Here is a 57,671-nt window from a genome sequence, read left to right as displayed (position 1 = left end):
TCCCCCAGCCTCCGGCCGGGGGGACCCCCAGAGCACGCATCTGACGCCGCCAGGGCCCGCCCTTCGGGCGGACGCCGGGAAGGTGACGACAGGGCCTAGGGCCTGTCGTTTGGATCACGCCGCAGACGCGGGGTCTGGCACGCACATCTGCCGCGTTGTCGTCGGTCGCCGAAGCTCCGCTTCGACTCCCTCCTCCGCCTTGCAGCTGCACGCACCAGACCCCGCTCACCGGCGCTGATCAGGCACCGCCCCTTCCCTGCGACGTGATCCAAACGACAGGCCCTAGCTCAGCCCGCCGCGTCCTCCTCCTCGGTGACCGCTCGTGGCCCGGCCGCCCCGGCGCGGCCCCGCACGCCCGTGGCCGCGCGCAGGTCCGCGTTCAGGGCCGACAGGTCCGCGTTCAGCGTGGCCATCAGCTCTTCCATCTGCTGGAGCAGCCCCTTCGGCCGGGTCGGCTCGCCGTCCTGCTGCGGCGCGGTCTCTTCGGACATGACGGCCTCCTCGGCCCCTGGCCCCGAGGGGCCCACACGGTGACGCCCCGGGCGTATCCCCGACCGGTGCGGGTGCCGGGCGTTCCGGCTCCGTGCGGGCAACGATCTTCATCGGGTGTCGGTCACTGGGGCGGGCATATCAATCGACCGGAGCATGCAGGATGGATGTATGGATCTTCGCATCTTCACCGAGCCCCAGCAGGGCGCCACCTACGACACCCTCCTCACCGTCGCCAAGGCCACCGAGGACCTCGGGTTCGACGCCTTCTTCCGTTCGGATCATTACCTCAAGATGGGCTCCGTGGACGGGCTGCCCGGCCCCACCGACGCCTGGATCACCCTCGCCGGTCTCGCCAGGGAGACCAGGCGGATCCGGCTCGGCACCCTCATGACCGCCGCGACCTTCCGCCTCCCCGGTGTCCTCGCCATCCAGGTCGCGCAGGTCGACCAGATGTCCGGCGGCCGGGTCGAACTGGGCCTCGGCGCCGGCTGGTTCGAGGAGGAGCACAAGGCGTACGGGATCCCCTTCCCCAAGGAGAGGTTCGCCCGCCTCGAGGAGCAGCTGGAGATCGTCACCGGCCTGTGGGCCACCGAGCCCGGCGGGACCTACGACTTCCACGGCACCTACTACGACCTCACCGACTCGCCGGCGCTCCCCAAGCCCGCCCAGTCCAGGATCCCCGTCCTCATCGGCGGCCACGGCGCGCGTCGCACGCCACGGCTCGCGGCCAGGTACGCCGACGAGTTCAACATGCCGTTCGCCTCGCCCGAGGACAGCGCGGCTCAGTTCGGCCGGGTCCGCGCCGCCGCCGAGGAGGCGGGCCGCAATCCGGACGACCTCGTCTGCTCCAACGTCCTCGTCGTGTGTGTCGGCAAGGACGACCACGAGCTCGCCCGCCGCGCCGCCGCCATCGGCCGCGAGGTGGACGAGCTCAAGGCCAACGGTCTTGCGGGCTCCCCGGCCGAGGTCGTCGACAAGATCGGCCGCTACCAGGAGGTCGGCTCCCGCCGGATGTATCTTCAGCTGCTCGACCTGAGCGACCTCGACCACCTGGAACTGATCTCCTCCCAGGTCCAGTCCCAGCTGTCGTAGTCACACGGCGGACCGCTCCGCGGCCGGCGGCGCCCGCTCAGCCGCCGGCCGCGGAACCCGGTGCCGCCTCGCTGCCGCGCGCCCCCGGTTCGCCCCCGCCCGCCCGCGGCAGCGTCAGCACCGCCGCGAACGCGCACACCGCCACCGCCGCGAAGAAGTAGAAGCCCCACGGGTGACCGATGCCCGAGGAGACCAGCGCCCCGGTGATCGACGGGCCGACGATCGACCCGAGCCGGCCGATGCCGGACGCCGAGCCGAGTGCCGTGCCGCGGACCGCGGCCGGGTAGAAGGCCGTCACGTAGGCGTAGACGAGCACCTGCGCCGAGAAGACGAACACGCCGGTGAGGAAGATCACGACGTTGAGCAGCAGGTCGCTGTCCATCTTGATGCTCAGGCACGCCAGCATGACCACCGAGACGGCGAACCAGCCCATCGTGGTGCCCCTGATCCCCCGCCGGTCGGCGACGAACCCGCCGAGGACGAGACCGGCGACACCGCCGACGTTGAGCACCAGGAGCTGGGTGACGGCCGTCGGCACCGGATAGCCGGCGTCGTTCATCAGCTTCGGCAGCCAGGTGTTGAGGCCGTACACCAGCAGCAGGCCCATGAAGGAGGCCACCCAGATGCCGATGCCGGCCCGTAGGTACGCCGGCTTGAGCAGCTCGGTGAACGGCACCCGCTCGGCGTCGTTCTCCTTGGCGCGCACGAACGCCTCCGACTCGGGCAGCCGGTACCACTGGACGGCGGCGACGAACAGGCCGACGACGCCCAGGAGGTAGAACAGGATCTCCCAGTCGTCGGTGACCTGGAGCGCCAGCAGCGAGGTGATGACGGCACCGGTGTGGTAGCCGGTCATCGTCAGGGTGCTGGCCCGCGCCCGGCGGCTGGCCGGCATGTGCTCGGCCATCATCGTGAGCGACACCGGCATGCAGGCGCCGAGGCCGAGACCGGCGATCAGGCGCAGCGCCGCGAACATCGCGACGGAGTTCGCCAGCGGCACCACGAGGGTGAACACCGAGAACAGCACCACCGAGCCGATGAGCAGCTTGCGCCGGCCGAACCGGTCGGCCATCGGGCCGACGCAGACCGCGCCGATGGCCACGCCGACGAGCGAGAGCGTCGCGATGGTGGTCGCGTCGCCCGCGGTCATGCCGAGGTGCTCGGTCTTGAGCAGGGTGGGGATGATGGCGCCGAGGACGACGAGGTCGTAGCCCTCCAGCAGGACGGTGATCCAGCACAGGAGCACGGTCCAGGTGTTGCGTCCGGGAGCGGTGCCGGCCTGGGCCGGTGTGCCGGACGAGGTGACGGAAGCCATGGTGGCATTCCCCCCAGGGGACGAGGCGGGCGGCGGGCTCAGAACGGGTAGTCGGCGATGTCCGGGCGGACCGTGACCCACTGGGTCTCGGTGAACGCCTCGATGTTGGCGGCGGCGCCCCCGAACCGGGATCCGGTGCCGGACGCCTTGACGCCGCCGAAGGGGGCGCCCGGTTCGTCGTCCACGGTCTGCTGGTTGATGTGCACCTTGCCGGAGTCGATCCGGTCGGCGAGCTTCATCGCCGTACCGACGTCACCGAGGATGCCGACGGACAGCCCGTACTCGCTGTCGTTCACGATCCGCGCCGCCTCCTCCAGCGTGGAGAAGCCGAGGACGGGGGCGACGGGGCCGAAGATCTCCTCGCGCCAGGCCGGCATGTCGGGGGTCAGGCCGGTCAGGACGGTGGCCCGGTAGCAGGCGCCGTCGATCTCACCGCCCGCGGCGACCTTCGCGCCCGCCGCGACGCTGTCCGTGACGATGCCGTGCACCCGCTCCAGCTGGCGCCGGTCGATGATCGGGCCGAGCGCCACGTCCTCGCGGGCCGGGTCGCCGACGGGCAGCGCCTCGGCCTTCGCGGCGAGCGCCGCCGTGTACTCCTCGAGCAGCGACTCGTGCACGAGGTGCCGGCCGGTCGTCATACAGATCTGGCCCTGGTGCAGATACGAGCCGAACGCGCCCGCCGAGGCCGCCTTCCGCACGTCCGCGCCCGGCAGCACCACCAGCGCGTTGTTGCCGCCCAGTTCGAGATGGGCGCGCTTGAGCAGCCGGCCCGCCCGCTCGCCGATGGCCCGTCCCACGGGGGTCGAGCCGGTGAAGGACACCACCCGCACCTCGGGTGCCTCGACCACCGCCTCGCCCACCGCGCCGTCGCCCGGCAGCAGATGCAGGACCCCGGCGGGCAGTCCCGCCTCCTCGAAGACGCGGGCGATGACGACACCGCCGCTGACCGCCGTGCGCGGATCCGGCTTGAGCAGTACGGCGTTGCCCAGCGCGAGCGCCGGGGCGACCGAGCGCAGGCCCAGGACGAGAGGGAAGTTGAACGGCGCGATCACGCTGACCACTCCGGCCGGGCGGCGGCGGGCCAGAGACCAGCGGGCCTCCTCGGAGGTGAGCACCTCGCCCTGCGGGTGGGTCGGCAGGCCCGCGCACTCGAAGCACTCGCCGATCGCGAGCCCCACCTCGAAGCCGGCCTTGGAGCGCACCGAGCCGGCCTCCCGCACCAGCCAGTCCTCGATCTCGGCGGCGTGCTCGGTGAGGAGTTCGCCCGCGCGGCGCAGTACGGCGGCCCGCTGCCGCGGCGGGGTCACGGCCCAGGCGCGCTGCGCCTCGGCGGCCCGTGCGGCGGCGCGGCTCACGTCCTCGGCGCCGGCCAGACCCACCGTGCCCAGGCGGTCACCGGTCGCGGGTTCGACGACGGGCTGCCCGGTGGGGGAGTCCTGCCAGCCGTCGCTGAAGAACTTCCCGCCCCAGACGTCGCTGTCCAGGAATGTCATTGAGGTTCCCTCTCTGTGATGGGGTCTCGCGGCTCGTGCGGAGGGTGGTCAGGAGGGCGTGGTGAGCGCCGTGTCCACCTGGAGGAGACGGGGATGGTCCGGCGTCTCGGCGAACGCGGCGCGCAACTCCTCGGCGTCGCCGACGTGCCGGGCCCGGACGCCGTAGCCCTCCGCGATCCGGGTGAAGTCCATGCCGGGGATGTCCAGGCCAGGTGCGTCCGGCACGCCGAGCAGGCCGCCGAACCAGCGCAGCGCCCCGTAGGTGCCGTTGCGCAGCAGCACGACGGTCAGCGGCACCCGGTGCTGGGCGGCCGTCCACAGGGCGGTGATGCCGTAGTTGGCCGAACCGTCGCCGATCACGCCGACGACGGGCCGGTCGGGCTGCGCCATCGCCACGCCGACCGCGCCGGGCAGCCCGAAGCCGAGTCCGCCCGCGGCGGGGAAGTAGTAGGAGCCGGGCCGGCGCAGATCCATCTGGCGCCACCAGGCGGCGTTGGTCGAGGTCGACTCGACGACGTACGCGGTGTCGCCGGGCAGCTCGTCGCGCAGCGCGGCGAACACCTGCTCGGGGTGCAGTGCCCGTCCCTCGGCGGTGTGCGGCTCGGGGGCCGGCGCATACGGGCCGGCCGGTGCGCCGGGTCCGCCGAGCGACGTCAGCAGCAGGTCGATCACCGCCCCTGGGTCGGCGACCAGCGCCTCGCCCATGGGCGCCCGTGCCGCGGCCGAGGCGTCCTCGGTGACCTGGACGAGCCGCGTGCCCTCGGGCAGATACCGGCCGGGGAGGTACTCGTGGTACCGGAACACGGGGGCGCCGAGCACCAGCACCAGGTCGTGGCCCTCGAAGGCCCGGGAGACCGGCGCGATCCCGGCGGGCAGCACCCCGCGGAACAGCGGGTGCCGGTTGGGGAAGGGCAGCCGGAACTGCGACGGGGCCGCCCACACCGGGCAGCCCAGGCGCTCCGCCAGCCGCACCGCGTCGTCGAACAGGCCGGCCGCGTCGATGTCGCCGCCCAGGACGAGCGCGGGCCGCCGGGCCGCCGCCACCTGTTCGGCGAGTCGGCGGCCCTGCCCGGCGTCGGGCACGGACGCGCGCCGTACGTCCCGGTCGAGTACGGCCAGGCTGTTGTCGTCGGCCTCGGCGGCCCAGTCGTCGTACGGGACGGACAGATACGTCGGCCGCCGCTGCAGACGCGCCTCGAAGACGGCCTGGGCGAGGGCACGCGGCACGTCTCCGGCGCACGCCGGCTCCGCCGCCCAGCCCACCAGCGGCTTCATCAGCGCCGCAGCGTCCACGTTGGCCAGGTTCGCCTCCGGGCCGATCGCGGACCGCACCTGCTGACCGGCCACCACCACCAGCGGAGTGCGGGAGGCCACCGCGTTCGTCAGCGCCCCCATCGCGTTGCCGGAGCCCGAGGCGGCGTGCAGGTTGACCAGCACCGGGCGGCCGGTCGCCTGGGCGAACCCGTCGGCCATGCCGACGACCGCGCCCTCGTGCAGACCGAGGACATAACGGAAGCTGTCGGGCAGTTCGGCGAGGAACGGCAGCTCGTTGGAGCCGGGGTTGCCGAAGACGGTGGTGAGGCCCTGACGCTCCAGGAACTCGTGGGAGACGCGACGCACGGAGGGCAAGGACGTTCCTTTCGACGTGATGCGCGACACGCTAAGGAACCCTGCGACATGGGCACCAATAGATGTTTCGGTGCCCCGATATAGAGTCCGTCGATATGGGCACCTTCGACCTCAACCTGGCCCGCGTCTTCGTCCTGCTGTACGAGACGGGGAGCGTCACGGCCACCGCCGAGACGCTCCACGTCACCCAGCCGACCGTCAGCTACAGCCTGGCCAAGCTCCGCCGGCACTTCGACGACGAGCTGTTCCGCCGCAACGGGCGCGGTCTGACCCCGACGGCCGGTGCCCGGCGGCTGTACGAGCCGCTGCAGCGCGCCCTGGCGGACATCGACGTGACGGTCCGGCAGGCCGACGTCTTCGACCCCGAGACCATGTCGGGCCGCTTCACCATCGCCCTGTCCGACCTCGGCGAGGCGACGCTGCTGCCGAGGCTGCTCGCCGCGGCCCGCGACCGGGCACCCGGGGTGTCCTTCACCGTCCGGCCGTTCGACGTCGAGGACGCCGAGAGCCAGCTGCGCCGGGGTGACCTCGACGCGTTCGTGGCCACCCCGGTGATCACCTCGCACCGCACCGTGCGCATCCCGCTCTTCCAGGAGCGCTACGTCCTCATGATCGCCGCCGACCATCCGCGCATCCGGGGCGACGCGGTCACGCTGTGCGACCTGGCCGCCGAGCACCACGCGACCGTCTTCGGACCGAGCGGGCACGTCACGCCGCGGGCCGTGCTGGCCGCGCACGGGCTGCTCGAGCGGGTCGCCGTGGACGCCACCCGCTTCTCGATGCTGCCCTATCTGCTGGAGCAGACCGACCTGATCGCGATCGTCCCCGAGTACGTCGGGGAGGTGTTCACCGCCTCCCACCGGGTGCGCCTGGTGCGGCTGCCGTTCGAGACCGACCCGATCGAGGTCGCCCTGTACGCCCGCCACGAGTCCTCGCGCAGCCCGGCCCAGCGGTGGCTCGTGCGGTTCATGACCGAGGTGCTGGGCGAGCTGGTGAGCCCGGCCCAGCTGCCGTCGTCGGCGGCGCACTGACACGGCGCCGTCCCGGTTCCTCGAAGCCGCCGGAAAAATCCCGGAGATACCCGCCCACCGTGCCTGTACGGTGACCAGGCGCGCCGGATACCCGCGTGTACCCGCAGTTCAGAAGGTGTTTCGAGGTGTAACCACCGTGTTCCTGACCATCAGTACCACCGGCGTCCCCGAACGCCCCGCGACCGACCTCGGCTTCCTGCTGCACAAGCATCCCGGGAAAGCGCAGGCGTTCTCGACCTCCTACGGCACGGCGCAGGTCTTCTACCCCGAGGCCGGCGCCGAACGCTGCACGGTGGCGCTGCTGCTGGAGGTGGACGCGGTGGCACTGGTCCGGCGCGGCAAGGGCAAGGGCCGCGGCGGCGCGCCCGACGCCGCGCTCGCGCAGTACGTCAACGACCGCCCGTACGCGGCCTCCTCCCTCCTCGCCGTCGCGCTGAGCAACGTCTTCTCCAGCGCCATGCGCGGTGTGTGCGCCGCCCGACCGGAGCTGCCCGCACAGCCGCGTCCGCTGCGCGTCGAGGTGCCCGCGCTGCCCGCCCGAGGCGGCCCCGACCTCGTACGCAAGCTCTTCGAACCGCTCGGCTGGACGGTCGACGCCCAGCCGGTCGCGCTGGACAGCGACTTCCCCGAGTGGGGCGACTCCCGCTACGTGCGGCTCGCCCTCGAAGCCGGCACCCTCACCCTCGCCGAGGCCCTGCGCCACCTCTACGTGCTGCTCCCGGTCCTCGACGACACCAAGCACTACTGGGTCTCGGCCGACGAGGTGGACAAGCTGCTGCGGGCCGGTGAGGGCTGGCTCCCCGCGCACCCGGAGCAGAAGCTGATCACCAGCCGGTATCTCTCCCGCCGCTGGTCCCTGACCCGCGCGGCGATGGAGCGGCTGGAGCTGGTCCGGCTGGCCGAGGCGGACGACAGCGAGGTCGACGAGATCGACAACGCCGTCGAGGCGGAGAGCGAGACCGAGGAGAAGCCGGCCCCGCTCGCCGTGCAGCGGCGGGACGCCGTCGTGGCCGCCCTGCGCGCCGCCGGTGCCGCCCGGGTGCTCGATCTCGGCTGCGGACAGGGGCAGTTGGTGCAGGAGCTGCTGCGTGACCCGGCGTTCACCGAGATCGTGGGCGTCGATGTGTCGATGCGCGCGCTCACCATCGCCTCCCGGCGGCTCAAGCTGGACCGCATGGGGGAGCGGCAGGCGTCCCGCGTCACACTGTTCCAGGGCTCCCTCGCGTACACCGACCGCCGGCTCAAGGGCTACGACGCGGCCGTGCTCAGCGAGGTGATCGAGCACCTCGACCTGCCGCGGCTGCCCGCCCTGGAGTACGCCGTGTTCGGCGCCGCCCGCCCCCGCACGGTCCTCGTGACCACCCCGAACGTCGAGTACAACGTGCGCTGGGAGAGCCTGCCGGCCGGCCACGTCCGGCACGGCGACCACCGCTTCGAGTGGACCCGCGCCGAGTTCCGCGCCTGGGCCGAGGCGGTGGCCGAACGGCACGGCTACCGCGTGGAGTTCGCCCCCGTCGGGCCGGACGACCCCGAGGTCGGACCGCCCACCCAGATGGCCGTGTTCACGATCGAGACCGCGAAGGAGGCGAAGGCCGCATGACCGAGACGACCGCGGGGCGGGTCCTGCCCGTCACCGACCTCTCCCTCGTGGTGCTCGTCGGCGCCTCCGGCTCCGGCAAGTCCACCTTCGCCCGACGCCACTTCAAGCCCACCGAGGTCATATCCTCCGACTTCTGCCGAGGCCTGGTCTCCGACGACGAGAACGACCAGAGCGCCACCCGGGACGCCTTCGACGTCCTGCACTACATCGCCGGCAAGCGCCTCGCCGCCGGGCGCCGCACGGTCGTCGACGCCACCAGCGTCCAGTCCGACGCCCGGCGTCAGCTGATCGACCTGGCCCGGCAGCACGACGTACTGCCCATAGCCATCGTGCTCGACGTCCCCGAGGAGGTGTGCGCCGAGCGCAACGCCGCCCGCACCGACCGCGCCGACATGCCCCGCCGGGTCATCCAGCGCCACACCCGCGAACTGCGCCGCTCGCTGCGGCACCTGGAGCGCGAGGGCTTCCGCAAGGTGCACGTGCTGCGCGGCGTCGAGGAGATCGAGCACGCCACGATCGTCACCGAGAAGCGGTTCAACGACCTCACCCACCTCACCGGCCCGTTCGACATCATCGGCGACATCCACGGCTGCTCCGCCGAACTGGAGTCACTGCTCGGCAAGCTGGGCTACGTCGACGGGGTGCACCCCGAGGGCCGCACGGCCGTGTTCGTCGGCGACCTCGTCGACCGCGGCCCGGACAGCCCCGGTGTGCTGCGCCGCGTGATGGCCATGGTCAAGTCGGGCAACGCCCTGTGCGTGCCCGGCAACCACGAGAACAAGTTCGGCCGCTACCTCAAGGGCCGCAAGGTCCAGCACACCCACGGACTCGCCGAGACCGTCGCGCAGATGGAGGGCGAGAGCGAGGAGTTCCGCGCCGAGGTACGGGAGTTCATCGACGGCCTGGTCAGCCACTACGTCCTCGACGGCGGGCGGCTGGTGGTGTGCCACGCCGGTCTGCCGGAGAAGTACCACGGCCGCACCTCCGGCCGGGTGCGCAGCCACGCCCTGTACGGCGACACCACCGGCGAGACCGACGAGTTCGGGCTGCCCGTGCGCTACCCGTGGGCCGAGGACTACCGCGGCCGGGCGGCCGTCGTCTACGGCCACACCCCGGTCCCGGAGGCGACCTGGCTGAACAACACCATCTGCCTGGACACCGGCGCCGTTTTCGGCGGCAAGCTGACCGCGCTGCGCTGGCCGGAGCGGGAGATCGTCGACGTACCGGCCGAGCGGGTCTGGTACGAACCGGTGAAGCCGCTGCGCACCGAGGCCCCCGGCGGGCACGAGGGACGCCCGCTGGACCTCGCCGACGTGCACGGCCGCCGGGTCGTGGAGACCCGCCACCAGGGGCGGATCGCGGTCCGTGAGGAGAACGCCGCCGCCGCGCTGGAGGTGATGAGCCGCTTCGCCATCGACCCGCGCCTGCTGCCGTACCTCCCGCCGACCATGGCACCCACGGCCACCTCGCACCTCGACGGCTATCTGGAGCACCCCGTCGAGGCGTTCGCCCAGTACGCGGCGGACGGGGTGGCTCGGGTGGTGTGCGAGGAGAAGCACATGGGCTCGCGTGCGGTGGCCCTGGTCTGCCGGGACGCGGAAGCCGCCCGACGCCGCTTCGGGGTGGACGGCGCCACCGGTTCGCTCTACACCCGCACCGGCCGCCCGTTCTTCGACGACGACTCCGTCACGGAGGAGATCCTCGGCCGGCTGCGCACCGCGGTCGGCGAGGCCGGGCTGTGGGACGAACTCGCCACCGACTGGCTGCTGCTGGACGCCGAGTTGATGCCCTGGTCGCTGAAGGCGTCCGGGCTGCTGCGCTCGCAGTACGCCGCGGTAGGCGCCGCGTCCGGCGCTGCCTTCCCGCCCGCGCTGGCAGCCCTGGAGACGGCGGCGGCCCGGGGCGTGGACGTGACGGACCTGCTGGACCGGCAGCGGGAACGCGCCGACGCGGCGGCCGCGTTCACCGACGCCTACCGGCGCTACTGCTGGACCACCGACGGCCTGGACGGCGTACGGCTCGCCCCGTTCCAGATCCTCGCCGTCCAGGGCCGCAGCCTGGCCGCGCTGCCGCACGACGAGCAGCTCGCGCTGATCGACCGCCTGGTCGAGCACGACGGCACCGGACTGCTGCAGACCACCCGCCGCCTCTACGTCGACACCGCCGACCCGGAGTCGGTGCGGGCCGGTACCGACTGGTGGCTGGAGATGACCGGACGCGGCGGCGAGGGCATGGTCGTCAAGCCGGTCGGCGCGCTGGTCAGGGACGACAAGGGCCGGCTGGTGCAGCCCGGCATCAAGTGCCGCGGCCGCGAGTACCTGCGGATCATCTACGGGCCCGAGTACACCCGCCCGGAGAACCTGGCCCGGCTGCGCGGCCGGTTCCTGAACCACAAGCGGTCCCTCGCGATCCGCGAGTACGCGCTCGGTCTGGAGGCGCTGGACCGCCTCGCCGAGGGCGAACCGCTGTGGCGGGTGCACGAGGCGGTCTTCGGTGTCCTCGCACTGGAGTCCGAGCCGGTCGACCCGCGGTTGTAGGCCACGGACGCGCATGATTCCGGCCGAGTGCCCCTCCAGCGGGACGCTCGGCCGGACTTCATGCCTCCGGGCCTCACTCGTCCCTGGTTAACCGTCAGTTGCCGTGCTAACTTCGCAGGTCGGTCAGGCAGGCGAACCGACTCATGGGGGACAGTCGGTGGAGAACGGCGAGGGGTTCGGCGGACCCGAGGGCGGGGTGCCGCCCGGGCAAGGTCTGGAACTGCTGTTACGGGTCACCGCTGCCCTGTGCGAACTGGGCTGCATGGAGGACGCGCGGGGGCGCGTGCAGTTCGCCACGGTGCTCGGTGAACAGCTGGGCCGGACGATCGACGTGCGCGGTGTGCGGCTGCGTGAGGACGCCGTGGCCATGGCCCGCGCCGCGCTGAACGTGCCGGGCGGGGAACGCGTACTGGTGAGGGTGGTCGAGGTCTTCGAAGGGGCCGCGCCGGCCGACGAACTCGACCGGCTGCTCCCGGCCGCCGCCCCGCCGCCGTCCGCCCACACCCCGCCCGGTCCGCTCTCCCGCCACGACGCCGGCACCGCGCGTGGTCTGCTCGCCGACGCGAAGGGCGAGGTGTCCGCCGCCCGGCTGCGGGACCGGCTGGCCGACGAGCTCAACGGCCTCTATCTGCCCGCCGGGCTCTCCCCCGAGCAGTTGTTCGCCCACGTGCTGGAGTGGAACGCCCAGCCGGACGGGTTACCGCCGGGGGTGATCCTGGTCGACGTGGCGGCCTCCCTCGCCGCCACGCCCGGTCTGCGCAGCCCCCTGACCAAATGGGTCGACGGCTGGGCCCAGCGCGCCGGCCTGACCGCCGCGGTGGCCGAGCGCCGCACCGCCCGCCCCACGACGGACTTCGACCCGGACATCCCCTGCTGTCTGATCGTCGCCGTGGAACCCGCCCGCGACGGCACCGGCGACATCGTCGTACGGCCCTGGCTCAACACCGTCCCCGGCCACTGGGACCCCCAGCCCGGCGAACCGGCCACCACCACCCTGGACGGCCTCGGCGACGCCGTCGACCAGGCCCTGAGACAGGGCGCCCGCCTGTGGTCCGCCCCGCCCGAACCGGACCCGTCCGGCCGTGACCAGCCGACGTACGTGGAGTTCGTCCTGCCGTACGACCTGCTCAATCACGACGTCGCCGGTCTGACCTTCCGCGTCGGCCACGGCCGCCCGCTCCCGCTCGGCCTGCGCTACGGCGTGCATCTGCGCAGCCTCGAACGGATGCGCAGCGACGACGTGCTGGTGAGGCGGCAGTGGCAGGAACGCTGGCGCCGGCTGCGCCGGCACGGCGTGACCGTGCACGGCTGGACCGCCGCCGACGCCCAGCGGCTCGACGCCTGGCAGACCTCGCTCGCCGGGGAGAGCGGACACACCGCCGTGGTCCTGGACGCCCCCGCCGACACGCCCGCCCTCGAGGCGCTCAAGGCCGCCATCGCCGAGGGCATCGCGCTGGCCATATGGGACCGCCGCGGCGTGTTCGCCGAGGAGCGGCGCGAGGTCGTCACCGCGGTGTTCGCCTCCGTACCGTTCGCCACACAGATCCCGCTGGCCATCCACCGGCTGCGCAGGAAAGCCGTGGACCCCGAACGCAGTCCGGATCTGCTGGGGCGCCACATTGCCCTGTTCTGGGATGATCCGACGCGACTTGTTGACATCCACACCGACGACGGCGATCTCGCCAGCGAGGAGGCACCGGCATGACCGCGCAGGAGGAGCAGGCGTCCCCTTCCGGATCTCCGTCCGGCACGACCGCCCACCCGTCCGGCGCCCCTTCCCAGGACGGCTGGCGGGTCTTCCACGCCACCGGACAGGCGCCCCGCACCCCGCCGCGGCTGCCGCCGGCACCGCCCTGGCGCCGGTTCCGCGGCGAGCCGGTCCAGCCCGCGCCGCCGGACGACCCGGAAGCGGCGCTGCGCCGCCTCGGCCCCGACGAGGTCACCCCGCAGCTGGGCGCCGAGGAGATCGACGTCGTCAACGCCGCGCTGGTGCTGCGCAGGCCACTGCTGATCACCGGCCCGCCCGGCGTCGGCAAGTCCACCCTCGCCCATGTGATCGCCCGGGAACTCGGGCTCGGCCGGGTCCTGGAGTGGAACATCGTCAGCCGTACGTCGCTGAAGGACGGCCTGTACAACCACGACGCCATGGGGCGCGCCCAGGCCATCGCGGCCTGGCAGGCGGGACTGCGGGGGGCAGGCCCGGAGCAGCCCGAGGTGGCCGGCGTATTAAATGAACGTCAACTTCCGCCTCTCCTAGGGGATTTCATCACTCTCGGGCCCCTCGGCACCGCCCTCCTGCCCTACGATCGTCCCCGGGTGCTTCTTGTCGACGAGCTCGACAAGAGCGACATCGACCTGCCGAACGACCTGTTGCACGTCCTGGAGAACGGAAGCTATGACGTCCCGGAGCTGGTCCGCGACGCCGCCGACACCGCGAGCGTCCACACCAGCGACCCCGGCGTCCGGGCCGAGGTGCGCCAAGGGCGGGTCGAGTGCCGGGAGTTCCCGGTCGTGGTGATCACCAGCAACGGGGAACGGGAGTTCCCGGCCGCCTTCCGCCGGCGCTGCCTGCCGCTCGAACTGCGCACGCCCACCCGAGAACGCCTGCTCGCCATGGTGCAGCGGCACCTGGGGGAGCGGCCCGAGGGCACCGAGGACCTGGTGGACCTGTTCCTCCAGCGGGTCCACGCGGGCGGCACGCACTCCCTGGACCAGTTACTCAACGCTGTCCAGATCACTACCATGGGTGGTTTCCAGGTCGACGGCAACGGGCGTAAGCTCGTGGAAATGCTCCTCCGCGACCTCGCGAAGGGCCGCTGAATGAACAACGGCTTTCCCAGGGAGCGCGCATCCGGATCCGGCGGCGGACCCGAGTCGGGGTCGTCGCCTCCGTCGGCGTTCCCCGAATCCGTCGAGTACGCGAGCGAGTACCAAGGCCTCCTTGCTCCTGCCCTGGGCCATACCGCCCCGCAGGACGTCCCGCGCTGGCAGGAGGTCGCCGACGCGGTGTGGCTCGCCGCGTACTGGGACCGCCACGGAGGCCCCGCCGCGGGCGGACCCCGAGCCGGGCAGCAGCGCAACGGCGGCCCTGCGCACCCGCGCGGCGACGACCGGGGGAAAGCCGCTGCCGCCCTCCCCGAGGACCGGCCCGCGGACGCGGACCAGCCGTCGACGGGTGCGGATTCGGCCGACTTTCCCGGCCCGGCCGACCGCTCCCCGGCCGCCGCTCCGGACCCGGCCGACGGCACGGAACCCGTCCGGCCGCCGCACGACGGAAGCGGCGACGCCCGCCCGCGCCGGTCCGCGGCCGGCCTCCCCGGCATCACCGATGTCGCCGACATCATGGACGGCTCCCCGGGCCCCGCACCCCTGCCCGCGGACGGCGGGCTGTTACCCGACCCCGAGGGCACCGCCACCCTGCACCTCGCCCGGCCGCTGCTCGCCGACGACGCCAACCAGCCGCAGCACGGCCCCGGACGCCGCACCGCCCAGCTCGCCCGCGCCCTGCACCTGCTCCAGCGCCGCGTGTCCTCCCGCGACACGCTGGAACTCGACGAGGAGACCACCGCCGAGCAGGGCGTCGCCGACGGTCTGTGGATGCCGTTCCTGCGGCCCGCCCGCACCACCGCCTTCGACCTGGTGCTGCTCGCCGACGACGCGCCCACCATGCGGATCTGGGAGGAGACGGTCACCCGGCTCGCCGAGGCCGCCGAACACAGTGGCGCCTTCCGCAGCGTGCGCACCGTCCGGGTCGTCCTGCCGCGCACCGGCTTGCCCACCCTGCACTGGACCAGCGGCGGCGCCGTCGCCGACCCTGCCGAGCTGATCGACGGCCGCGGCGGACGCGTCTTCCTCGTCGTCACCGACGGTCTCGCCCACGGCTGGGCTGCCCCCGCCGCCGACACCCTCCTCGGCCGCCTCGCGCACTCCGGCCCCACCGCCCTCGTCCACCTGCTCCCGCCCCACCTGCGCCACCGCAGCTCCCTCTACCCCCACCCCGCGGTCCTGGAGGCCGGCGGCTTCGGTGCGCCCAACGACGCCCTCGGACACTGGGCACCGCCCGGCGGCCCCGACCCCATGCGCACCCTGCCCGAGACCGGCGACGACTCCCTGCCCGTCCCGGTGCTCTCCCTCAAGCCCGGCTCGATCGCCGCCTGGGCCGACCTCGTCATCGGCGAACGCGGAGTACGCCGCTCCCTGCCCGTCGTCCTCGCCGGCACCCTCACCAAGGGCGCCCCCGCACCCGGCCTGCGCGCCCCGCGCTTCCCGCGCGCCGCGGCCGCCGCCGTGCGCCGCTTCTTCACCCTCGCCACGCCCGCCGCCCGCCGGCTCGCGACCCAACTGGCCGCCATTCCCTTCGACTTCGACCTCGTGGAGCAGCTGCGGCGCAAGGTCATGCCCGAGACCGGCCCGGACCACCTCGCCGAGATCCTCATGGGCGGACTCATCGACTGGGACAGCGGCGGCGAGGGCCGGCCCGAGTTCGCCGACGGCGTCCGCGAGGCGCTGCTCGCCGCCACCACCCGCACCCAACTCGCCCGCACCGTCAGCCTGGTGGGCGAACTGCCGGCCGCCGGTGAGCGCGGTGTCGCGCTGCGCGCCGCCCTGCGCGACCCGGTCGGCACCACGCTGCCCGACCCCGCCGAGGCCGGCTGGCTGCGCAGCGAACTCGCCGTGATGCGCGCCCTGTCCGGGCCGTACTCCGAACGGGCGAACCGTATCCAGCCCGACCCGTCCAGGCACCTGCCCGACGGGGCCGAACGGGTGGACGACGGTTTGTCGGAGACGCCACACCTAGGGGTGAACCACCCGGACGGCGGCGACTCCCACGACGATCAAGCAGGCAGTCATCCAGCGTCCGACCTTCCCGACGCATCTGGAGATCCCTTGCCGAGCCCGGTGACCGAGACCCCATACGAAGCCCCGGAGGCTGAGCCGCTCATGCAGAGCACCACGACCGCAACGCCGGCCCTTCTGGTGAACGTTCCGCTGAGGAACACCTCGTTCGTCGGCCGCCAGGCGTTGCTGAGGGCCGTGGAGGAGCAGCTCGGCGCCCAGGACACCGCGGCCGTCCTGCCGCACGCCCTGCACGGCCTCGGCGGTGTCGGCAAGTCCCAGCTGGCGCTCGAGTACATCTACACCCACCAGCACGACTACCGGGTCATCTGCTGGATCCCCGCCGAGCGCGAGAGCCTCATCCTGGCCGCGCTGGCCCAGCTCGCCGCCCAGCTGGGTGTCGCGCCCACCGGGCAGGACAGCCTCGGCGCCCCGGCCGCCAACACCGCCGTGCCCGCCGTACTGGAGGCCCTGCGCACCGGAAACCCGTTCGACAACTGGCTGCTCGTCTTCGACAACGCCGAGGACGTCGAGGCGGTGCGCCAGTACTTCCCGACCAACGGGCCCGGAAAGGTCATCGTCACCTCCCGGAACCGGGCCTGGGAGCGGGTCGCCACGCCGCTGCCGGTGAACGTCTTCGACCGCGAGGAGTCCATCGAGCTGCTCCAGAAGCGCTCGCCCGACCTCTCCGACGAGGACGCCGACCGGCTCGCCGAAGCCCTCGGCGACCTGCCGCTCGCGGTGGAGCAGGCGGGCGCCTGGCGCGCGGTGACCGGCATGCTCGTGGACGAGTACCTGGACCTGCTCGCCCAGCGCAGCCCGGAGATCCTGGAACTCGACCCGGCCCCGGACTACCCGGTCTCCGTCGCCGCCGCCTGGGACATCTCCCTGGAGCGGATCCGGGAGAACAACCCCGGCGCCCGGCAGCTGCTCGACATCTGCGCCAGCATGGCCCCCGAGCCCATCCCGCGGTCCATGCTGCGCGGCAGCCGGGGCGTCAACATCACGCCCGAGGTCGACCCGCTGCTGCGCGAGTCGATCAAGCTGAACCGCGCGGTGCGCGACCTCAGCCAGTTCTCCCTAGTGAAGGTCGACCCCCGGTCCGACACCCTGCAGATGCACCGCCTGCTGCAGACGGTGCTCCTCGCCAAACTCGACCGCGAACAGCGCGAACGCATGCGCGACGCGGCCCACCAGCTGCTGTCGGCGGCCAAGCCCGGCCACTACGCCTCGTCGCTCGAATGGCGCTCCTACCAGACGCTGCTGCCGCACATCCTCGCCTCCCAGGCGGTGACCAGCACCGACACCTATGTGCGCGAGCTGGTCTACGACACGGCGCTGTTCCTGTACTACTGGGGCGACCACGAGGGCGCCGTCGACCTCGCCCGCCAGGCCTGGAACGCCTGGCTCGCCGCCTCCGGCGAGGAGGACATCCACGTCATCCGCATCGCCAAGAACCTGGCGTTCACCCTGCGCCAGATCGGCCAGATCGCCGAGGCGATCCCGCTGAGCGAGAAGGCCCTGGAGGTCTCCCGGCGGCTCGACGACGTCGGCCCCGAGGACCTCATCGACTCGCTGTGCGAGATGGCCGACGCCCGTCGCTACCAGGGCCGGTTCACCGAGGCGCGGGACCTGGGCAAGGAGGCCACCGACCTGGCCCGTTCCCTGCTCGGCCTGGACGACCCGATCACGCTGCGCGCCACCCACAGCTGGGCGGTCGACCTGCGGCTGTGCGGGCAGTTCGGCGAGGCGCTGGCGCTGGACCAGGAGAACGCCCGGATGCGCGAGCTGATGTTCGGCCCGGCGAGCTTCCTCACCCTCAACACCCTCAACGGCCTCGCCATCGACATGCGCGAGAGCGGCGACTACCCGGGCGCCCGCGACTTCCAGGAGGACGTCTACCGGCGGGCCCGCACCGCCATGGGCGAGGAGCATCCGCTCACCCTGCGTGTCGCCCGCAACCTCGCCGTCTGCCGGCGCCGCGACGGAGCGCTCGACGAGGCCGTGAAACTCTCCGAGGAGACGCTGCGGCGGTTCATGGCCCGCTACGGCCCCGTGCACGCCGACTCGCTGTCGACCGCGATCAACCTCTCCGTCGACCGCCGGCTCGCCGGTGATCTGGAGAAGTCCCGCGAACAGGGTGAGGAGACCGCCCGGCGCTACGCGTCGCTGCTCGGCGACGATCACGCGTACACGCTGATGACGAAGGCCAACCTGGCGGCCACGCTGCGCGCGCTCGGTGCCCTGGACCGGGCCCAGGAGCTCGAGGAGGAGGCGGCCGGACGGCTGACCGAGACCCTGGGCGCCGAGCACGTGACCACCCTGACCGTCGCCATCGGCCAGGCCAACACCGCTTACGCGCAGCTGGACTTCGACCGGGCCCACGCCATCGACTCGGCCAATCTGCCGCGGCTCACCGAGGTCGCCGGCGCGGAGCACCCGCTGACCCTCGCCTGCACGGCGAACCTCGCACTGGATCTGCGGGGGCTCGGCCGGGGCGCGGAGGCCGATGAGATGCAGCGCACGGCGGTGGACGGATTCACCCGCGTGGTGCGGAGCGACCACCCGTGGCTCATGGCGGCCCGTCAGCGCCGCCGTATCGAGTGCGACATGGCCCCGATGCCGCTGTAGGCGGACCACGGGCGAGGCCGGGGCGGCACCGCGTGCCACCCCGGCCTTCGTACTGGACCGGCCGTGCGTCAGCTTCTGTCGGTGGTGCGTCCGCTCATGCCGGCGGTCGCGTCAGCTCATGTCGGCCACGGGAGCCGCGCGGGTCCCGTCCTGGCCCGCCGGCCGCTTCGGCGCGGTGTCGGTGTCGGTGTCGGTCTCGTAGGGCGGGCGGGTGCGCCGCTCGCGTTCGGCCAGGTGGCGGGTCAGGCGCAGCAGCGGCTGGGTCAGCAGGGTGGTGGCCAGGGCCATGAACACCAGGACCGTGTACAGACCGGGGCTGAGCAGGCCCGCCTGCAGTCCGGCGTTGAGGGCGATCAGCTCGGTGAGGCCGCGGGCGCTCAGCAGGACGCCCACCGTGCGCGCGTCGTGCCGGTCCAGTCCGCCCAGCCGGGCCGCCGCCGTACCGCTGCCGATCTTCGTGACCACCGCCAGCACGGTCACCACCAGCAGGGTGATCCAGCCCGCCGCGTCCATGGTGTGCAGCGCGACGGACCGTCCGGAGACGACGAAGAAGAACGGCAGCAGCAGGGAACTGACCTCGTGCATCGGCCGCAGCAGATCCGGATCGAGCGTGCCGCCCGGCTCCCGCGGCGCCACCACGCCCGCCAGCAGCGCACCGAAGATCACGTGCAGGCCCAGGGAGTGGGTCACCCAGGCGGAGCCGAGGGCGAAGCCGATGAGCAGCGCCAGGCGCAGCGAGGGGTCCATCCGCGTGCGCCACAGCAGCCGGCGCAGCAGCGGCCGGGCCGCGACGAGCATCAGGGCGACGAAGCCGACGGCGAGCACCACACGCCAGGGCCAGGCGAGGGCATGGTCGTCGCCGTTGTCCATCATCGCGCCGGCCAGTACCGTCCAGCAGACCACGTCGAGCAGTCCCGCCGCCGAGACCGCGACCACGCCGGGCACCGTCGGGGCCAGACCGTTCTCCCGCACGATCGCCGTCAGCACCGGCACCGCCGTTATCGACAGGGCGATCCCGGCGAACACCAGCACGGCCGGTGAGGGGTCACGCGGCATGCCGAGGCCGCTCAGCTGCTCGCGGAACAGCAGCGCAGCGCCGCTGCCCGCCGCCATCGGCACCACGAAGGAGGCCAGCGCCACGGTCACCGTCGTACGCGCCCGGTCGCCGAGGAGCTTCAGATCCAGCTCGTAGCCCACCGCGAACAGGAAGACCACCAGGGCGAACTGCGCGAACCCGGTCAGTGCCGTGTCGATCGCGTCGGGGAACAGCCACGCGTACGCGCCGGGTGCCGCGCTGCCGAGGAGCGAGGGACCGAGCGCTATGCCCGCCGCCAGCTGGCCGACGATGTACGGCTGCCCCATCCGCCGGGCCGCCCAGCCTCCGGCGTGCGCGGCCACCAGGATCAGGGCCGAGGCACCCACGATGTGCGTGATCAGCGCGTCAGGGCTCATGTGTCCCCCTCTCGTCCGGCACGTCCGGTCCGGCGGTCGGTGGGCCGGCCGGCCCGGTCGGGTCATCGCACGTATGCGCGACCTCAACTGTCAAAGAATATCCGGGATTTGACGGCGCATCGGAAGTCGTACACCGACCGTCCCCGTGTCACCCGGGGCATGGGGCGGCGGTCGTCCACGCCAGGGGGAGCGATGTGCCGTGCGCGGGGCGGCGGCCCGCCTCCGGTCCGCCGGGGGCGCCCGGAGGGGCGAGGCCACGGGTCGCGGCGTGCGCCCCTGGTGCCTCGCGCGACGGCCGCGGCGCCCGTGCATGCGGTCGTGCGCCTCTCGCGCGCCCCCTCGGGTCGGCACCGCGCCCTCCGGCCCCTCGCCCGCGGCCCCGCCGGGGCGTCGCCCGCCCGATCCGGAGGGACTGTTTCCGGCCGTACGGGCACGCCTCGCGGCTCTCACTGAAGCGGGCCGTACTCTGCCGTACCCCGCGATCCGGCCGTCCTGCCCCGAGCCTCCCTGGAGACCACCGGCCGGCGGCCCGGTCTCCCCGCCGCGCACCGGGCCGCCGCCCGCCGGGAGTTCGGGCGCGCCCCGCGCATACCCGCTGATAGCACACCCCGCCGAACGCCGCCCCGGCTGCGCCGCGCCGATCCCCCGCGTCACCGCGAGCCCGCCCCGTCACACCGGCGCCCGCCCGGACGGCACCGGCGGGCTCACCGGTCCCGCCCGGCCCCGCTCCCCGCGTTCGCGACGGCGTACGCCGACGGGCCCGCCCCGGGGTCGCGAACCCGGGGGAGAGGATGAACTCGCCGCGCTGTCAAGGGAGTTCGGGGACCCGCACGGGCATGCGTACGATGGACGATGATCAGGTGGCGTGATCGTACGGTTTTCGATGCGGGAATCAATGGCCATGATGGATTAGGACACGGGGCATCGCGTGCCACCGTGCGAGAAGGGGGACGCACCTTGCATCAGCCGCCCGCTCAGCGCAACGCCGTTGCCGCCGCCCGAGAGCCCGGCCTCGCGGCGGGGGCTCCCGTCGTGGAGTCGGACCTGGCGGACCTCGCGGCACTGCCCCTGACCGCCGTGGACGGACTCGCTCCGCTCCGGCCCGGCACCCGCCTTCTCACCGAGGTCCTGCGCTCCCGCGGCAGCATCAGGGGCGGAGGCGAACCGGGCGGCGCCCGCGCCGAATAGGGCTCCTCACGCGCCCGCCGCACGGGGAGTGCCCCGCAGCGCTTCCGCATGCCCGCCCACCGACCGGAGGCCCCCGGTGACGACCGCCGAGCAGCGTCCCACCCCGTTCCGCATGCCCGAGCAGCTGTTCGCGGAGCTGGCCGCCGGCGGGGGCTCCGCCGACGCCGTCGCCTTTCTCGAACGGGCCGAACGGGCCCGCCGGTTGTTGCTGCTGCGCACCCTGCTGGACCACCTGGACACCCTGCCCACACCGCTCACCCCGGCCGCCGAGGTGTGGCGGCTGCTGAAGGAGGCGTACGAGCGGTCGCCGGAGCCGGTCGAACGACTGCTGCTCGCGCCGACGACGGGCGCCTGGATCGCCCACATGCTGCGCCGCGTCCACGGCACGGCGACCGGACCGCCACTGTGGGCCGAGGCCGGCCGGCTGGGCGCCCTCACCGTCGCCGCGGCGCTGCGCGCCGGCACCGACACCGACCTGCTCGTCCCGCTGACCGACGGCGCGCTGTCCCTGCCGGGACTGGGCACGGCCTGTCTCCCGGAGGGCGCCGAAGGACTGACGACCGGCCGGGCGAGCACGCGCGCCGGGGAGCTGACCCTCACCGGTCCGGACCGGGCCGGGCGGCCGACGTCCCTGAGATGCCGTCCGCGGCCCGTGCCGGTCGGCGCCGCCGCACGTGCCGAAACGCTTCACTGGCTGCCGCTGCGCACCCTCACCCACAGCACTCCCACCGGTGACGTCGCCATCCCCCTGGAGGACCTGGACCCCTACCGCGACCTCGACGACCCCGTCCCGCCCGCCCGGCTGGACGCCGACGAGGCCGGGGCGTGGCAGCGGCTGTTCGACGAGGCCACCGGGATCCTCGCGGCCGGGGGCGCGGCGGGGCCGCCCGGGCGGCTCGACCCCGCCGTCATCCGGACGATCGTGCCCTGGGAGCGGACCAGCCTGCTGCCCGAGCCGCCGACCGACGTCCGCGTGTCCGCGTCCAGCGGCGACTCCTACGGCGCCATGGTCATCGCCCGCCCCTCCTCGGCACTCGCGCTCGCCGAGGCACTGGTCCACGAGTTCCAGCACAGCAAGCTCGCCGCCCTGGTCCACCTCTTCCCGCTCCTCGACGACGACCGTGCCGAGCGCTACTACGCCCCCTGGCGCCACGACCCGCGCCATCTCACCGGTCTGCTGCACGGCGCCTACGCCTTCACCGGCGTCGCCGGATTCTGGCGCGACCGGCTGGCCGAGCCCGAGCACGCCGAGACGGCCGCCTACCACTTCGCACTGCGCCGCACCCAGAGCCGGCTCGTGGTGCGCACCCTCCTCACCAGCGGCCGGCTCACCCCCGCCGGGCACGCCCTGGTCAGCGGCCTGGCCCGCACCCTGGACGCCTGGCTGCGCGAGCCCGTCGACCCCGCCGCCCTCACTCGGGCGCGCACCGCCGCCGCTCTGCACCGCACGGAGTGGCGCCTGCGCAATGTGGCACCGCCGGCCGGCGCGGGAGACCCTGCTCCGGGCGGCCCGCTCGCCGGGACCGCTGAGCCGCCTGCCGGCACCCCGCCCCTGCGCCCCGACCGCGCACCCTGGCCGGACAACCGCACCCACGCCTTCGCCACCCGCCCCGTCGGCCCCAGCACCCCCGACGAACACCTCGCCGCGGGCGATCCGGCCGCCGCCCTCGACGGCTACGCGAAGGAACTCGCCCGCGAGCCCGCCGACCCGCATCTGCTCGCCGGGTGGATCGTCGCCCGGGCCGCGCTGGACCCGGGGCCCGCCGCCCGGCGGCTGCTGGCCCGGCCCGAGCTGCTGCAGCCGCAGCGCACCGGCTGACCAAGGAGGCCGCCCAGTCTTCGCAACACAGGGGTGAACACGCGCTCGGGTGGTCAGGATGGAGGCATGACCTACCACGTCGACTCCGAGGCCGGACGGCTGCGCCGCGTCATCCTGCACCGGCCCGATCTCGAGCTCAAAAGGCTCACCCCCAGCAACAAGGACGCCCTGCTCTTCGACGACGTGCTCTGGGTGCGCCGGGCGCGCGCCGAGCACGACGGGTTCGCGGACGTGCTGCGCGACCGGGGCGTCACCGTCCACCTCTTCGGTGACCTGCTCACCGAGACGCTGGCGATCCCGGCAGCGCGGGCCCTCGTCCTGGACCGGGTCTTCGACGAGAAGGAGTACGGCCCGCTGGCCACCGACCACCTGCGGGCCGCGTTCGAGACGCTCTCCGCGGCGGAGCTGGCCGAGGCGCTGGTCGGCGGGATGACCAAGCGGGAGTTCCTGGACGCCCACCCCGAGCCGATCTCCGTGCGCTTCCACGCCATGGAGCTGGACGACTTCCTGCTCGGCCCGCTGCCGAACCACCTCTTCACCCGCGACACCTCCGCCTGGATCTACGACGGGGTCGCCATCAACGCCATGCGCTGGCCGGCGCGGCAGCGCGAGACGGTGCACTTCGAGGCCATCTACCGGCACCATCCGCTGTTCACGCGCGAGCGCTTCCACGTCTGGTCCGAGGGCCAGGCCGACTACCCGTCCACCATCGAGGGCGGCGACCTGCTGGTCATCGGCAACGGCGCGGTGCTGATCGGCATGAGCGAGCGGACCACCCCGCAGGCCGTGGAGATGCTCGCGCACAAACTGTTCGCGGCCGGCTCCGCGGAGACGATCGTGGCCCTGGACATGCCGAAGAGACGCGCCTTCATGCACCTGGACACGGTGATGACGATGATCGACGGCGACACCTTCACCCAGTACGCGGGCCTCGGCATGCTCCGCTCGTACACCATCGAGCCAGGGGTGGGGGAGAAGGAGCTGAAGGTCACCGACCACCCGCCGGAGCACATGCACCGCGCGATCGCCGCCGCGCTCGGGCTCAGCGAGATCCGGGTGCTGACCGCCACCCAGGACGTCCACGCGGCCGAGCGCGAGCAGTGGGACGACGGCTGCAACGTCCTCGCGGTGGAGCCCGGCGTCGTCGTCGCCTACGAGCGGAACTCCACCACCAACACGCATCTGCGCAAGCAGGGCATCGAGGTGATCGAGATCCCGGGCAGCGAACTGGGCCGGGGCCGGGGCGGGCCGCGCTGCATGAGCTGCCCGGTGGAGCGCGATCCGGTCCCCTGAGCCTCAGCGGCCCGCCGGGACGCCCGACGTCAGGGGCCGCCGGGACGCCCGACGTCAGTGGCCGCCCCGTAGTGCCGTGAGCAGCGCCAGCGGGGTCGCCGCCGCCCACGCCTGCGGGGAACAGGAGTGCGGGTAGGGCACCGGCGCCGGATGGTCCGCGGGAGAGTAGCCCGCCAGGACCTCCGGGAGCCGCCAGCCGTGCTGCTCCGCCGTCGCCAGCAGCCCCGCGGCCAGCGTCCGCAGTTCCTCGGTGAGCCCGTACCGGGCCAGGCCGAGGGCGATCACCGCGTTGTCGTGCGGCCAGCAGCTGCCCCGGTGGTACGACAGCGGGTGGTACGGCGCCTGTCCGGCCGCGAGCGTGCGGATCGCCCAGCCGGAGAAGAAGTCCGGCTCCAGCAGCCGGCGGCCGACGCGCGCCGCCCGGTCCTCGTCGAGGATGCCCGACCACAGCAGATGCCCGGCGTCGGAGGCGAGCGCGTCCGCGGGGCGTCCCGCGCCGTCCAGCGCCAGGGCGGGGAAGTCCTGCTCGGGCAGCCAGAAGTCGCGGTGGAAGCGGGCGCGCAGATCCGCCGCCACGGACTCCAGCCGCTCGGCGTACTCCGGGTCGCCCCACACCTCGCGGGCCAGCCCGGCCGTACGGAGCAGCGCGTCGTAGGCGTACCCCTGGGCCTCGGCGACCGCGATCGGGCCGTCCGCCTGGGTGCCGTCGGCGAAGCAGATCGCGCCCTCGGAGTCCTTCCAGTTCTGGTTGACCAGACCGTTCGGGTCGGGCGTGTAGACGAGCCAGCCGTGCTCCGTCAGACCACCGTCGCCGAGCATCCAGTCGACGGCCGCCCGCGCCTGCGCTTCCAGCCGCGCGGCCAGCGCCCGGTGGGCGTGCAGCAGCACCAGGAACAGCGGCGTCGAGTCGACCGCACCGTAGTAACGCCCGTACGGCACCTGCCCGAAGTGCGCCAGCTCCCCGAGCCGCACCTCGTGCACGATGCGCCCCGGCTGTTCGCCGCGGAAGGCGTCGTACGTCGTGCCCTGCGTCGCGGCCAGCGCCAGCAGGGTGTGCTCGGCGAGCTCCGGGCGGTACGGCAGCGCGAACAGCGACGTGAGCAGCGAGTCACGCCCGAAGAGCGTCAGGAACCACGGGATGCCGGCACCGGGCACGCGCAGCGCCTCGCCGTCGGGGCCGGTGGCGGGGACGCGCAGGAGGGCGAGGTCCGCGAGCCCCTGCGCACAGGCGCGGGCCGGCGCGTCCGTCCCCTCCGTGATCGCCGGGAGGGTGAACTGCTCGATGTCCGCCGCGAGTTCGTGCGCCGCCTCCGCCGGTGACGTCACCTCCGAGACCGCGCTGCCGCCGGGTGTCCGCGCCTCCGCCCGGAGCGTCAGTTCCGCGTCGCCGTGCGGCGGCAGGGTCACCGTCCACCCGAGCACCGTGCCCTCGGGCGCCGAGCGGATCGCGTCCGGGGCCGGTGTGCCGCGCACCGTCGTGGTCGCCGACCAGGCGTCGCCCCGGCGGTAGGTGAACTCCACGCCGCCGGGCAGCACCGACGTGGACCGCCGGCCGTCGCCCTTGTCGTACGCGCGTCCGTCCGCCCGCAGTTCGAACTGGTCGGCGAAGTCCGCGTCGGTCAGCAGCTCCAGACGGGCGGTCACCTCCACGGGCCGGTTGCTGACCAGGCGCAGGCGCTCCACCAGCACCCCGGCGGCGACGGCCTGCTCGCGGAAGACGGTGTACGCGGCCGGTTCGTCGCGCGTGCCCTGCGGCATGAGCACCGACGCCGCCGGCACCGCGCCGTCCGCCGCGGGCACCAGCACCGCCGGTTCCGCGCCGTCCACGGTGAGCTGCCAGCGGCTCAGGTGGCGGGCGTCGCAGCGGAACAGGCCGTCGGGGGACGTGCCCCGGCGCCCGGTGATGCCGCCGCCCGGGGTCAGCGCGGCGAACGTCCCGTCCCGTACCAGGAGCACGCGGTCGCCGCTCATTCCGTCACCGCCAGGTCCAGCGCCAGCGCCGCCGTCCACGCGAAGCCGCGCGTGCCGCGCGCCTGACCGGTGAACGGGTCGACGTACTCGGCGAAGCCCGAGTCCACCGCGCCCGTGACGATCGCCGACCGCAGCGCGTCCGCGTCGGCGAGCAGCCCGTACTGCCGCAGCCCCCGCTCGATCACCCACGCGGTGTTGAACCACGCCGGTCCGCGCCAGTACCGCGACGGGTCGAACGCCGGGCCCTTCACGTCGTAGGAGGGCACCAGCGGCACCTCGCCCAGCCGGAAGTGCGGACCGGTGAGCGTCGCGTGCAGTCCCTCGACCACCTCGGCCGGCAGTCCGGGGACCAGCAGCGGCATCAGGCCGGCCACGCCGCGCTCGTCGATCTGCTCGTCCGACACCACGTCCCGGCACCGGAAGATGCCGGCGCGGGCGTCCCACAGCCGGTCGAGCATGGCGTCCGTCAGCCGCGCTGCCCGCTCCCAGTGCGCCGCCGGGTCCGCGCCGACCTCGGCGGCGATCTCGGCGAGGGCGTGCTCGGAGGCGACGAGCAGCGCGTTGACGGCCGGGTCCTCGACGGCGAAGGCGTGGGCGTCGTCGGCGTACCCGCGGTCGCGGTAGTCGGCGGCGAGGCGCACGTACCGGCCGTAGTCGAGGTCCGTCGGGCGGTCGGCGGGGTCGCCGTGGGCGAGGTCGGCGCGCCGGTACGAACCGGCGGGCGCGGGCTCGATCCGCGACAGGGGGCCGTCCCACACGGGGCTGTTGTCCATGCCCGGCTCCCAGGGATGGACGTTCGCCGTCAGGCCGGCGCCGCCGAGGTCACGGCGGCCGGTGAGGTAGCCGTGCCAGGCGACCAGCCTCGGGTACACCCGGCGCAGGAAGCCGCGCCGCTCGGACGCGGCGGGGTCGGCCCGGTGGACCAGCCACGCGGCGAGCGCGTGCACCGGCGGCTGCACGAGGCCGGAGGTCTCGGTGCCTGCGGGGGCGCCGCTCGCGGCACCGGCGGTGGTGGTGCGCCAGAAGTCGGGGCTCGGGAAGTACGCCTCGTTCGGCACCGCCGGGTTGAACACGATGTGCGGGATGCGTCCGTCGCCCCACTGGGCACCCAGCAGCGACTCCAGTTCGCGCTGCGCCCGGCGCACCGACAGATGGCGCAGGCCGATCGCGATGAACGCCGAGTCCCAGCTCCACTGGTGGGGGTAGAGGGTGTGGGAGGGGACGGTGGACGTGCCGGTCCAGTTGCGGACCAGCACGGCCGCCGCGGATGCGTACACGGACCGGGTCGCGGTCTCCATCACCAGCGTCACGCGCCGTTCCTCCGCAGCGTCGCGGGGATGGACCGGACCGCCTCGACCGGGTCGCCGGTCAGCCGGCACTCGGCGGCCAGCCAGCCGTCGTAGCCCGCGGCCCTCAGGGCGCCGATCCACGACTGCCAGTCGAGGTGTCCGGCGCCCGGCTGGAAGCGGTTGGAGTCGGAGACCTGGGCGTGCCCGATCCACTGCGCGTGAGCGAGGATCGCGGCGGCCGGGTCGGCCTCCTCGATGTTCATGTGGTAGCTGTCGATGCCGATGCGTACCGAGTCGAGGCCGACCGTGCGGATCAGGTCGGCGGCCTGCTCCAGCCGGTTGACCATGTGGTCCTCGTAGCGGTTCAGCGGCTCCAGGTAGAGCGTCACGCCCTCGCGGCGGGCGTGCTCGCCCAGCTCCGCGAGCCCGGCGAGCAGCACCTCGCGGTCCTCCTCCTCGCCCCGCGGCGGCTCGAAGGGCGGCAGCCGGCGGGAGAACATCCCGTACGAGGCGGGGGTCTGGGCACCGAGTCCGCCGATCTCGGCCATCACCGACAGCTGCGACTTCATCTGCTCGATCGCGTCGCGGCGCAGCTCGGCTTCGAAGGCGCCGAAGAAGTGCAGCATGTCCACGCAGACGGTCGGCATCACGACGCCGTCGGCGAGCGCCTGCTTGAGCTCGGGCAGCCGCTCACGGAAGTGGAACCCGCCCTTGGCGCGCAGCTCGATGCCGTCGTAGCCGGCGGCCTGTGCGAACTCCCACTTCTCCTGGAGGGTCTCGCCGGGGAGCAGCTGTTCCTGGGCCGCTGTCTTCAGGGGCTTCATGGTCGTTCGGGGTGCCTTCCTGGGCGTGGACGCTGTGGGGGAGTGGAGTCGATCGGCGCCCCGGGGTCAGGTACGGGGCGCCGAGATCATGGGATGGCGGGCGGGTCGCCGGGCCGTCAGAACTCGAGGACGACCTGCAGCGCGTCCGCCGGCCGCTCGTCGAGCAGCACGTACGCGTCGGCGGCCTCGCCGACCGGCACGACATGGCTGACGAGCGAGGTGACGTCGACCCGGCCGGCCGCGACGAGGTCGAGGAACGTCCGCTGGAGCCGCTCCACGGTCCACCGGCCGGCCAGCTGCGGCGGCACGCCGCCGATCTGCGAGCAGATCAGCTGCACCCGGTTGTGGTGGAACTCGTCGCCGAGCCGCAGCCCGATCCCGTCGCCCTGGTAGAAGCCGGAGGCGACGACCCTGCCGTCGACGGCGACGGAGCGCAGCGCGGTGTGCAGGGCCGGGTAGACACCGCTGATCTCGATGGCGGTGTCGGCGCCGCGCCCGCCGGTGGCCTCACGAATGCGTTCGGCGACCTCGTCGGTGCGGGCGTTGAGCGTGCGGGCGGCGCCGTACTTCAGCGCCCACTCCAGGCGGCCGTCGAGCGCGTCGACGGCGGTCACCGTGGCGCCGCTGAGCTGCGCGAGGCGGGTGGTGAGCAGGCCGATGACGCCCTGCCCGAAGACGGCGACGTCCTCGCCGAGGTTGATGCCCGCCGCGAGGACCGCGTTGTATGCGATCGCGCCGACCCGGGCGAAGGCGCCGGCCAGCGGTTCCAGGCCGTCGGGGAGGGTGTGGCCGATCATCCGCTCGGCCGGGACGATGCCCTCGCTGCGGTGGCCCCAGATGCCCCACACCAGGTCGCCGACGGCCGGCATGCCCGGCGTGCCGACGAGCTCGGGGGAGACCTCCGTCACCTCGCCGACCTCGGAGTAGCCCCAGCCCGCCACCGGGTACTCCATCCCGGCCGCACCCTCGCGGAACAGCCGCGCCTCTGCGTCCCAGGTGCGGGTCAGATACGGGTTGGTGCCCCGGTAGGCGGTGAGCTCGGTGCCGGCGGAGATGCCCGAGTAACGGGTGCGCACCCGCAGATGCCCGGCCGGCAGCGGCAGGCTCTCGTGCTCGGCGACTTCGACCTGGCGTGGGCCGGTGAACTGGACGACGCGTTCCACGTGATGCTCCGGGGAAGGGGGTGGGCTGATCCGCTGGCGTTAACCGCTTGTGTCGAAGATACGTCAGACTTATGTCTTGTCAAGCAGCAAAAGTGATGGTGTGATGCATCGCGTCAATGCTTAAGGTGCGTGACGACCCGGCCATCCGTGGCGGGTTCTCGCCCACCGTCAAAGCGCGGTAAGGATCACGACATGCTCAAGCGGTTCCGGCGGTCGAGGACGACCGCGGCCCTCCTCACGGCCTCCCTGGCCGCGGGCGTGCTGGCCGGGTGCTCCTCCTCCAGCGGCCCGGAGAAGCCCGACAACAAGATCACGGTGTGGTCCGAGGAGAACCTCACGCCCCGGATCGCGGCAACCGAGAAGGTGATCGACCGGTTCGAGAAGGAGACCGGCATCGAGGTCGACCTGGTCGGCGTGGACGAGAACCAGCTGCCCCAGCTGATCATGTCCGCCGCCGCGGCCGGCAACCTCCCGGACGTGATCGGCGCGGTGCCGCTCGGCCAGGCCTGGCAGATGTACAGCAACGGACTGCTGAACACCGAGATCCCCGAGCAGGTCGTGAACGGTCTGGGCGAGGACACCTTCAACGCCAACGCGCTGAGGCTCACCGAGGACGGCGGCACCCGCCTCGGCGTCCCCTCCGACGCCTGGCTCCAGCTGCTCGTCTACCGCAAGGACCTCCTCGACAAGGCCGGGCTGCCCGCCCCCGACACGTACGACAAGCTGCTGAAGGCCGCCGCCACGCTGGACACCGAGGGTCGCGACGGCATCTCCGCCGCCACCGACCCGGGCGACGTCTTCACCCAGCAGAGCTTCGAGAACCTTGCCCTCGCCAACGGCTGCGAACTGGTCGACGGCGAGGGCGCGGCCGACCTCGACTCCCCGGCCTGCGAGCAGGCGTTCGCCGCCTACGACGAGCTGGCCCGCGAGCACGGCGCCCCCGGCACCCAGACCGTGGACTCCACCCGCGCCACCTACTTCGCCGACCGCTCCTCCATGATCGTCTGGTCGTCGTTCCTCCTGGACGAGCTGGCCGGACTGCGGGGGGACGCCCGGCCCAGCTGCGAGCAGTGCAAGGACGACCCGGAGTACCTGGCGAGGAACAGCGGCATCGTCACCTCGCTCAAGGGCCCCGACGGCGCCGAGCCCGCCCAGTTCGGCGAGATCACGTCCTGGCTCACCACCAAGACCGCCGAGACCGACGCCTCCCGGAAGTTCATCGACTACATGATGGGCGCCGGCTACGAGGACTGGTTCGGCATGGCCCCCGAGGGCAAGATCCCCGTCCGCGCGGGCACCGCCGAGGAACCGCAGCGCTACCTGGACGCCTGGCGCGCCAGCGAGATGGGCGTCGACACCCGCAAGCCCATGAACGAGGTCTTCCCGACCGAGCTGCTCGACCAGCTCGCGGACGGCGTCAGCCACATGAAGCGCTGGGGCATCACCCAGGGCGCGGGCGCCCTGGTGGGCGCCACCAACGGGGAGCTCCCGGTGGCCAAGTCCATCGGAGCCATGACCAGCGGACAGACCCGGCCCGCCGAGGCCGCCCGCGAAGCCCAGGAAGAGGTCGAGGCGCTGCGGCAGTCACTGGAGTGACCGCCCCCGCAGCAGCCCCCCGGCCCGCCCCCTTCACCGAGGTACGCAACCCATGACCACAACCCACAGCCGGGCATCGTCGCCCGGCCCCGCCCCCGCAGACGGCGGGCGCGGGCCCGCCGGCCGCCCGCCGCTGACGGCGAGCCGCCGGGAGAACCGCGCCGGCCTGGCCTTCGTCACCCCCACCTTCCTGGTGGTGCTGGTCGTCGTGCTCATCCCGATCCTGTGGACGGTGCTGCTGGCCTTCCAGGACGCGGGGCTCGTCGACATCCAGGGCATGGGGATCTTCGGCAACTGGACCCTGGACAACTTCCGCGACGTCCTCGGCTCCGCCGGCTTCTGGTCCAGCCTGGTCACCACCCTGATCTACACCGTCGGCGCCACCGCCGGCTCCGTCGTGCTCGGCCTGGTCGCCGCGCTCGCGCTGCGCAGGCCGTTCCGCGGGCGCGGGCTGCTGCGCGGCTCGATGCTGCTGCCGTACGTCGCGCCGGTCGTCGCCGTCGCGTTCGTCTGGGAGGTGGCGCTCAGCCCGCAGTACGGCATCGTCAACGAGTGGGGCAAGACGGTCCTCGGCTGGGACGACCCCATCGCCTTCCTGTCCACCCGTGAGTACGAGGTCGGCCTGCTGGGGATGCACTTCGACATCCCGCTCGCCCTGCTCACCGTGATCGCCTTCGAGATCTGGCGCTACTTCCCCTTCGCCTTCCTCTTCCTCCTCGCCCGCCTCCAGGCCGTGCCGGACGGGCTGGAGGAGGCCGCGATGGTGGACGGCGCGACCATCTCGCAGCGCTTCCGGCACATCCTGCTGCCCCAGCTGATGCCGGTGATCGCGCTGCTGTGCGTGCTGCGCTTCATCATGACGTTCAACAAGTTCGACGACGTCTACCTGCTCACCGGCGGCGGCTCCGGCACGGACGTCGCGGCGGTGCGCGTGTACGACTTCCTCACCTCCCGCTACGACGTGGGTGCCGCCGCGGCCCAGGCGCTGGTGCTCGCCGTCATCCTCATGGCGCTGCTCGGCATCTACTTCAAGTTCTTCGCCAAGAAGGTGCAGGAGGAGTCCTGATGACACGCGCACAGTTCGAGGAGCGGTTCTTCGGGATCGCGCGCTGGGTGGTCATCGCGTTCCTCGCGGCGATCACGCTGGTGCCCTTCTACTACATGGCCATGCTGTCCCTGAAGCCGATCGACGCCCTGCTCGTCGACCCCGGCTCGCTGTGGGTGTCCGCCAAGGAATTCACCCTCTCCACCTACCGGGACGTGCTGAAGTCCACCGACGACGGAGGCCAGGGCTTCCTGCGGCTGATGCTGAACTCGGCGCTCGTCTCGATCGGCACCGTCGTGCTGACCCTGGCGGCGGCCGTCCCCGGCGCGTACGCGATCAGCCGGCTGAGGTTCTTCGGCGGCCGGCAGGTCAGCGCGCTGTTCCTCGCGGTGTACCTGTTCCCGGCGACGCTGCTCGCGGTGCCGCTGTTCGTGATGTTCGCGAAGATGGGACTGTCGAGCAATCTGGTGGGCCTGGCGATCGTGTACGTGGCGCAGACCGTGCCCGTGTCGATCTACATGCTGAAGAACTACCTCGTCACCATCCCGGCCTCCATCGAGGAGGCGGCGGCCCTGGACGGCTGCTCGCGGCTGCAGACCGTGCGCAAGGTGATCCTGCCGCTCGCGCTGCCCTCGCTGATGGCGACCGGCCTGTACGTCTTCATGATCGCGTGGAACGAGTTCCTGTTCGCGCTGCTGTTCCTCGCCGCCGACCCCGACAAGTGGACGGTGTCGCTGGGCCTGGCACAGCTGGCGAACGGCATCGAGGTCTCCAAGACCGTCCTGATGGCGGGCTCGGTCATCCTCACCATCCCCGTGGTACTCCTGTTCTTCGCCGCCGAGAAGCTCCTCACCGAGGGGCTGACCAGCGGCGCGGACAAGGGCTGAGCCCAGGGGAGGGGATCCACGGTGGTGTCGGGAGCACAGTCGAGCGCGGGGCATCTGCTCGCGCTCATCAGGACCGGGGCCGCGGTCACCCGCGGCGAGCTGCAGCAGGCCACCGGCCTGTCCCGGTCCACGGTCGGCCACCGCCTGGACCAGCTGTTCGCGGCTGGATGGATCCGCGAGACGGCCGCCGGGCCGTCCACCGGCGGACGCCCCTCGGTACGGCTGGAGTTCGACGCCTCGCACGCCGTGGTGCTGGCCGCCGACCTCGGCACCCGGCACGCCCGGGCGGCGGTCCTCGACCTCGCCGGGCAGGTGCTGGCCGAGCGGTCCGGGGCGCTGCGGATCACCGACGGGCCCGAGCCGGTGCTCGAGGAGCTGGCCGGCTGGTTCGCCGAGCTGGTCGCCGGGTCGGGCCGGGGCACGGCCGAGGTCTGCGGCATCGGGCTGTCCGTCCCCGGTCCCGTCGAGTGGGAGTCCGGGCAGATCGTGCAGCCGCCGATCATGCCCGGCTGGGACCGCTTCCCGGTGCGCGAGCGGCTGCGCGAGGCGTTCGGCGCGCACGCGCCGGGTGCCGCGAAGGACCTGCCCGTCCTCCTCGACAACGACGCCAACCTGATGGCGTACGCCGAACAGCGCGCCGGGCACCCCGACTGCGGCGCCTTCGTGCTGATCAAGGCGTCCACGGGCATCGGCGCGGGCGTCGTGGTCGACGGCCAGGTGTACCGCGGCATCGACGGCGGCGCGGGCGACATCGGCCACGTCAGGCTGCACGACGGGGCCGACGCGCTGTGCGCCTGCGGCTCGTACGGCTGTCTGGCCGCGGTGGCCAGCGGTGGCGCGCTGGCCCGCCGGCTGACGGAGCTGGGTGTGCCGGCGGCGTCGGGCTCCGACGTGCGGGAGCTGCTGGCCGTCGGCCAGCCCGACGCGGTGCGCCTCGCCCGGCAGGCGGGGGTGCGGGTCGGCGAGGTGCTGGCCACCGTCGTCACCCTGCTCAACCCCGGGGTGCTGATGATCGCCGGTGATCTGGCCGGGACTCCGTTCGTCACCGGTGTGCGCGAGGTGCTGTACCAGCGGGCCATGCCGCGGACCACCGCCCATCTGGAGGTCGTCACCTCGCGCCTGGGCGAACGCGCGGGCCTCGCGGGCGCGGCGGCGATGGTGGTGGAGCACCTGTACGCGCCCGACGTGGCCACGGCCCGGCTCGCGGACAGCGGACCGTAGACGGCCGGACAGCGGACCACAGACGGCCGGACAGCGACCGTGGACAGCCGGACAGCGGCCCGCAGACGGAACAGACGAAAGACCGGAGCACCCTCCATGACAGACACCCCCGTCCGCGTCGGCCTCGTCGGCGCGGGACCCTGGGCCCGCACCATGCACGCGCGGATGCTCGCCGCCGGACCCGAGACCACCCTCGCCGGCGTCTGGGCGCGCCGCCCCGAGGCCGCCGCCGAGGTGGCCGCCCCGTACGGCGCCCCGGTCGCGTCCTCCTTCGACGAGCTGCTCGACACCTGCGACGCGCTGGACTTCGCCGTACCGCCCGCCGTGCAGGCCGAGCTCGCCGTGCGCGCGGCCAAGGCCGGCAAGGCGCTGCTCCTGGAGAAGCCGCTCGGCCCGGACCTGGCGGGCGCCCGCGCGGTGGCCGACGCGGTCGCCGAGCACGGCGTGGTCTCCCAGCTGGTGCTGACCAAGCGCTACCACCCCGCGACCCGCGACTTCCTGAGCCGGGCCGCCGCCCTCGACGACGTGCGCGGCGCCCGCTCCTGCTATCTGCACGGCGCGTTCCTCGGCGGCGAGCTGGCCACCGCCTGGCGGCTGGAGCACGGCGCGCTGCTCGACCTGGGCCCGCACCTGATCGATCTGCTGGACCACGCGGTCGGCCGCATCGTCTCGATCCGGGGAACGGGCGACCCGCGCCGCTGGATCGAGCTGACCTGCGAGCACGAGAACGGCGCGGTCAGCCAGGCGTCCCTGTCCGGCGCGGTGAGGCTGCCGGGGGTCCGCACCCGCATCGAGCTGTTCGGCACCGAGGACGAGCTGGTGTACGACACCGCGGAGCTGGACCACGAGGAGTGCTGGCCGGTGCTGCGCCGCGAGTTCGCGCAGGCCGTGCGTGCGGGCACGTCCGGTGAACTGGACGCGGCCCGCGGCTTGCGGCTCCAGGAACTGCTGACCCGCGCGGTGGACTGACGGACCGGACGCCCCGACGATGACCGGAGAGCACCCCGCCTTCGTGCCGGAGCGGCAGTCTGTATAGTGATGCATTACTTCGCATAGTCATCAGAGATTCGGGAGCTCGTCCATGGCGACAGACCTCGGCGGCCGCCACTTCCTGAAGGAGCTCGACTTCACCGGTGACGAGCTCCGTCACCTTCTCGCCCTCGCCGCGGAGCTGAAGGCCGCCAAGAAGGCGGGCGCGGAGACGCAGCGGCTCCGGGGGCGGAACATCGCGCTGATCTTCGAGAAGACCTCCACACGCACCCGCTGCGCGTTCGAGGTCGCCGCCGCCGACCAGGGCGCCCACACCACGTACCTCGACCCGGCCGGCTCGCAGATCGGGCACAAGGAGTCCGTGAAGGACACCGCCCGGGTGCTGGGCCGGATGTACGACGCGATCGAGTACCGCGGGGACAGCCAGGCGAAGGTGGAGGAGCTCGCGCAGTACGCCGGAGTGCCCGTCTACAACGGCCTCACCGACGACTGGCACCCCACCCAGATGCTCGCCGACGTGCTCACCATGACCGAGCACTGCGCCAGGCCGCTCACGGAGATCGCCTTCGCCTACCTCGGCGACGCCCGCTTCAACATGGGCAACTCCTACCTGGTCACCGCGGCCCTGCTCGGCATGGACGTCCGCATCGTCGCGCCGAAGACGTACTGGCCCGCTCAGGAGATCGTCGACCGTGCCCGCGAGCTCGCCGCCTCCAGCGGGGCCCGCGTCACGCTCACCGAGGAGATCGCCGAGGGGGTCGCCGGCGCGGACTTCGTGGCCACCGACGTCTGGGTCTCCATGGGGGAGCCCAAGGAGGTCTGGGCCGAGCGGATCACCGCCCTCGCGCCGTACGCGGTGACCATGGACGTGCTGCGCGCCACCGGCAACCCGGACGTGAAGTTCCTGCACTGCCTGCCCGCCTTCCACGACCTCGGCACCAAGGTCGCCCGCGAGGTGTACGAGACCCACGGTCTCGACTCCCTGGAGGTGACCGACGAGGTCTTCGAGTCGCCCCACTCGGTCGTCTTCGACGAGGCGGAGAACCGCATGCACACCATCAAGGCGGTCCTGGTCGCGACCCTGGGACGCTGAGACAGGGCCCTCAGGCGTGCGGCCGTCGCTGGCGGGGGACGGGTGACAGGTGGAACCACACCGCCTTGCCGGACTCGGTCGGGCGATGGCCGCAGGACGAGCTCAGGGTGCGGATCAGCAGCAGGCCGCGTCCGTGCTCCTGCCAGGGGTCCGGCTCGCCGCGGGCGGGCCGGGTGAGGTCGCCGGGCGGGGCCGGATCGCCATCGTGCACCTCGACCCGGCAGCCGGTCGGCAGCAGCCGCACCACCAGCTCTATCGGCGCGCTGCCCGAGGTGTGCTCCACGGCGTTGGCCACCAGCTCGGCGGTCAGCAGCTCCGCCGTGTCGCAGTCGGCGGAGTGCTCCTGCTCGGCCAGGGCCGTACGGACCAGCGCACGGGCCACGGGCACCGCGGCGGTGCTGTGCGGCAGTGCCACGCGCCAGGAGGCGGGGGCTGAAGGGCGTTCGTACAAGGCGGGTCCGTTCATGGCAGCAGGCCGTCCTGCTTTCAATTACTCAATGGTACGGCCGGGTGATTCCCACCCCGGCAACGGAGGGCCTACCCCGCCCGTTCCCCCGCCTCCCGCGTCGGCGGCCACCGTTACGACCCTGTGGACGAGCCGTGACGGAGACGGGGGCTGTATCGCGCCTGCATGACGACAGTCACGGATGAGTGATAGCTTCGAGGGGTAGAGCTCAGCGAGCAGTGCCGTGCCCGCCCGAGGAGGCCGCCCTCATGAGTCCTTTCACCGGCTCCGCCGCCCGCACCGCCCGCTGGGAGCATCTGCGCGTCGACCTCGACGACGGCGTCGCCACCGTCACCCTCGCCCGCCCCGACAAGCTCAACGCGCTCACCTTCGGCGCCTACGCCGACCTGCGCGACCTGCTCGCCGAGCTGTCCCGGGAGCGCGCGGTGCGGGCCCTGGTGCTGGCCGGCGAGGGACGCGGCTTCTGCTCCGGGGGCGACGTCGACGAGATCATCGGCGCGACGCTCTCCATGGACACCGCCCAGCTCCTCGACTTCAACCGGATGACCGGCCAGGTCGTCCGGGCGATCCGGGAGTGCCCGTTCCCGGTGATCGCCGCCGTCCACGGAGTCGCCGCGGGCGCCGGCGCGGTCCTGGCCCTGGCCGCCGACTTCCGCGTGGCCGACCCCACCGCCCGCTTCGCGTTCCTGTTCACCCGCGTGGGCCTCTCGGGCGGCGACATGGGCGCCGCCTACCTGCTCCCCCGCGTGGTGGGCCTCGGTCACGCCACCCGCCTCCTCATGCTCGGCGAACCCGTCCGCGCACCCGAGGCCGAGCGCATCGGCCTGATCAGCGAACTGGCGGAGGACGGCGACGCCGACAAGACCGCCCAGTCCCTCGCCCGCCGCCTGGCCGACGGCCCGGCCCTGGCCCACGCCCAGACCAAGGCCCTGCTGACGTCGGAACTGGACATGCCGTTGTCGGCGGCCATCGAACTGGACGCGTCGACCCAGGCCCTGTTGATGAACGGCGAGGACTACAAGGAATTCCACGCGTCCTTCACCGAGAAGCGCCCCCCGAAGTGGCAGGGGAGGTAGGGATGTTCTCGACGAGGGGAAGCATTCCGACCTCAGGGGCGCGGGGAACTGCGCACCGCTTCGCGATCATCGGCGGCGGCCCCGGAGGACTGTACGCCGCCGCGTTGCTCAAACGCCTCGACCCCACCCGCGAGGTGACCCTCTACGAACGCAACGCCCCCGACGACACCTTCGGCTTCGGCGTCGTCCTCTCCGACGAAACCCTCGGCGGCATCGAACACGCCGACTCTGTGGTCTACGAGGCCCTGCGCAAGGACTTCATCCGCTGGGACGACATCGACATCGTCCACCGCAGCATCCGCCACACCTCCGGAGGACACGGCTTCGCCGCCCTCGGCCGCCGCCGCCTCCTGGAGATCCTGCACGACCGCTGCCGCGACCTCGGCGTCGATCTCCGCTTCCGCACCGAGGCCCCCGACCCCGATCACCTCGCCCGCACCCACGACCTCGTGATCGCCGCCGACGGCGTCCACAGCACCACCCGCACGGCCTTCGCGGACGTCTTCCGCCCGCGCATCACCTCCCACCGCTGCCGCTACATCTGGCTCGCCGCCGACTTCGCCTTCGACGCCTTCCGCTTCGAGATCGCCGAGACCGAGCACGGCGTGATGCAGCTCCACGGCTACCCGTACGCCACCGACGCCTCCACCGTGATCGTCGAGATGCGCGAGGAGGTCTGGCGCGCCGCCGGTTTCGACGAACTCGACGAGACCGAGTCGATCGAACGCTGCGCCAAGACCTTCGCGGACGCGCTCGGCGGACGCCCCCTGCGCTCCAACAACTCGGCCTGGACGACCTTCCGCACGGTCGTCAACGAGCGCTGGTCGCACGGCAACATCGTGCTCCTCGGCGACGCCGCCCACACCGCCCACTTCTCCATCGGCTCCGGCACCAAACTCGCCGTCGAGGACGCCCTCGCCCTCGCCGCCTGTCTGCGCGAACAGCCCTCGCTCCCGGAGGCGTTGACGGCGTACGAGGAGGAACGGCGCCCCGTCGTCGCCTCCACCCAGCGCGCCGCCCTGGCCAGCCTCGCCTGGTTCGAGGACCTGGACCTCTACCTGGACCAGCCACCCCTGAGGTTCGCGTTCAACCTGCTCACCCGCAGTCGCCGCGTCACCCACGACAACCTCCGGCTGCGCGACGCGCACTTCACCGAGTCGGTGGAGCGGGAGGCCGGCTGCCCGCCCGGCACCCCACCGATGTTCACCCCGTTCCGGCTGCGCGGCCTGACCCTGCGCAACCGGGTCGTCGTCTCGCCCATGGACATGTACTCGGCGACGGACGGCGTCCCCGGCGACTTCCACCTGGTCCACCTGGGCGCCCGTGCGCTGGGCGGAGCCGGGCTGGTGATGACGGAGATGGTGTGCGTCAGCGAGCAGGGCCGGATCACCCCCGGCTGCACGGGCCTGTACACCGGCCGGCAGGCCGAGTCCTGGCGGCGGATCGTCGACTTCGTGCACGCGCAGTCCCCGGGCACCGCGATCGGCGTGCAGCTCGGCCACAGCGGCCGCAAGGGGTCGACCAAGCTGATGTGGGAGGGGATGGACGAGCCGCTGGACGACGGCAACTGGCCCCTCGTCGCCGCCTCCGCGCTCCCCTACAAACCCGGCAGCCAGACACCGCGCGAACTCTCCCGCGCCCAACTGACCGACATAAGGGAGCAGTTCACCTCCGCCGCCTGGCGGGCCGCCCGCGCCGGCTTCGACCTGCTCGAACTGCACTGCGCCCACGGCTATCTGCTCTCCGGCTTCCTCTCCCCGCTGACCAACCACCGCACCGACGCCTACGGCGGCTCACCGGAGAAGCGGCTGCGCTTCCCGCTGGAGGTCTTCGACGCGGTGCGCGCGGTGTGGCCCGAGGACCGGCCCATGACGGTCCGGATCTCCGCCACCGACTGGGCCGAGGGCGGCAACACCGCCGAGGACGCCGTGGAGATCGCCCGTGCCTTCGCCGCGCACGGCGCCGACGCGATCGACGTGTCGACCGGGCAGGTCGTCGCCGAGGAGCAGCCGGAGTTCGGCCGCTCGTACCAGACGCCGTTCGCCGACCGCATCCGGCACCGCGTCGGCATCCCGGTGATCGCCGTCGGGGCGATCTCCTCCTGGGACGACGTCAACTCGCTCATCCTCGCGGGCCGCGCGGACCTGTGCGCCCTCGCCCGCCCGCACCTGTACGACCCGCACTGGACGCTGCACGCGGCGGCCGAGCAGGGCTACGAGGGTCCGGGAGCCGTGTGGCCGGCGCCGTACCGGGCGGGCAGCAGGCGCCCGCAGACCGGCCGGACGGACGCGCCCAAACCCCGGCTCAGCCTCGGCGCCTGAGGCGCCCAGGGGTCACAGCCCCACGAACGCCGCCCCGGCGTCCCGCAGCCGCGCGTGCAGGCCCTGGAAGACGGCCGCCGAGCGGACGCCCGGCCAGTCGGGCGGGAGCAGCGCGGCGGGCAAACCCGGGTCGGCGTAGGGGAGATGGCGCCAGGAGTCGAGGGCGAGGAGGTAGTCGCGGTACGCCTCCTCCGGCGGGGTCTCCGCGCGCTCCTCCCACGCCTGGAGGACACGCGCGTGGCGGTCCAGGAACGCCTCGTGCTGCTTGGCGATCCCGGCCAGGTCCCACCAGCGGGCCACCGCCTCGGAGGTGGCGGCGAAGCCGAGATGCTCCCCGCGGAAGAGGTCCACGTAGGCGTCGAGACCGAGCCGCTCGAGGGTGTGCCGCGTCTCCTCGTACAGCCGCGCCGGGGCGATCCACACGCCGGGCGCCGCCGTGCCGAAGCCCAGGCCGGACAGCCGGGAGCGCAGCACGTGCCGCTTGTGGCGCTCGGACTCCGGCACGGAGAACACCGCCAGCACCCAGCCCTCGTCCCCGGGCGCGGCGGTGGCGTAGATGCGGCGGTCGCCGTCGTCGAGCAACTGGCGGGCGTCCGGCGACAGTTCGTAGCCGGCCGCGCCCTGTGCGGTGCGGGCCGGGACGAGCAGCCCGCGCCGCTTGAGCCGTGACACCGACGAGCGCACCGAGGGGGCGTCCACGCCGACCGCGGCCAGCAGCCGGATCAGCTCGGCGACGGGCACCGGGCCCGGCACGAAACGGCCGTACGCGCCGTAGAGCGTGACGATGAGGGACCTCGGAGCGTGCTGCGCGGACTGGTCGGACACATTGATCATCCTAATCGCGCCGTCCGGTGCGAGCCCGCCCGTGGCCTGTCCGCGTCACGCCTGGTCAGCCGCGCAGCCGGAACCGCTGGAGCTTGCCGGTGGCCGTGCGCGGCAGCGCGTCCATGAAGACGATCTCGCGGGGGCACTTGTACGGCGCGAGCTCGGACTTCACGAAGGCGCGCAGCGCCTCGGGGTCCCGTTCGGCGCCCTCCTTCAGCACCGCGTACGCCACCACCACCTGACCGCGGTCCTCGTCCGGCCGCCCGACCACCGCCGCCTCCACCACGTCCGGGTGGCGCAGCAGCGCGTCCTCGACCTCGGGACCGGCGATGTTGTACCCGGCCGAGATGATCATGTCGTCGGCGCGGGCGACGTAACGGAAGTAGCCGTCGGGCTCGCGGACGTAGGTGTCGCCGGTGATGTTCCAGCCGCCGCGCACGTACTCCCGCTGCCGCGGGTCGGCGAGATAGCGGCAGCCGACCGGTCCGCGCACCGCGAGCAGGCCCGGCTCGCCGTCGGGCAGGGGCGTGCCGTCGGCGTCCTGGACGCGCGCCTGCCAGCCGGGGACCGGGACGCCGGTCGTGCCGGGCCGGATGTGCTCGTCGGCGGCGGAGATGAAGATGTGCAGCAGCTCGGTCGCGCCGATGCCGTTGATGATGCGCAGCCCGGTGCGTTCGTACCAGGCCTGCCAGGTGGCGGCCGGCAGGTTCTCGCCCGCCGAGACGCAGCGGCGCAGCGCGGAGAGGTCGTACCCGTCCAACTGGTCGAGCATCGCCCGGTACGCGGTCGGCGCGGTGAACAGCACCGACACCCGGTGCTCGGCGAGCGCCGGCAACAGCTGGGAGGGGTGGGCCTGTTCGAGCAGCAGCGCGCTCGCGCCGGCCCGCATCGGGAAGACGACGAGGCCGCCGAGGCCGAAGGTGAAGCCGAGCGGGGGAGAGCCGGTGAACACGTCGTCCGCGGTGGGCCGCAGCACGTGCCGGGAGAAGGTGTCCGCGACGGCGAGGACGTCCCGGTGGAAGTGCATACAGCCCTTGGGGCGCCCGGTGGTGCCCGAGGTGAAGGCGATCAGCGCCACGTCGTCGGCGGCCGTGTCCACCGCTGCGAACGGCGTGGCGGGTGCCGGGCGGTGCAGCAGGTCGTCGGGGGAGTCGCCGCCGTAGGTGGCGATCCGCAGGTCCGGGATCTCGGCCTTGGCGAGGTCGTCCACCGAGCGGATGTCGCACAGCGCGTGGCGGACCCGGGCGATCTCGCAGATGGTGCTCAGCTCGTGGGGCCGCTGCTGGGCCAGCACGGTCACGGCGACCGCGCCCGCCTTCAGCACGGCCAGCCAGCACGCGGCCAGCCACGGTGTGGTGGGCCCGCGCAGCAGCACCCGGTTGCCGGGGACGACTCCGAGGTCGCCGGTGAGCAGGTGCGCGAGCCGGTCGACGTGGGCGCGCAGCTCGTCGTACGTCCAGTGCGCGCCGTCGGGGGTGCGGAACACCGGGCGGTCGCCGGGCGGGCCGTGCAGCAGTTCGGCGGCGCAGTTCAGCCGCTCGGGGTAGCGCAGCTCCGCCAGGTCGAAGCGGAGCTCGGGCCACTGGTCCGGTGGCGGGAGATGGTCGCGGGCGAAGGTGTCGACGTGCGCGGTGGCTCGTGGATTCATGACGATTCGCCCCCTTGGCGTGGTGGGCTCGCAGAAGGAGCGTATCGTGTTGGTGACGGCAGTCAACGGTCCGCGATAACCTCGGTGTGGCCCAGGGGCGACAGCCCCACGGGGAGAGAAGGGACCGGCGATGACCGCATTCTCACTCGAACCGGGACAACGCGCCTGGTGTGCGGAACTGCGCACGCTGGCCGCCGAGCGCCTGCGACCGCTCGCCGACAAGGGCGAACCCGGGCACGTCAACCGGCCCCTCGTCACCGAGCTCGGCCACCTCGGTCTGCTGGCCCGCCTGTTCACCTCCGGCGCCCTGGACCTGTGCCTGATGCGGGAGTCCCTCGCCTACGCCTGCACCGAGGCGGAGACCGCCCTCGCCCTCCAGGGCCTCGGCGCCCATCCCGTGCACGCCCACGGCACCGCACAACAGCGCGAGCGCTGGCTCCCCCTGGTGAGTGACGGCAGCGCGGTGGCGGCGTTCGCGCTCAGCGAGCCGGGGGCCGGCTCCGACGCCGCGGCCCTGTCCCTCACGGCTCACCCGGACGGCCCCGGCCGCTGGCGGCTCACCGGTGAGAAGTGCTGGATCTCCAACGCCCCCGAGGCCGACCTCTACACGGTCTTCGCCCGTACCACCCCGGGCGCCGGGGCGCGCGGCGTCACCGCGTTCCTCGTCCCCGCCGACCGCCCGGGACTGACCGGCACCGGCCTCGACATGCTCTCCCCGCACCCCATCGGCGCCCTCGACCTCGACGCCGTACCGGTGACCGCCGCCGACGTCCTCGGCGAGGTGGACGGCGGCTTCCGGGTCGCCATGGGCACCCTCAACCTGTTCCGGCCCAGCGTCGGCGCCTTCGCGGTCGGCATGGCCCAGGCGGCCCTGGACGCCACGCTCGAACACACCGCCCGGCGGGAGGCGTTCGGCGGGCGGCTGAGCGACCTGCAGGCCGTCTCCCACGAGGTCGCCGAGATGGCGCTGCGCACCGAGGCCGCCCGCCTGATGGTCCATGCGGCGGCGACGGCGTACGACGACGGCGCCCCGGACGTCCCGAAGCGCGCCGCCATGGCGAAGCTCCTCGCCACCGAGACCGCGCAGTACGTCGTCGACCGGGCCGTCCAGCTCCACGGCGCCCGCGCCCTGCAGCGGGGCCACCTGCTCGAGCACCTCTACCGCGAGGTCCGCGCGCCGAGGATCTACGAGGGGGCGAGCGAGGTCCAACGGGGCATCATCGCCAAGGAGCTGTACAAGGACCTGGAGGCCGACCGGTGACCGCCGAGCGCGTCAACCCGCCCGAACTCTCCCCGCCGGCCGGCTTCTCGCACGCGGTGGTCTGCTCCGGCACCCGCGTGGTCTTCCTGGCCGGCCAGACCGCGCTCGACGGCGACGGCAAGGTGGTCGGCGACACGCTGCCCGAGCAGTTCGAGCGCGCCCTGACCAATCTCCTCACGGCCCTGCACGCGGCCGGCGGCACCCCGTCCGACCTGGCCCGCGTCACCGTCTACGCCACGGACGTGGCGGCGTACCGCACGCATGCCCGCGAACTGGGCCGCATCTGGCGGGACGTGGCGGGCCGCGACTATCCCGCGATGGCCGTCGTCGAGGTGGTCCGCCTCTGGGACGAACAGGCGCTGGTCGAACTCGACGGCTTCGCCGTGCTGCCCTGAGCGGAGCGCGCGCCGAGCGGGCCTCGGCCCGCGCCATGTCGTGTGGCGGCGGTGAGCGCGGGCGCGGCGGGAGGGACCGGCTTCCGTGGCGCCCCCGCGGCTTCGTGCCCGCGGCGAGGCGCACGGGGCTCGCGCCGGTCGTGGACTCGGAGCCGGGGGCCGGGGTGGCCCGGGCTCAGCGGCAGCGGTCAGGCGGCGACGACGAGGCGGGCGGCCGGGGCGCGGTGGGGGGCGATCACGCGGCCGTCGGGCAGCAGTTCGCCGGTGTCGTCGAAGACGATCGCGCCGTCGCACAGCAGGTTCCAGCCCTGTTCGGGATGGGCGGCCACCACGTGCGGGGCCGGGGAGTCGGTGCGGGGGCAGGAAGGCTGGTGGGCACACATGGCGCACCTCCACATCGGTGACGATCCGAATGGGTCGTACGGATAGACCATGCGCCCGCCGTGAACTCATCGGAACAGCTTGCCGGGAAGCGTGACAGCTTCCTGACAGTCCCGGGACCGTTCCCCGACGGCCGGTACGGACGTGCCGCCGAAGGGGTGAGCCGCACGGTCGGGAACCCGGCCGCCGGGTACAGCTGGAGGACCCCCATTCCGCTCTCTTACGGGAGGCTTCCCCATGCCTGTACGCCCCGCCCTCACCGCCGCGGCCGCCGCGGCGCTCCTGCTGCTCGGCACGGGAGCCGTCGCGGCCCCCTCGGCAGCGGCGTCGGCCGCGCCCGGCGAGACCGTCACGGTGAACACCGTGGGCCGGATCGCCGCCGACGGCACGGTCACCCTGTCCGGCACCTACCGCTGCACCGGCGCCACCGGCCCCGTCTTCGTCAGCTCCTCCGTGCGCCAGGGCGCGTCGTCCACGGTCCGCTACGGCGTCGGCGGCACCCGGGCCGTGTGCGACGGGCGGGTGCACGCCTGGAAGAACACGGGGTCCGTGCCAGCCGGTGCCGTCGAGGCCGGTGCGGCGGACGTCGAGGCCACGGTCACCGAACTGCGCTCCTTCGGCGGCCTCCCGCTGCCCGTGATCCACGTCGTCGCGCGCCAGGACGTCAAGCTGACGAACGGCTGACGGACGACGGGGCCGGGTCCGCCGCGTTCACTCCCCGCCGGGCGGCCAGTCCAGCAGACGTGCGCCGATGACCGCCGTCTGGAGCGTGTAGCGCTGGGCGGGGTCGGCGGGGTTGGCGCCGGTGAGTTTGTGGATGCGCTCCAGGCGGTAGGTCAGGGCCCGCACGCTCAGCGACAACCGCCTGGCCGTCTCGGCCGCGACGCAACCGGCGTCGAAGTACGCGGTCAGGGTGTCGAGGAGCGGCCGGGCGCCGCCGCGGGCGGCGGTGAGCGGGCCCAGGGTGTGGTGCACGAGGTCGGTCATGGCCTGCCGGTCACGGGCCAGCACGGGGTAGACCAGGAGGTCGGCGGCGTGCAGCACCGGCGCGTCCAGGCCCAGCCGGCCCGCGATCTCCAGCGAGCTCAGGGCCTCTTCGTAGGACTGCACCACACCGCCCGGCCCGGTCTGCGCGCGGCCGATGGCGACCTGGCCGCCGTCGGTGGCGGCGTGCGCCTGCTTGGCGAAGTGGGTGAGCACCTCGCTCTGGTGCCCGGGCGCGATGCACAGCAGCCGGCCGTCCTTGGTCGTGAGCAGCACGTTGCGGTCACCGAAGCGGCTGATCAGCGCGCGCTCCACCTGGCGGGGGACCGGGTCGCCCTCGTCGTAGGCGGCGGGACCGCGGGCGACCGCCACGGCGTGCGCGTGGGACAGGCGCAGGCCGAAGCGCTCGGCGCGTTCGGCGAGCCGGCCCAGGTCGCTGCGGCCGTAGAGCAGGTCGTCGATGAACTCGCGGCGGGCCGCCACCTCCTGCCGCACCGCCAGCCGCTGGGCCCGTTCGTAGCCCTCCGCGAAGGCGTCCACCGCCTGCTGGACGGCCGCGAGCGCGCCCTCGACGGAGTCGCAGTCGCGCGGCCAGGCCGCGCGGGCGGCGGACAGATGGGCGCTGACCAGGGCGCGCAGCCCGTGGCCCGCCTCCGCGGCACGCTCGCCCAGGGCGCGCCGGGCGGCGATCTCGTCCCGCGTGAGGCGCCGGCCGGTGGCCGCCACGTCGGCGAGGAGACGGGCGTACCCGTCGAGGTACTGCTCCGGAATCTCCCGCTCCGTCATGCCGCCCCTGTCACCCCGCGTTCCCCGGAATCCTGACGCCTCCCTGACGCGTTCCTGACGCGTTCCTGGCGTCACACCGGCATGCAGACCCTAATGAACACTGCCGGAAACCGGCAATGCGCGGCGGCGCCGGAAGCGGGCACCATGGGGCGCGGGGAGCACGGGGGACGGTTCCGGTGCCGGGCACCGGCAGGTGTCCGGCACCGGAACCGCCGTGAGGGCTCGCCCTCGTCAGCCTTCCGTGTCCGCCAGGTGAGCCGCGGACAGCGCGGCCAGCTCCTCCGGCGTCCGGGGAGCGGCGTTCGCCGCCGGCCACCCGTGCGCACGCAGCAGCTGCCCCACCGCCACGCCCCACGGCAGCCGAAGCCCCGCCGCCGCGAGCAGGTCGGTGCGGGCCAGCATGTCCGCCGCCGGGCCGGTCCGCGCACCCGACGGGGTGAGCAGCGCGGTGTCGTCGGCCCAGCGCAGGGCCAGGTCCACGTCGTGGGTCGCCATCACCACGGTCGTACCGCCGGCGCGCAGACGGTCGAGCGTGGCGAGCAGCCTCTCCTGGCCGTCGGGATCGAGGCCCGCCGTCGGCTCGTCCAGGATCAGCACCCGGGGCCGCATGGCGACGGCGCCCGCGATCGCGGTCCGTTTGCGCTGCCCGTAGGACAGCAGGTGCGTGGGCCGGTCGGCGAGCGCGGAGATGTCGAGCGCGGCGAGCGCCTCGTCCACCCGGGCGCGCACCTCGTCGTCCGGCAGATTGAGGTTGAGCGGCCCGAACGACACGTCCTGGCCGACGGACGCGGCGAACAGCTGGTCGTCGGGGTCCTGCACCACCAGCTGCACGGTCGTCCGCAGCCGGGTCAGCCCCTTCCGGTCGTACCGCACGGGACGTCCCTCGACCGTCAACTCCCCTTCGCTCGGGCGCAGTCCACCGCTGAGCAGCCGCATCAGCGTCGTCTTGCCGCTGCCGTTGCGCCCCAGCAGCGCCAGCGCGCGCCCCTCGCGCACCTCGAAGTCGAGGCCGGTGAGGACGGCCGGACCGTCCTCGTACGCGAACGACGCGCCCCGCAGGGCGACCAGGGGCTGCTCGGTCACGACAACGGCCTTTCCAGTACGACGGTGAGGACGGCCAGCGCCGCCAGCAGGGCGAGGCTCGCGGCGGTGAAACGGACGGACACCCTCGCCTCGGGGACCAGGACGCGCAGGGTGCCGTCGTAGCCGCGTCCGGCGAGTCCGGTGTGGAGCCGGGCCGCCCGGTCGAAGGACCGGACGAACGCGGTGGCGCCGAGCCCGCCGAGGGAACGCCAGGTCGCCGCGCGGGTGGTGTGCCCGAGCCGGGCCGCCTGCGCCTCGCGGATCCGGCGCACGGAGTCCAGCAGCAGGAAGCTCATGCGGTACGTCACCAGCGCCACGTCGACGAGGGGCGCGGGCACGCCGGCCCGCACCAGGCGGGGCAGCAGGTCGGACATCGGGGTGGTGAAGGCGAACAGCAGCACGCCGAGCGAGGCGGCCGACGTGCGCAGCAGCAACTCACCGGCGCGCAGCGGCCCGTCGTCGGCGAGGGACACGAAACCGCCGGGTCCGCCCACCTGCACGAGCAGCGTGAGCGCCCCGGTGACGCAGAAGCCCAACGGCACCCGGTACGCCCGCCACAGCCGCCGCCCCGGCACCCCTGCCGGACCGAGCAGCACCGCGAGCGCGGCCACGATCACCAGGGCCGCGCCCGGCCAGGGTGGCAGCGAGATGGCGAGCACGGTGAGCCCGAGCCCGAGCACCGCTTTGTCCACAGGATGCCGACGGCGCCAGCGACTGCTGTGCGCCGCCACGTCGATCGGAAGCACGCCCGGTCAACTCCGCAACCGGGACGGAGCAGCCTCGGCACCGTCACCTGCGGTGGCCTCGGAGCCACCATCAGCGCGTGCCCCGGCGCTGCCAGCCGCGCGGGCCCCTGCGCTGTCGCCTGCGTGGGCCTCGGAGCCGCCATCCGCGGGTGCCCCGGTGCTCTCACCTGCGCGGGCCTTGGTGCCGTCATCCGCGTGGGCCTCGGCGCCTCCGTCCGCGCGGGCCTCGGCGCCTCCGTCCGCGCGGGCCTCGGCGTTGTCGTCCGTGGGGACCTTGGTGTGGTCAGCCGCGCGGGCTTCGGTGCGGTCCTTCGCCCTTGACCCGGTGCTGTCGCCCGAGCGGGCTTCGGAGCCGCCGTCCGCGGGTGCCCCGGTGCTGTCGCCCGCGTGGGCCTCGGTGTCGTCATCCGCGTGGGTCTCGGAGCCTCCGTCCGCGCGGGCCTCGGCGTTGTCGTCCGTGGGGACCTTGGTGTGGTCAGCCGCGCGGGCTTCGGTGTGGTCCTTCGCCCTCGACCCGGCGCTGTCGCCCGAGCGGGCTTCGGAGCCGCCGTCCGCGGGTGCCCCGGTGCTGTCGCCCGAGCGGGCTTCGGAGCCGCCGTCCGCGCCTGCCCCGGTGCTGTCACCCGCGCGGGCCTCGGTGCTGTCGCCCGTGTGGGCCTTGGTGCCGGTATCCGGCTGGGCCTCGGTGTCGTCATCCGAGCGGGTCTCCGTGCCGTCACTCACGCCGGTGCCGGCGCTGTCGCCCGCGCGGGTCCCGGCGCTGTGATCCGCGCCGGTCCCGGCGCCCTCCTCACGCTTCGCACGGGTCAGTGCCCTCGCCTCGCCCTGGCGGCGGCCCCGTCGCAGGCCGAAGTAGTACGCGAGGACGCCCGCGCCGATGGCCGCCTGGAGGGCGAAGAGGGCCGACTCGATCTCGCCGGACGGGGGTTCGTACAGCGGCGAGAACCACGGTTCGTAGTCCGGGTCGAGCTCGGTGATCGCGGTCTCCGCCTCCGCGTCGGCCCCGGTGAACGGCTCCTCCTTGTGGTCGCCGAGCCCGAACACCAGCGGGATCACCGCGAGCGCGGCCACCGCGAGCAGCAGCAGCGCGTTGATCCTCGTGCTGCGCTTCATCGGGTCACCGCCTCCTGCCCCGCGGTCCGGGAGGACCCCGCCTCGGTCAGCAGCACGCCCAGCCGGGTCAGTTCACCCTTGCTGGACTGCACCAGCATCCGCATCACCAGCACGGTCAGCAGCCCCTCGCTGACCGCCAGCGGGATCTGCGTCACGGCGAAGACGGAGCCGAACTTGCCGAGTGCGCCCACGAATCCGCTGCCCGGGTCGGGGAAGGCGAGCGCCAGCTGCACGCTGGTCACGCAGTACGTCGACAGGTCGGCGACGAACGCGCCGAAGAACACCGCCACCATCAGCGGCACGTCGAAGCGGCGCAGCAGCCTGTAGACGGCGTATCCGGCCCACGGGCCGGCGATCGCCATCGAGAAGACGTTGGCGCCGAGGGTGGTGAGCCCGCCGTGGGCGAGCAGCAGCGCCTGGAACAACAGGGTGATGGTGCCGAGCACCGCCATCACCGGCGGCCGGAACAGGATCGCGCCCAGGCCGGTGCCGGTGGGGTGGGAGCAACTCCCGGTCACCGACGGCAGTTTCAGCGCGGACAGGACGAAGGTGAACGCTCCCGACGCGCCCAGCAGCAGTGTGCTCTCGGGATGTTCCCTCACTTCACGGATGAGCGACCGGGCTCCGTGGATCACGAACGGCGCCGATGCGGCGCCCCAGGCGACCGCGTGCGCCGGAGGCAGAAAACCCTCGGCTATGTGCATGGCTCAGCAGACCCTCTCCAGCACCTCGTGGATGGTTGACGCGCCTTGGCCGGTCTCCTGGCTGACGGGTACCACCGCCCGTACTCCGCCTTCCCGGGTCCGCAAGAGACCCAGTGGCTGTCCGCGAGGACTGGAGCCGGACTTCCCGATCACAGTGGCGAGGGCCGCACCGGTACTTCACCGGTTTCCCGTCACCAAGGCGTGGTGACAGTAGTGCCCGCCGCGGCCCGGTGACAAGCGGCCACAGGGGGCGCGCGAACGGCGCCCGGCGGCTCGTGACCCGGCGCACACCTGCGGACTTGACACCCGGCGCACGGGCCGTCGCAGCGAGGACTGCGGGCCGGTGGTCATGGGTAGGCCCTTGCTGCAATTAATATGCAACAACGATTTTCAGGCAGCAGTGCGCGGTGACAGCGCACGCCAGTGATGTGAGGTTCGATGACGACCCGACGGGCCCGACGAACAACGAGTGCCGCCCTCGCCGCCGCGCTGGCCGGCGCGGTCGCCGCCTGCTCGGCGCCGGGCGGCGGCGCGGCGGACGCCGGTGCCTCCGCCGACTCCGTGGTGATCGGTGTCGCCTCCGAGCCGGACACCCTCAGCCCGCTGCTCGGCTACGGCAAGGACGGCAACTCCAAGATCTTCGACGGGCTGCTCGCCCGCGACGCCGGCCTGAAACTGAAGCCCGCCCTAGCCAAGGCGCTGCCCGAGGTCGGCGACGGCGGCCGCACCTACACCTTCACCCTGCGCGAGGGCGTGAAGTTCAGCGACGGCGAACCCCTCACCGCCGACGACGTGGTCTACACGTACGAGACGGTCCTCGACGACAAGACCAACAACACCGCCAAGAGCGAACTCGACGCCATCGAGGACGTCACGGCCAAGGGCGAGAAGCAGGTCGTCTTCACGCTCAAGTACCCCTACGCCGCGTTCGCCGCCCGCACCGTCCTGCCCATCGTCCCCGAGCACATCGCCGGCGAGCAGAACCCCAACACCGGCTCCTTCAACACCGAGCCGATAGGCACCGGACCGTACGTCCTCACCGGCTGGAGCAAGGGCGAGAAGCTCACCTTCAAGGCCAACCCGGACTATTGGGGCGGCGAGCCGAAGGTGAAAAAGCTCACCATGGCGATCATCGCCGACGACGACGTCCGCGCCACCCGCCTGCGCTCCGGCGACCTCGACGGCGCGGTCCTCCCGCCCAACCTCGCCGCCACCTTCGAGAACGACGACAGCAGGAAGACCTACCAGGCCACCACCTACGACTTCCGCGCCGTCACCCTCCCCACCGCCGGCAAGGTCACCGGCGACACCGCGATCCGCCGCGCCCTCGACCTCGCCGTCGACCGCGAGGCCATGGTCGAGCAGATCCTCGACGGCGCCGGCCGCCCCGCCTACGGCCCGCTGCCCCTGGACGACCCCTGGTACGCCAAGGGCACCGACCGCCTCCAGAACCTCAGCCAGGCGAAGAAGATCCTGGACGAGGCCGGCTGGAAGGCCGGCAAGGACGGCATCCGCGCCAAGGACGGCCGCCGCGCCGCCTTCACGCTCTACTACCCGGCTGGTGACAAGGTCCGCCAGGACCACGCCCTCGCCTACGCCTCCGACGCCAAGAAGGCCGGCATCGACGTGAAGGTGGAGAGCGCCGGCTGGGAGGTCATCGAGCCCCGCATGAAGCACGACGCCGTCCTCGCGGGCTACGGCAGCACCGGCGACCCCGACTTCGGCCTCTACACCCTGCTGCACTCCTCCCTCGCCGGCGACGGCTTCAACAACATGGCCCGCTACGACAACCCCTCCGTCGACCGGGCCCTCGACACCGGCCGCCGCAGCCAGGACCAGAAGGACCGCAAGGCCGCCTACGACACCCTCCAGCGCGAGCTGGTGAAGAACCCCGGCTACACCTTCCTCACCCACATCGACCACATGTACGTCCTCGCCGACCGCTGGGACGGGCTGACCACCCAGGTCGAACCGCACGAGCACGGCTTCGCCAGCGGCCCCTGGTGGAACGTCGAGGACTGGCAGCCGAAGAAGTGACCTCCGTGACCAAGGCGGCGCCCCCGTCCCGGCCGGTCCGCCCGCCCACGCGGCTGCCCTGGGGACCGATGGGCCGGCTCGTGGCACGGCGGGCCCTGCTCGCCGTGCCCGTTCTCCTCGTCGTCACCTTCGGCGTGTTCGCGATCGCCGCCGCCTCCCCCTTCGACCCGGTCAAGGCCTACGCGGGCACCGCCGCGCTCGGCGCCGACCAGGAGACCCTGGACCGGCTGCGGGAGAACCTCGGCGTGGACCGGCCGTTCGCGGTCCGCTGGTGGGACTGGCTGACCAGCGCGGTCACCGGCGACCTCGGCCAGTCCAGCGTGATGCGGCAGCCGGTGGCCGAGGTGATCGGCGAACGGCTGGTGTGGTCGACGCTGCTGTGCGCCGTCGCGTTCGCCGCCGCCGTGCTGCTCGGCACGCTGCTCGGCGTCCTCGCGGCCCGCCGGCCGGGCTCGGTGGTCGACCGCACGGTCACCTCGCTCGCCTACGCGCTGGAGGCCGCGCCGGTCTTCTGGATCGCGCTGCTCGCCGTCTGGCTGTTCGCCCTGAAACTGGACGTCCTGCCGGCCGGCGGCCTCACCGACACCGCCAGCGAACAGGTCACCGCCGGGCAGGTGCTGAGCCACCTGCTGCTCCCCGCCGGTGTCCTCGCCGTCTCCCAGCTGCCCTGGTTCACGCTGTACGTCCGCCAGGGCGTCGGCGACGCACTCGCCGAGGACCCGGTACGCGGCGCACGAGCGCGCGGCGTCAGCGAACGCACCGTCCTGCTCGGCCACGCCCTGCGCTCCGGACTGCTGCCGGTGCTCACCCTCATCGGCTCCCGCGTCCCCGAACTCATCACGGGCGCCCTGCTGGTGGAGAGCGTCTTCAGCTGGCCCGGCATCGCCGCGGCCACCGTCGAGGCGGCCACCGCCGTCGACTTCCCGCTGCTCGCCGCGCTGACGACCCTCGCCACCGCCGCCGTCCTCGCCGGGAACCTCCTCGCCGACCTGCTGTACGGACTGATCGACCCGAGGGTGAAGCTCAGTGAGATGTGATCGCCATGGCTGACACGACCGCCGGGAAGCCGGCGTGGCGGGGCCACGGCACCGCCCGCCGCTCCACCCATGCGCTGCGCCTGCGCACCTGTGCCGCCCTGGTCGGCGTGACCGTCCTCGCGGTGCTGCTCGTCCCGCCGCTGGTCCGGCTCGACCAGCAGGCCGTCGACCTGGCCGCCAAACTCCTGCCGCCCAGCTGGGACCACCCCTTCGGCACGGACGACGTGGGCCGGGACCTGCTCCTGCGCTGCGTCTACGGCCTCAGGGTCTCCCTCCTCGTCGGCGTGGTGGCGGCGCTCACCGCCACCGTGCTCGGCACCGCGGTCGGAGCCACCGCGGGGGCGCTCGGCGGCTGGGTCGACCGCGCCGTGATGCGCCTGGTCGACACCGTGTCCTCCGTGCCGCACCTGCTGCTCGGCATCTTCATCGTCGCCATGTTCCGGCCCGGCGTCTGGCCCGTCGTGATCTCGGTCGCCCTCACCCACTGGCTGTCCACGGCCCGCATCGTCCGCGCCGAGGTCCTGTCGCTGCGCTCCCGCCCGTACATCGACGCCGCCGTCTCGGGCGGCGCGTCACGGTGGCGGGTCGCCGTACGGCACCTGCTGCCCGGGGTGCTGCCGCAGGCGGGCCTGGCGGCCGTCCTGATGGTGCCGCACGCCATGTGGCACGAATCGGCGCTGTCCTTCCTCGGCCTCGGCCTGCCCACCCACACGGCCAGCCTCGGCACGCTCATCCAGAGCGCCCGCGGCTCCCTGCTGGCCGGCCAGTGGTGGCCGACCCTCTTCCCCGGGCTGTTCCTCATCGTCCCGACCCTCGCGATCGCCGGCCTCGCGGGTGTCTGGCGCGAGCGGATCAACCCCAGGCGACGATCGGAGCTGATGCTGTGAGCGGGCGTACTCCCGTGCTGGCGGTGCGTGACCTGTCGGTGCGGTTCCTGATGCCGGGCGGGCGGCGGATCGCCGCCGTCACCGACGCGCACTTCGACGTGGCACCGGGGGAGTGCCTCGCCCTGATCGGGGAGAGCGGCTGCGGCAAGTCCGTGCTCGCCTCCGCCCTGCTCGGGCTGCTCCCCGCCAACGCCGAGACCGCAGGCAGCGCACGGCTCGGCGACCTCGATCTGCTCACCGCCGACGAGCGCACCCTCGCCCGCAGGGTGCGGGGCCGCCGTATCGGCCTGATCCCGCAGAGCCCCGCCGCGCACCTCACACCCGTGCGGACCATCCGCTCCCAGATGGAGGAGACGGTCGCCGAACTGACCGGCGTACGCGGCCGGCCGGCCCTGCGCGACGCCGCCGAGCAGGCCGCGGAGCGGGCCGCGTTCCCGCCGGACCACCTCGACCGCTACCCGCACGAACTCTCCGGCGGCCTCGCCCAGCGTGCGGCCACCGCCCTCGCGCTGATCGGCGACGCCCCCCTGCTGCTCGCCGACGAACCCACCACCGGCCTCGACCGCGACCTGGTGGACCGCACCGTCGACGAACTGCGCCGCCATGTCGACGCCGACGGCGACCGCGCCCTGCTGCTGATCACCCACGACCTGGTGGCGGCGGAACGCATCGCCGACCGCGTGGCCGTGATGTACGCGGGCCGCATCATCGAACTCGCGGGCGCCGACACCTTCTTCGGCCCGTCCGGCCCCCGCCACCCCTACAGCCGGGGCCTGCTGGACGCCCTGCCCGACCGGGCCTTCACCCCGATCCCCGGGATGCCCCCGGAACTCGGCGACCTCCCCGCCGGCTGCGCCTTCGCCCCCCGCTGCCAACGAGCCGACGACACCTGCGCCGACCTGCCGCCCCTGGCCGGATCCGTCGCCTGCCACCACCCCGTCACGACCGCCCCGGCCGCCACCCCGGAGATCGCCCGTGCTTGAACTGCGCGCCATCACCGCCGGATACGACCGGCGGGCCCCCGTCGTCCGGGACGCCTCCCTGACCCTCGCCCCCGGCGAGGCCATGGGCCTGCTCGGCCCCAGCGGCTGCGGCAAGTCCACGCTCGCCCGGGTCGCGGCGCTCCTGCACCGCCCCGACTCCGGCACACTCCTCCTCGACGGCACCCCGGTCCGCCGCTGGCGCCACCGCGCCCCGCGCGAACAGCGCACCGCCTTCGGCGTCGTCTTCCAGCAGCCCCGCCTCTCCGCGGACCCCCGGCTGCGCCTGGCCGACCTGATCGCCGAGCCGCTGCGGGCCACCGGCCGGCGCGACCGGGCCCCGGACCGCGTCGCGGAGCTCGCAGGAACGGTGGGCCTGACGCCCGACCTGCTCACCCGCCGCCCGCACGAGGTCAGCGACGGCCAGCTCCAACGCGCCTGCCTGGCCCGGGCGTTGGTGCTCCGCCCGCGCTGGCTCGTCTGCGACGAGATGACCGCCATGCTGGACGCGTCCACCACGGCGGCCCTGGTGAAAGTGGTCGAGGACTACCGCGAGGCGACGGGCGCGGGACTGCTGGCCGTGGGCCATGACCAGGTGCTGCTGGACCGCTGGTGCGACCGGACGGTGCACTGGGACCAGGTGTGCCAAGAGCCGCGTAAATCCGGTGACTTGAGCCCCGTATAGTCAGAACCCGACGCATTCGCCCCCTGCGGCCGGAGGTTCCCCGTGACGACCTCGCCCCACGCTGACCAGGTGCGCGCCGGCGCGGCCATGTACCGGCCGTGGACGCTCTCCCTGTACGACATGGTGGCCTTCAAGATCAACTGCCGGTTCCTCTTCCGCGTCCCGGTGCGCGAGGTGGTCGCCATGTTCGACCGCAACGTCTCGACCAAGCACCTGGACCTGGGCGTCGGCACCGGCTACTTCCTGGACAACTGCCACGCGCCACGGCAGGCCATCACCCTGGCCGACCTGAACGAGCACTCGCTGCACCACGCGGCCACCCGGCTGGCCCGCTTCGAGGTGGACACCGTCCGGGCCAACGCGCTGGAACCCCTGCCGCTGCCGGGGAAGTCCTTCGACTCGGCGTCCCTGAACTTCCTGCTGCACTGCGTGCCCGGCACCATCCGTGAGAAGGCGAAGGTGCTGGACCACGTCGCGGCCTGCGTGCGTCCGGGCGGACGCCTGTTCGGGGCGACCGTGCTCACCGGCGGTGTGCCCGTGGGACCCGCCGCCCGGGTCGCCTTCTCGGCGTGGAACTGGCGCGGTGTGATGCACAACTCCGAGGACCGGCTGGAGGACCTGCGCAGCGAGCTGGCTGCCCGCTTCCCCGTCCACAAGCTCACCGTCCACGGCTGCGCCGCCCTCTTCGAGGCGGAGGTTCCCTGACGGGCGCACACCGTACGCACCGTACGCACGGTGTGCGCCCGCGAGCCGGAACGGGCCGGGGTCAGGTCCGGGCCTTTCCGGCCGCCCGGTCGCGGAGCCACCCCACGATCTCGCCCGTCGGCGTCCCGGGGGTGAACACCTCTGCCACGCCCAGTTCCTTCAGCGGCGCGATGTCCGCGTCCGGGATGATGCCGCCGCCGAACACCTCGATGTCCGTGGCGTCCCGCTTCCGCAACAGGGCGATCACGGCCGGGAAGACCGTCATGTGGGCGCCCGAGAGGACGGACAGGCCCACGAAGCCGGCGTCCTCCTGGATCGCGGTGTTCACTATCTGCTCGGGTGTCTGATGCAGGCCGGTGTAGACGACCTCCATCCCGGCGTCGCGCAGGGCCCGCGCGACGACCTTCGCGCCCCGGTCGTGGCCGTCCAGGCCGGGCTTGGCCACGACGATCCTGATCTGGTCGTGCATGCTGGTGTCAGCCTTTCCCGTCTTGGCCGTGGCGGACTCAGAAGACGTCGGCGGGGCTGTGCGCGCCCCACAGTTCACGGAGGACCTGGCACACCTCGCCCACGGTGGCGCCGGCGGCGAGGGCGTCCTTCATCGGGTAGAGAACGTTGTCGTCGCCCTCGGCGGCCTTCCTCATCCGGGTGAGCGCCTCGTCGATGCGCGAAGCGTCCCGCCACGCCCGGAGTTTGGCGAGGCGTTCGGCCTGCTGGGCCTCGATGGCGGGGTCGACGCGGAGTGGTTCGTAGGGTTCTTCCTCGCCGAGCTGGAAGCGGTTGACGCCGACCACGACCCGCTCGCCGGCGTCGGTCTGCTGGGCGATGCGGTAGGCGTTGCGTTCGATCTCGCCCTTCTGGAAACCGTGCTCGATCGCGGCGACCGCCCCGCCCAGGTCCTCGACCTTCTGCATCAGTTCGACGATGGCGGCCTCGAGGTCGTCGGTCATCTTCTCGATCACGTACGAGCCGGCGAACGGGTCGACGGTGGCGGTCACGTCCGTCTCGTGCGCCAGCACCTGCTGCGTGCGCAGCGCCAGCCGCGCGGACTTGTCCGTGGGCAG

47 protein-coding genes and 1 riboswitch are annotated in these 57,671 nt (G+C 73.2%); of the genes, 27 read left to right on the top strand and 20 right to left on the bottom strand.

What is annotated here, in order from left to right; all coding sequences use genetic code 11:
• Positions 1-287 precede the first annotated feature (287 nt).
• On the bottom strand, positions 288-491 hold the full coding sequence (locus tag AB0412_RS28645) for a hypothetical protein (RefSeq protein ID WP_366405487.1): 204 nt from the start codon (positions 489-491) through the stop codon (positions 288-290).
• A gap of 169 nt (positions 492-660) precedes the next feature.
• On the opposite strand from AB0412_RS28645, the gene AB0412_RS28640 reads away from it, so the two are divergent.
• On the top strand, positions 661-1,584 hold the full coding sequence (locus tag AB0412_RS28640) for an LLM class F420-dependent oxidoreductase (RefSeq protein ID WP_366405486.1): 924 nt from the start codon (positions 661-663) through the stop codon (positions 1,582-1,584).
• A gap of 37 nt (positions 1,585-1,621) precedes the next feature.
• Here the strand turns inward: AB0412_RS28640 and AB0412_RS28635 are convergent, their stop codons facing one another.
• From AB0412_RS28635 to mdlC, 3 genes are read right to left on the bottom strand one after another with little or no spacing between them, the layout of a single operon-like run.
• Complete coding sequence (locus tag AB0412_RS28635) at positions 1,622-2,899, bottom strand: aromatic acid/H+ symport family MFS transporter (RefSeq protein ID WP_366405485.1); 1,278 nt, start codon at positions 2,897-2,899, stop codon at positions 1,622-1,624.
• Between the two features lie 38 nt (positions 2,900-2,937).
• Positions 2,938-4,392, bottom strand: coding sequence for a benzaldehyde dehydrogenase (locus tag AB0412_RS28630; protein WP_366405484.1), 1,455 nt, complete (start codon positions 4,390-4,392; stop codon positions 2,938-2,940).
• A gap of 48 nt (positions 4,393-4,440) precedes the next feature.
• Complete coding sequence (mdlC, locus tag AB0412_RS28625) at positions 4,441-6,021, bottom strand: benzoylformate decarboxylase (protein WP_366405483.1); 1,581 nt, start codon at positions 6,019-6,021, stop codon at positions 4,441-4,443.
• 95 nt (positions 6,022-6,116) lie between these two features.
• Between mdlC and AB0412_RS28620 the strand changes: the two genes are divergently transcribed.
• From AB0412_RS28620 to fxsT, 6 genes are all read left to right on the top strand, one after another.
• Complete coding sequence (locus AB0412_RS28620) at positions 6,117-7,052, top strand: LysR family transcriptional regulator (protein ID WP_366405482.1); 936 nt, start codon at positions 6,117-6,119, stop codon at positions 7,050-7,052.
• A gap of 136 nt (positions 7,053-7,188) precedes the next feature.
• On the top strand, positions 7,189-8,652 hold the full coding sequence (locus tag AB0412_RS28615; RefSeq protein WP_366405481.1) for a 3' terminal RNA ribose 2'-O-methyltransferase Hen1: 1,464 nt from the start codon (positions 7,189-7,191) through the stop codon (positions 8,650-8,652).
• The gene (locus AB0412_RS28610; protein ID WP_366405480.1) at positions 8,649-11,189 is read left to right on the top strand and encodes a polynucleotide kinase-phosphatase; all 2,541 of its coding nucleotides are present in this window, start codon (positions 8,649-8,651) and stop codon (positions 11,187-11,189) included. Before AB0412_RS28615 ends, AB0412_RS28610 begins: the two co-directional genes overlap by 4 nt.
• Positions 11,190-11,346: 157 nt before the next feature.
• Positions 11,347-12,894 carry a hypothetical protein gene (locus AB0412_RS28605; protein ID WP_366405479.1) on the top strand — a complete coding sequence of 516 codons (1,548 nt, stop codon included), beginning with the start codon at positions 11,347-11,349 and terminating at the stop codon, positions 12,892-12,894.
• Positions 12,891-14,009 carry a MoxR family ATPase gene (locus tag AB0412_RS28600; protein ID WP_366405478.1) on the top strand — a complete coding sequence of 373 codons (1,119 nt, stop codon included), beginning with the start codon at positions 12,891-12,893 and terminating at the stop codon, positions 14,007-14,009. The genes AB0412_RS28605 and AB0412_RS28600 overlap by 4 nt, the downstream gene beginning before the upstream one ends.
• Positions 14,010-18,656, top strand: a complete 4,647-nt coding sequence (fxsT, locus tag AB0412_RS28595; RefSeq protein ID WP_366405477.1) for an FxSxx-COOH system tetratricopeptide repeat protein — start codon at positions 14,010-14,012, stop codon at positions 18,654-18,656.
• Positions 18,657-18,767: 111 nt separating this feature from the next.
• On the opposite strand, the gene AB0412_RS28590 is transcribed toward fxsT, so the two are convergent.
• Positions 18,768-20,108: a cation:proton antiporter gene (locus tag AB0412_RS28590; RefSeq protein WP_366405476.1), complete on the bottom strand. Its 1,341-nt coding sequence runs from the start codon at positions 20,106-20,108 to the stop codon at positions 18,768-18,770.
• Positions 20,109-21,065: 957 nt separating this feature from the next.
• On the opposite strand from AB0412_RS28590, the gene AB0412_RS28585 reads away from it, so the two are divergent.
• The 3 genes from AB0412_RS28585 to AB0412_RS28575 all read left to right on the top strand — a co-directional run bounded on the left by AB0412_RS28585 (position 21,066) and on the right by AB0412_RS28575 (position 24,408).
• Complete coding sequence (locus tag AB0412_RS28585) at positions 21,066-21,296, top strand: hypothetical protein (protein ID WP_366405475.1); 231 nt, start codon at positions 21,066-21,068, stop codon at positions 21,294-21,296.
• A gap of 76 nt (positions 21,297-21,372) precedes the next feature.
• Positions 21,373-23,115 carry an HEXXH motif domain-containing protein gene (locus tag AB0412_RS28580; protein ID WP_366405474.1) on the top strand — a complete coding sequence of 581 codons (1,743 nt, stop codon included), beginning with the start codon at positions 21,373-21,375 and terminating at the stop codon, positions 23,113-23,115.
• Between the two features lie 66 nt (positions 23,116-23,181).
• Complete coding sequence (locus AB0412_RS28575; protein ID WP_366405473.1) at positions 23,182-24,408, top strand: arginine deiminase; 1,227 nt, start codon at positions 23,182-23,184, stop codon at positions 24,406-24,408.
• 54 nt (positions 24,409-24,462) lie between these two features.
• Here the strand turns inward: AB0412_RS28575 and AB0412_RS28570 are convergent, their stop codons facing one another.
• From AB0412_RS28570 to AB0412_RS28555, 4 genes are all read right to left on the bottom strand, one after another.
• Entirely contained in the window at positions 24,463-26,379 is a 1,917-nt protein-coding gene (locus tag AB0412_RS28570) for a glycogen debranching N-terminal domain-containing protein (protein ID WP_366405472.1), read from the bottom strand.
• Positions 26,376-27,677, bottom strand: a complete 1,302-nt coding sequence (locus AB0412_RS28565; protein WP_366405548.1) for a trehalase family glycosidase — start codon at positions 27,675-27,677, stop codon at positions 26,376-26,378. The genes AB0412_RS28570 and AB0412_RS28565 overlap by 4 nt, the downstream gene beginning before the upstream one ends.
• Positions 27,678-27,685: 8 nt before the next feature.
• Positions 27,686-28,492 carry a sugar phosphate isomerase/epimerase family protein gene (locus tag AB0412_RS28560; protein WP_366405471.1) on the bottom strand — a complete coding sequence of 269 codons (807 nt, stop codon included), beginning with the start codon at positions 28,490-28,492 and terminating at the stop codon, positions 27,686-27,688.
• Between the two features lie 116 nt (positions 28,493-28,608).
• A complete protein-coding gene (locus tag AB0412_RS28555; RefSeq protein ID WP_366405470.1) occupies positions 28,609-29,655 on the bottom strand; it encodes a zinc-binding alcohol dehydrogenase in 1,047 nt (348 codons plus the stop codon).
• A gap of 192 nt (positions 29,656-29,847) precedes the next feature.
• On the opposite strand from AB0412_RS28555, the gene AB0412_RS28550 reads away from it, so the two are divergent.
• The 6 genes from AB0412_RS28550 to argF all read left to right on the top strand — a co-directional run bounded on the left by AB0412_RS28550 (position 29,848) and on the right by argF (position 36,487).
• Positions 29,848-31,251 (top strand): extracellular solute-binding protein, encoded by a 1,404-nt coding sequence (locus AB0412_RS28550; RefSeq protein ID WP_366405469.1) that lies wholly within the window; start codon positions 29,848-29,850, stop codon positions 31,249-31,251.
• A 52-nt stretch (positions 31,252-31,303) separates the two neighbouring features.
• Positions 31,304-32,317, top strand: a complete 1,014-nt coding sequence (locus tag AB0412_RS28545) for a sugar ABC transporter permease (protein ID WP_366405468.1) — start codon at positions 31,304-31,306, stop codon at positions 32,315-32,317.
• A complete protein-coding gene (locus AB0412_RS28540; RefSeq protein ID WP_366405467.1) occupies positions 32,317-33,183 on the top strand; it encodes a carbohydrate ABC transporter permease in 867 nt (288 codons plus the stop codon). The genes AB0412_RS28545 and AB0412_RS28540 overlap by 1 nt, the downstream gene beginning before the upstream one ends.
• 24 nt (positions 33,184-33,207) lie before the next feature.
• A complete protein-coding gene (locus AB0412_RS28535; RefSeq protein WP_366405547.1) occupies positions 33,208-34,404 on the top strand; it encodes an ROK family transcriptional regulator in 1,197 nt (398 codons plus the stop codon).
• A 96-nt stretch (positions 34,405-34,500) separates the two neighbouring features.
• Positions 34,501-35,373, top strand: coding sequence for a Gfo/Idh/MocA family oxidoreductase (locus AB0412_RS28530; protein WP_366405466.1), 873 nt, complete (start codon positions 34,501-34,503; stop codon positions 35,371-35,373).
• 112 nt (positions 35,374-35,485) lie between these two features.
• Entirely contained in the window at positions 35,486-36,487 is a 1,002-nt protein-coding gene (gene argF / locus AB0412_RS28525; RefSeq protein WP_366405465.1) for an ornithine carbamoyltransferase, read from the top strand.
• 10 nt (positions 36,488-36,497) lie between these two features.
• On the opposite strand, the gene AB0412_RS28520 is transcribed toward argF, so the two are convergent.
• Entirely contained in the window at positions 36,498-36,953 is a 456-nt protein-coding gene (locus AB0412_RS28520) for an ATP-binding protein (RefSeq protein ID WP_366405464.1), read from the bottom strand.
• Positions 36,954-37,201: 248 nt separating this feature from the next.
• On the opposite strand from AB0412_RS28520, the gene AB0412_RS28515 reads away from it, so the two are divergent.
• Positions 37,202-38,029 carry an enoyl-CoA hydratase family protein gene (locus AB0412_RS28515; protein ID WP_366405463.1) on the top strand — a complete coding sequence of 276 codons (828 nt, stop codon included), beginning with the start codon at positions 37,202-37,204 and terminating at the stop codon, positions 38,027-38,029.
• A 2-nt stretch (positions 38,030-38,031) separates the two neighbouring features.
• Positions 38,032-40,350 carry a bifunctional salicylyl-CoA 5-hydroxylase/oxidoreductase gene (locus AB0412_RS28510; RefSeq protein ID WP_366405462.1) on the top strand — a complete coding sequence of 773 codons (2,319 nt, stop codon included), beginning with the start codon at positions 38,032-38,034 and terminating at the stop codon, positions 40,348-40,350.
• A 12-nt stretch (positions 40,351-40,362) separates the two neighbouring features.
• On the opposite strand, the gene AB0412_RS28505 is transcribed toward AB0412_RS28510, so the two are convergent.
• Positions 40,363-41,184 (bottom strand): PaaX family transcriptional regulator C-terminal domain-containing protein, encoded by an 822-nt coding sequence (locus AB0412_RS28505; RefSeq protein ID WP_366405461.1) that lies wholly within the window; start codon positions 41,182-41,184, stop codon positions 40,363-40,365.
• Between the two features lie 55 nt (positions 41,185-41,239).
• On the bottom strand, positions 41,240-42,823 hold the full coding sequence (locus AB0412_RS28500; RefSeq protein WP_366405460.1) for an AMP-binding protein: 1,584 nt from the start codon (positions 42,821-42,823) through the stop codon (positions 41,240-41,242).
• A 130-nt stretch (positions 42,824-42,953) separates the two neighbouring features.
• On the opposite strand from AB0412_RS28500, the gene AB0412_RS28495 reads away from it, so the two are divergent.
• Positions 42,954-44,084, top strand: coding sequence for an acyl-CoA dehydrogenase family protein (locus tag AB0412_RS28495; protein WP_366405459.1), 1,131 nt, complete (start codon positions 42,954-42,956; stop codon positions 44,082-44,084).
• Positions 44,081-44,479 (top strand): RidA family protein, encoded by a 399-nt coding sequence (locus AB0412_RS28490; protein ID WP_366405458.1) that lies wholly within the window; start codon positions 44,081-44,083, stop codon positions 44,477-44,479. The genes AB0412_RS28495 and AB0412_RS28490 overlap by 4 nt, the downstream gene beginning before the upstream one ends.
• 188 nt (positions 44,480-44,667) lie before the next feature.
• On the opposite strand, the gene AB0412_RS28485 is transcribed toward AB0412_RS28490, so the two are convergent.
• Positions 44,668-44,862, bottom strand: a complete 195-nt coding sequence (locus AB0412_RS28485) for a DUF5999 family protein (RefSeq protein ID WP_366405457.1) — start codon at positions 44,860-44,862, stop codon at positions 44,668-44,670.
• Positions 44,863-45,097: 235 nt separating this feature from the next.
• On the opposite strand from AB0412_RS28485, the gene AB0412_RS28480 reads away from it, so the two are divergent.
• A complete protein-coding gene (locus AB0412_RS28480; RefSeq protein ID WP_366405456.1) occupies positions 45,098-45,544 on the top strand; it encodes a DUF6299 family protein in 447 nt (148 codons plus the stop codon).
• 27 nt (positions 45,545-45,571) lie between these two features.
• Here AB0412_RS28480 and AB0412_RS28475 read toward each other — a convergent pair whose 3' ends face one another.
• The 5 genes from AB0412_RS28475 to AB0412_RS28455 all read right to left on the bottom strand — a co-directional run bounded on the left by AB0412_RS28475 (position 45,572) and on the right by AB0412_RS28455 (position 50,276).
• Positions 45,572-46,630 (bottom strand): helix-turn-helix domain-containing protein, encoded by a 1,059-nt coding sequence (locus AB0412_RS28475; protein ID WP_366405455.1) that lies wholly within the window; start codon positions 46,628-46,630, stop codon positions 45,572-45,574.
• 231 nt (positions 46,631-46,861) lie between these two features.
• Positions 46,862-47,713: an ATP-binding cassette domain-containing protein gene (locus tag AB0412_RS28470; protein ID WP_366405454.1), complete on the bottom strand. Its 852-nt coding sequence runs from the start codon at positions 47,711-47,713 to the stop codon at positions 46,862-46,864.
• Positions 47,710-48,459 (bottom strand): cobalt ECF transporter T component CbiQ, encoded by a 750-nt coding sequence (gene cbiQ / locus AB0412_RS28465; RefSeq protein ID WP_366405453.1) that lies wholly within the window; start codon positions 48,457-48,459, stop codon positions 47,710-47,712. The genes AB0412_RS28470 and cbiQ overlap by 4 nt, the downstream gene beginning before the upstream one ends.
• 6 nt (positions 48,460-48,465) lie before the next feature.
• Complete coding sequence (locus AB0412_RS28460; protein WP_366405452.1) at positions 48,466-49,572, bottom strand: energy-coupling factor ABC transporter substrate-binding protein; 1,107 nt, start codon at positions 49,570-49,572, stop codon at positions 48,466-48,468.
• Positions 49,569-50,276 carry an energy-coupling factor ABC transporter permease gene (locus AB0412_RS28455; protein WP_366405451.1) on the bottom strand — a complete coding sequence of 236 codons (708 nt, stop codon included), beginning with the start codon at positions 50,274-50,276 and terminating at the stop codon, positions 49,569-49,571. Before AB0412_RS28455 ends, AB0412_RS28460 begins: the two co-directional genes overlap by 4 nt.
• Before the next feature lie 29 nt (positions 50,277-50,305).
• Positions 50,306-50,490, bottom strand: a riboswitch (cobalamin riboswitch).
• A gap of 224 nt (positions 50,491-50,714) precedes the next feature.
• Here AB0412_RS28455 and AB0412_RS28450 point away from each other — a divergent pair.
• The 6 genes from AB0412_RS28450 to AB0412_RS28425 all read left to right on the top strand — a co-directional run bounded on the left by AB0412_RS28450 (position 50,715) and on the right by AB0412_RS28425 (position 56,607).
• A complete protein-coding gene (locus AB0412_RS28450; RefSeq protein WP_366405450.1) occupies positions 50,715-52,313 on the top strand; it encodes an ABC transporter substrate-binding protein in 1,599 nt (532 codons plus the stop codon).
• Between the two features lie 68 nt (positions 52,314-52,381).
• Positions 52,382-53,350, top strand: a complete 969-nt coding sequence (locus tag AB0412_RS28445; protein WP_366405546.1) for an ABC transporter permease — start codon at positions 52,382-52,384, stop codon at positions 53,348-53,350.
• A gap of 5 nt (positions 53,351-53,355) precedes the next feature.
• On the top strand, positions 53,356-54,237 hold the full coding sequence (locus AB0412_RS28440) for an ABC transporter permease (RefSeq protein ID WP_366405449.1): 882 nt from the start codon (positions 53,356-53,358) through the stop codon (positions 54,235-54,237).
• Positions 54,234-55,220, top strand: a complete 987-nt coding sequence (locus AB0412_RS28435; RefSeq protein ID WP_366405448.1) for an ABC transporter ATP-binding protein — start codon at positions 54,234-54,236, stop codon at positions 55,218-55,220. Before AB0412_RS28440 ends, AB0412_RS28435 begins: the two co-directional genes overlap by 4 nt.
• Positions 55,213-55,902, top strand: coding sequence for an ATP-binding cassette domain-containing protein (locus tag AB0412_RS28430; RefSeq protein WP_366405447.1), 690 nt, complete (start codon positions 55,213-55,215; stop codon positions 55,900-55,902). The genes AB0412_RS28435 and AB0412_RS28430 overlap by 8 nt, the downstream gene beginning before the upstream one ends.
• Positions 55,903-55,944: 42 nt before the next feature.
• Positions 55,945-56,607 (top strand): class I SAM-dependent methyltransferase, encoded by a 663-nt coding sequence (locus AB0412_RS28425; RefSeq protein WP_366405446.1) that lies wholly within the window; start codon positions 55,945-55,947, stop codon positions 56,605-56,607.
• 61 nt (positions 56,608-56,668) lie between these two features.
• On the opposite strand, the gene AB0412_RS28420 is transcribed toward AB0412_RS28425, so the two are convergent.
• Both AB0412_RS28420 and AB0412_RS28415 read right to left on the bottom strand, forming a co-directional pair.
• A complete protein-coding gene (locus AB0412_RS28420) occupies positions 56,669-57,076 on the bottom strand; it encodes a cobalamin B12-binding domain-containing protein (RefSeq protein ID WP_366405445.1) in 408 nt (135 codons plus the stop codon).
• Between the two features lie 37 nt (positions 57,077-57,113).
• A partial coding sequence (locus tag AB0412_RS28415; RefSeq protein ID WP_366405444.1) for a methylmalonyl-CoA mutase family protein occupies positions 57,114-57,671 on the bottom strand: 558 nt, incomplete at its 5' end.

The sequence above is a fragment of the Streptomyces sp. NPDC052012 genome (genome assembly GCF_040689265.1).
Lineage (GTDB): Bacteria > Actinomycetota > Actinomycetes > Streptomycetales > Streptomycetaceae > Streptomyces.
Note: the sequence above shows the minus strand (reverse complement) of the source record. Positions and strands in the feature narration are given on the sequence as shown.

What these genes read in the sequence shown, in the direction of transcription:
- AB0412_RS28620 (WP_366405482.1), top strand. Translation starts at nt 6,117, where the DNA reads ATGGGCACCTTCGACCTCAACCTGGCCCGCGTCTTCGTCCTGCTGTAC.
- AB0412_RS28480 (WP_366405456.1), top strand. Translation starts at nt 45,098, where the DNA reads ATGCCTGTACGCCCCGCCCTCACCGCCGCGGCCGCCGCGGCGCTCCTG.
- AB0412_RS28520 (WP_366405464.1), bottom strand. Translation starts at nt 36,953, where the DNA reads ATGAACGGACCCGCCTTGTACGAACGCCCTTCAGCCCCCGCCTCCTGG.
- AB0412_RS28450 (WP_366405450.1), top strand. Translation starts at nt 50,715, where the DNA reads ATGACGACCCGACGGGCCCGACGAACAACGAGTGCCGCCCTCGCCGCC.
- AB0412_RS28630 (WP_366405484.1), bottom strand. Translation starts at nt 4,392, where the DNA reads ATGACATTCCTGGACAGCGACGTCTGGGGCGGGAAGTTCTTCAGCGAC.
- AB0412_RS28420 (WP_366405445.1), bottom strand. Translation starts at nt 57,076, where the DNA reads ATGCACGACCAGATCAGGATCGTCGTGGCCAAGCCCGGCCTGGACGGC.
- AB0412_RS28460 (WP_366405452.1), bottom strand. Translation starts at nt 49,572, where the DNA reads ATGAAGCGCAGCACGAGGATCAACGCGCTGCTGCTGCTCGCGGTGGCC.
- AB0412_RS28575 (WP_366405473.1), top strand. Translation starts at nt 23,182, where the DNA reads ATGACCTACCACGTCGACTCCGAGGCCGGACGGCTGCGCCGCGTCATC.
- AB0412_RS28645 (WP_366405487.1), bottom strand. Translation starts at nt 491, where the DNA reads ATGTCCGAAGAGACCGCGCCGCAGCAGGACGGCGAGCCGACCCGGCCG.
- AB0412_RS28530 (WP_366405466.1), top strand. Translation starts at nt 34,501, where the DNA reads ATGACAGACACCCCCGTCCGCGTCGGCCTCGTCGGCGCGGGACCCTGG.
- AB0412_RS28545 (WP_366405468.1), top strand. Translation starts at nt 31,304, where the DNA reads ATGACCACAACCCACAGCCGGGCATCGTCGCCCGGCCCCGCCCCCGCA.
- AB0412_RS28635 (WP_366405485.1), bottom strand. Translation starts at nt 2,899, where the DNA reads ATGGCTTCCGTCACCTCGTCCGGCACACCGGCCCAGGCCGGCACCGCT.
- AB0412_RS28515 (WP_366405463.1), top strand. Translation starts at nt 37,202, where the DNA reads ATGAGTCCTTTCACCGGCTCCGCCGCCCGCACCGCCCGCTGGGAGCAT.
- AB0412_RS28590 (WP_366405476.1), bottom strand. Translation starts at nt 20,108, where the DNA reads ATGAGCCCTGACGCGCTGATCACGCACATCGTGGGTGCCTCGGCCCTG.
- AB0412_RS28485 (WP_366405457.1), bottom strand. Translation starts at nt 44,862, where the DNA reads ATGTGTGCCCACCAGCCTTCCTGCCCCCGCACCGACTCCCCGGCCCCG.
- AB0412_RS28445 (WP_366405546.1), top strand. Translation starts at nt 52,382, where the DNA reads ATGGGCCGGCTCGTGGCACGGCGGGCCCTGCTCGCCGTGCCCGTTCTC.
- AB0412_RS28510 (WP_366405462.1), top strand. Translation starts at nt 38,032, where the DNA reads ATGTTCTCGACGAGGGGAAGCATTCCGACCTCAGGGGCGCGGGGAACT.
- AB0412_RS28455 (WP_366405451.1), bottom strand. Translation starts at nt 50,276, where the DNA reads ATGCACATAGCCGAGGGTTTTCTGCCTCCGGCGCACGCGGTCGCCTGG.
- AB0412_RS28560 (WP_366405471.1), bottom strand. Translation starts at nt 28,492, where the DNA reads ATGAAGCCCCTGAAGACAGCGGCCCAGGAACAGCTGCTCCCCGGCGAG.
- AB0412_RS28540 (WP_366405467.1), top strand. Translation starts at nt 32,317, where the DNA reads ATGACACGCGCACAGTTCGAGGAGCGGTTCTTCGGGATCGCGCGCTGG.
- AB0412_RS28550 (WP_366405469.1), top strand. Translation starts at nt 29,848, where the DNA reads ATGCTCAAGCGGTTCCGGCGGTCGAGGACGACCGCGGCCCTCCTCACG.
- AB0412_RS28600 (WP_366405478.1), top strand. Translation starts at nt 12,891, where the DNA reads ATGACCGCGCAGGAGGAGCAGGCGTCCCCTTCCGGATCTCCGTCCGGC.
- argF (WP_366405465.1), top strand. Translation starts at nt 35,486, where the DNA reads ATGGCGACAGACCTCGGCGGCCGCCACTTCCTGAAGGAGCTCGACTTC.
- AB0412_RS28440 (WP_366405449.1), top strand. Translation starts at nt 53,356, where the DNA reads ATGGCTGACACGACCGCCGGGAAGCCGGCGTGGCGGGGCCACGGCACC.
- AB0412_RS28610 (WP_366405480.1), top strand. Translation starts at nt 8,649, where the DNA reads ATGACCGAGACGACCGCGGGGCGGGTCCTGCCCGTCACCGACCTCTCC.
- fxsT (WP_366405477.1), top strand. Translation starts at nt 14,010, where the DNA reads ATGAACAACGGCTTTCCCAGGGAGCGCGCATCCGGATCCGGCGGCGGA.
- AB0412_RS28500 (WP_366405460.1), bottom strand. Translation starts at nt 42,823, where the DNA reads ATGAATCCACGAGCCACCGCGCACGTCGACACCTTCGCCCGCGACCAT.
- AB0412_RS28565 (WP_366405548.1), bottom strand. Translation starts at nt 27,677, where the DNA reads ATGGAGACCGCGACCCGGTCCGTGTACGCATCCGCGGCGGCCGTGCTG.
- AB0412_RS28570 (WP_366405472.1), bottom strand. Translation starts at nt 26,379, where the DNA reads ATGAGCGGCGACCGCGTGCTCCTGGTACGGGACGGGACGTTCGCCGCG.
- AB0412_RS28475 (WP_366405455.1), bottom strand. Translation starts at nt 46,630, where the DNA reads ATGACGGAGCGGGAGATTCCGGAGCAGTACCTCGACGGGTACGCCCGT.
- AB0412_RS28640 (WP_366405486.1), top strand. Translation starts at nt 661, where the DNA reads ATGGATCTTCGCATCTTCACCGAGCCCCAGCAGGGCGCCACCTACGAC.
- AB0412_RS28495 (WP_366405459.1), top strand. Translation starts at nt 42,954, where the DNA reads ATGACCGCATTCTCACTCGAACCGGGACAACGCGCCTGGTGTGCGGAA.
- AB0412_RS28505 (WP_366405461.1), bottom strand. Translation starts at nt 41,184, where the DNA reads ATGATCAATGTGTCCGACCAGTCCGCGCAGCACGCTCCGAGGTCCCTC.